Source organism: Plantactinospora sp. B6F1 (assembly GCF_040120695.1).
Classification (GTDB): domain Bacteria; phylum Actinomycetota; class Actinomycetes; order Mycobacteriales; family Micromonosporaceae; genus Plantactinospora.
This window is the reverse complement of record NZ_JBEEAC010000007.1, coordinates 1-57671: the sequence shown is the minus strand read 5'-3', so window position 1 is coordinate 57671 and position 57671 is coordinate 1. Positions and strand designations below refer to the sequence as shown.

The 57671-nt window shown below is 72.7% G+C and carries 49 protein-coding genes and 1 pseudogene (1 of these 50 running past the window's edge); 28 read left to right on the top strand and 22 right to left on the bottom strand.

The genetic code is table 11. From position 1 onward, the window contains the following. The 6 genes from ABNF97_RS12185 to ABNF97_RS12160 form a co-directional block, all read right to left on the bottom strand. Positions 1-495, bottom strand: partial view of an alpha/beta hydrolase family protein gene (locus tag ABNF97_RS12185; RefSeq protein WP_349338592.1) — the 5' portion only. Its footprint begins 405 nt before the window's first position; 495 of the gene's 900 nt are visible here — the first part of the coding sequence; it begins with the start codon at positions 493-495; its stop codon lies beyond the left edge, outside the window. 67 nt (positions 496-562) lie between these two features. Then, on the bottom strand, positions 563-850 hold the full coding sequence (locus tag ABNF97_RS12180) for an Lrp/AsnC ligand binding domain-containing protein (protein ID WP_130460778.1): 288 nt from the start codon (positions 848-850) through the stop codon (positions 563-565). 110 nt (positions 851-960) lie between these two features. Continuing rightward, positions 961-1848, bottom strand: a complete 888-nt coding sequence (locus ABNF97_RS12175; protein WP_349338690.1) for a nucleotidyltransferase family protein — start codon at positions 1846-1848, stop codon at positions 961-963. Between the two features lie 188 nt (positions 1849-2036). Beyond that, positions 2037-2573 carry an NUDIX hydrolase gene (locus tag ABNF97_RS12170; protein WP_486484463.1) on the bottom strand — a complete coding sequence of 179 codons (537 nt, stop codon included), beginning with the start codon at positions 2571-2573 and terminating at the stop codon, positions 2037-2039. A gap of 52 nt (positions 2574-2625) precedes the next feature. Next, positions 2626-4407, bottom strand: coding sequence for an HD domain-containing protein (locus ABNF97_RS12165; protein WP_130460777.1), 1782 nt, complete (start codon positions 4405-4407; stop codon positions 2626-2628). 143 nt (positions 4408-4550) lie between these two features. After that, complete coding sequence (locus ABNF97_RS12160; RefSeq protein WP_130460776.1) at positions 4551-6317, bottom strand: DEDD exonuclease domain-containing protein; 1767 nt, start codon at positions 6315-6317, stop codon at positions 4551-4553. A gap of 126 nt (positions 6318-6443) precedes the next feature. Here ABNF97_RS12160 and ABNF97_RS12155 point away from each other — a divergent pair, with 126 nt between their 5' ends. The 4 genes from ABNF97_RS12155 to ABNF97_RS12140 all read left to right on the top strand — a co-directional run bounded on the left by ABNF97_RS12155 (position 6444) and on the right by ABNF97_RS12140 (position 10891). Further along, positions 6444-7946: an NYN domain-containing protein gene (locus ABNF97_RS12155; RefSeq protein ID WP_130460775.1), complete on the top strand. Its 1503-nt coding sequence runs from the start codon at positions 6444-6446 to the stop codon at positions 7944-7946. 161 nt (positions 7947-8107) lie between these two features. Beyond that, positions 8108-8332: a hypothetical protein gene (locus tag ABNF97_RS12150; RefSeq protein WP_130460774.1), complete on the top strand. Its 225-nt coding sequence runs from the start codon at positions 8108-8110 to the stop codon at positions 8330-8332. Positions 8333-8510: 178 nt separating this feature from the next. After that, complete coding sequence (locus ABNF97_RS12145) at positions 8511-9770, top strand: M48 family metallopeptidase (RefSeq protein WP_349338591.1); 1260 nt, start codon at positions 8511-8513, stop codon at positions 9768-9770. Further along, positions 9767-10891 carry a glycosyltransferase family 4 protein gene (locus ABNF97_RS12140; RefSeq protein WP_349338590.1) on the top strand — a complete coding sequence of 375 codons (1125 nt, stop codon included), beginning with the start codon at positions 9767-9769 and terminating at the stop codon, positions 10889-10891. Before ABNF97_RS12145 ends, ABNF97_RS12140 begins: the two co-directional genes overlap by 4 nt. Positions 10892-10997: 106 nt before the next feature. On the opposite strand, the gene ABNF97_RS12135 is transcribed toward ABNF97_RS12140, so the two are convergent. From ABNF97_RS12135 to ABNF97_RS12125, 3 genes are read right to left on the bottom strand one after another with little or no spacing between them, the layout of a single operon-like run. Beyond that, entirely contained in the window at positions 10998-11666 is a 669-nt protein-coding gene (locus ABNF97_RS12135; protein ID WP_130460771.1) for a response regulator transcription factor, read from the bottom strand. 7 nt (positions 11667-11673) lie between these two features. Continuing rightward, positions 11674-13368: a histidine kinase gene (locus tag ABNF97_RS12130; protein ID WP_130460770.1), complete on the bottom strand. Its 1695-nt coding sequence runs from the start codon at positions 13366-13368 to the stop codon at positions 11674-11676. A gap of 14 nt (positions 13369-13382) precedes the next feature. Then, the gene (locus ABNF97_RS12125) at positions 13383-15197 is read right to left on the bottom strand and encodes an AMP-binding protein (protein WP_130460769.1); all 1815 of its coding nucleotides are present in this window, start codon (positions 15195-15197) and stop codon (positions 13383-13385) included. 161 nt (positions 15198-15358) lie between these two features. Between ABNF97_RS12125 and ABNF97_RS12120 the strand changes: the two genes are divergently transcribed. From ABNF97_RS12120 to ABNF97_RS12090, 7 genes and pseudogenes are all read left to right on the top strand, one after another. Beyond that, entirely contained in the window at positions 15359-15814 is a 456-nt protein-coding gene (locus ABNF97_RS12120) for an SRPBCC family protein (protein ID WP_130460768.1), read from the top strand. A 559-nt stretch (positions 15815-16373) separates the two neighbouring features. Further along, positions 16374-17027: pseudogene (locus tag ABNF97_RS12115) on the top strand (hypothetical protein); the annotation flags it as partial. A gap of 107 nt (positions 17028-17134) precedes the next feature. Then, entirely contained in the window at positions 17135-18082 is a 948-nt protein-coding gene (locus ABNF97_RS12110) for an ROK family glucokinase (RefSeq protein WP_130460767.1), read from the top strand. Positions 18083-18130: 48 nt separating this feature from the next. After that, a complete protein-coding gene (locus tag ABNF97_RS12105; protein WP_349338589.1) occupies positions 18131-18856 on the top strand; it encodes an endonuclease/exonuclease/phosphatase family protein in 726 nt (241 codons plus the stop codon). A gap of 148 nt (positions 18857-19004) precedes the next feature. Beyond that, the gene (locus ABNF97_RS12100) at positions 19005-20993 is read left to right on the top strand and encodes an alpha-L-arabinofuranosidase family protein (protein ID WP_349338588.1); all 1989 of its coding nucleotides are present in this window, start codon (positions 19005-19007) and stop codon (positions 20991-20993) included. A 138-nt stretch (positions 20994-21131) separates the two neighbouring features. Continuing rightward, the gene (locus ABNF97_RS12095; protein WP_130460765.1) at positions 21132-22532 is read left to right on the top strand and encodes an NAD(P)-binding domain-containing protein; all 1401 of its coding nucleotides are present in this window, start codon (positions 21132-21134) and stop codon (positions 22530-22532) included. Continuing rightward, the gene (locus tag ABNF97_RS12090) at positions 22529-23335 is read left to right on the top strand and encodes an alpha/beta hydrolase (RefSeq protein WP_349338587.1); all 807 of its coding nucleotides are present in this window, start codon (positions 22529-22531) and stop codon (positions 23333-23335) included. Before ABNF97_RS12095 ends, ABNF97_RS12090 begins: the two co-directional genes overlap by 4 nt. A 90-nt stretch (positions 23336-23425) precedes the next feature. Here ABNF97_RS12090 and ABNF97_RS12085 read toward each other — a convergent pair whose 3' ends face one another. Next, on the bottom strand, positions 23426-24838 hold the full coding sequence (locus ABNF97_RS12085) for a trehalose-6-phosphate synthase (protein ID WP_130460763.1): 1413 nt from the start codon (positions 24836-24838) through the stop codon (positions 23426-23428). A gap of 163 nt (positions 24839-25001) precedes the next feature. After that, positions 25002-25853, bottom strand: coding sequence for a DUF308 domain-containing protein (locus tag ABNF97_RS12080; protein WP_349338586.1), 852 nt, complete (start codon positions 25851-25853; stop codon positions 25002-25004). Between the two features lie 256 nt (positions 25854-26109). On the opposite strand from ABNF97_RS12080, the gene ABNF97_RS12075 reads away from it, so the two are divergent. Next, positions 26110-26841: a 1-acyl-sn-glycerol-3-phosphate acyltransferase gene (locus tag ABNF97_RS12075; RefSeq protein ID WP_130460761.1), complete on the top strand. Its 732-nt coding sequence runs from the start codon at positions 26110-26112 to the stop codon at positions 26839-26841. A 52-nt stretch (positions 26842-26893) separates the two neighbouring features. Here ABNF97_RS12075 and ABNF97_RS12070 read toward each other — a convergent pair whose 3' ends face one another. Further along, positions 26894-30451, bottom strand: a complete 3558-nt coding sequence (locus tag ABNF97_RS12070; RefSeq protein ID WP_349338689.1) for an AAA family ATPase — start codon at positions 30449-30451, stop codon at positions 26894-26896. Positions 30452-30701: 250 nt separating this feature from the next. On the opposite strand from ABNF97_RS12070, the gene ABNF97_RS12065 reads away from it, so the two are divergent. Further along, entirely contained in the window at positions 30702-30899 is a 198-nt protein-coding gene (locus ABNF97_RS12065; RefSeq protein WP_130460759.1) for a hypothetical protein, read from the top strand. A 146-nt stretch (positions 30900-31045) separates the two neighbouring features. On the opposite strand, the gene ABNF97_RS12060 is transcribed toward ABNF97_RS12065, so the two are convergent. Beyond that, positions 31046-31738, bottom strand: coding sequence for a Crp/Fnr family transcriptional regulator (locus tag ABNF97_RS12060; RefSeq protein ID WP_101367233.1), 693 nt, complete (start codon positions 31736-31738; stop codon positions 31046-31048). 492 nt (positions 31739-32230) lie between these two features. On the opposite strand from ABNF97_RS12060, the gene ABNF97_RS12055 reads away from it, so the two are divergent. The 4 genes from ABNF97_RS12055 (at position 32231) to ABNF97_RS12040 (ending at position 35310) form a co-directional block, all read left to right on the top strand. Then, positions 32231-32740 carry a polyadenylate-specific 3'-exoribonuclease AS gene (locus ABNF97_RS12055; protein ID WP_130460758.1) on the top strand — a complete coding sequence of 170 codons (510 nt, stop codon included), beginning with the start codon at positions 32231-32233 and terminating at the stop codon, positions 32738-32740. A gap of 214 nt (positions 32741-32954) precedes the next feature. After that, complete coding sequence (locus ABNF97_RS12050) at positions 32955-33983, top strand: ATP-dependent 6-phosphofructokinase (protein WP_130460757.1); 1029 nt, start codon at positions 32955-32957, stop codon at positions 33981-33983. Between the two features lie 107 nt (positions 33984-34090). After that, the gene (gene proC, locus ABNF97_RS12045; protein WP_130460756.1) at positions 34091-34909 is read left to right on the top strand and encodes a pyrroline-5-carboxylate reductase; all 819 of its coding nucleotides are present in this window, start codon (positions 34091-34093) and stop codon (positions 34907-34909) included. A 50-nt stretch (positions 34910-34959) separates the two neighbouring features. Then, positions 34960-35310, top strand: a complete 351-nt coding sequence (locus tag ABNF97_RS12040) for a DUF2203 family protein (protein ID WP_130460755.1) — start codon at positions 34960-34962, stop codon at positions 35308-35310. Between the two features lie 44 nt (positions 35311-35354). Here ABNF97_RS12040 and ABNF97_RS12035 read toward each other — a convergent pair whose 3' ends face one another. Then, positions 35355-39212 carry a S8 family serine peptidase gene (locus ABNF97_RS12035; protein WP_349338585.1) on the bottom strand — a complete coding sequence of 1286 codons (3858 nt, stop codon included), beginning with the start codon at positions 39210-39212 and terminating at the stop codon, positions 35355-35357. 120 nt (positions 39213-39332) lie between these two features. On the opposite strand from ABNF97_RS12035, the gene ABNF97_RS12030 reads away from it, so the two are divergent. Then, the gene (locus ABNF97_RS12030; protein ID WP_130460753.1) at positions 39333-40331 is read left to right on the top strand and encodes a helix-turn-helix domain-containing protein; all 999 of its coding nucleotides are present in this window, start codon (positions 39333-39335) and stop codon (positions 40329-40331) included. A 37-nt stretch (positions 40332-40368) separates the two neighbouring features. On the opposite strand, the gene ABNF97_RS12025 is transcribed toward ABNF97_RS12030, so the two are convergent. Next, positions 40369-40860 (bottom strand): glutathione peroxidase, encoded by a 492-nt coding sequence (locus ABNF97_RS12025; protein WP_349338584.1) that lies wholly within the window; start codon positions 40858-40860, stop codon positions 40369-40371. Between the two features lie 274 nt (positions 40861-41134). Between ABNF97_RS12025 and ABNF97_RS12020 the strand changes: the two genes are divergently transcribed. The 3 genes from ABNF97_RS12020 to ABNF97_RS12010 all read left to right on the top strand — a co-directional run bounded on the left by ABNF97_RS12020 (position 41135) and on the right by ABNF97_RS12010 (position 44280). Next, positions 41135-42754, top strand: a complete 1620-nt coding sequence (locus tag ABNF97_RS12020) for a glycosyl hydrolase family 18 protein (RefSeq protein WP_349338583.1) — start codon at positions 41135-41137, stop codon at positions 42752-42754. 239 nt (positions 42755-42993) lie between these two features. Further along, positions 42994-43374, top strand: a complete 381-nt coding sequence (locus ABNF97_RS12015; protein WP_130460750.1) for a hypothetical protein — start codon at positions 42994-42996, stop codon at positions 43372-43374. A 390-nt stretch (positions 43375-43764) separates the two neighbouring features. Next, positions 43765-44280, top strand: a complete 516-nt coding sequence (locus ABNF97_RS12010) for a 2'-5' RNA ligase family protein (RefSeq protein WP_130460749.1) — start codon at positions 43765-43767, stop codon at positions 44278-44280. Between the two features lie 20 nt (positions 44281-44300). Here ABNF97_RS12010 and ABNF97_RS12005 read toward each other — a convergent pair whose 3' ends face one another. Together ABNF97_RS12005 and ABNF97_RS12000 are read right to left on the bottom strand one after the other, a co-directional pair. Continuing rightward, complete coding sequence (locus ABNF97_RS12005; protein WP_486484907.1) at positions 44301-44987, bottom strand: response regulator; 687 nt, start codon at positions 44985-44987, stop codon at positions 44301-44303. A 71-nt stretch (positions 44988-45058) separates the two neighbouring features. After that, the gene (locus tag ABNF97_RS12000; RefSeq protein WP_130465630.1) at positions 45059-45973 is read right to left on the bottom strand and encodes a histidine kinase; all 915 of its coding nucleotides are present in this window, start codon (positions 45971-45973) and stop codon (positions 45059-45061) included. 163 nt (positions 45974-46136) lie between these two features. Between ABNF97_RS12000 and ABNF97_RS11995 the strand changes: the two genes are divergently transcribed. Beyond that, the gene (locus ABNF97_RS11995) at positions 46137-46844 is read left to right on the top strand and encodes an ATP-binding cassette domain-containing protein (protein WP_130460747.1); all 708 of its coding nucleotides are present in this window, start codon (positions 46137-46139) and stop codon (positions 46842-46844) included. Further along, on the top strand, positions 46841-49243 hold the full coding sequence (locus ABNF97_RS11990; RefSeq protein ID WP_349338582.1) for an ABC transporter permease: 2403 nt from the start codon (positions 46841-46843) through the stop codon (positions 49241-49243). The genes ABNF97_RS11995 and ABNF97_RS11990 overlap by 4 nt, the downstream gene beginning before the upstream one ends. A gap of 176 nt (positions 49244-49419) precedes the next feature. Here the strand turns inward: ABNF97_RS11990 and ABNF97_RS11985 are convergent, their stop codons facing one another. Then, positions 49420-50256 carry a VOC family protein gene (locus ABNF97_RS11985; RefSeq protein WP_349338581.1) on the bottom strand — a complete coding sequence of 279 codons (837 nt, stop codon included), beginning with the start codon at positions 50254-50256 and terminating at the stop codon, positions 49420-49422. A 281-nt stretch (positions 50257-50537) separates the two neighbouring features. Between ABNF97_RS11985 and ABNF97_RS11980 the strand changes: the two genes are divergently transcribed. Continuing rightward, the gene (locus tag ABNF97_RS11980; RefSeq protein WP_349338580.1) at positions 50538-51092 is read left to right on the top strand and encodes a histidine phosphatase family protein; all 555 of its coding nucleotides are present in this window, start codon (positions 50538-50540) and stop codon (positions 51090-51092) included. Positions 51093-51161: 69 nt separating this feature from the next. On the opposite strand, the gene ABNF97_RS11975 is transcribed toward ABNF97_RS11980, so the two are convergent. Further along, complete coding sequence (locus ABNF97_RS11975) at positions 51162-52187, bottom strand: alpha/beta fold hydrolase (RefSeq protein ID WP_349338579.1); 1026 nt, start codon at positions 52185-52187, stop codon at positions 51162-51164. A gap of 119 nt (positions 52188-52306) precedes the next feature. Here ABNF97_RS11975 and ABNF97_RS11970 point away from each other — a divergent pair, with 119 nt between their 5' ends. Then, entirely contained in the window at positions 52307-53272 is a 966-nt protein-coding gene (locus ABNF97_RS11970; protein ID WP_349338578.1) for a helix-turn-helix domain-containing protein, read from the top strand. On the opposite strand, the gene ABNF97_RS11965 is transcribed toward ABNF97_RS11970, so the two are convergent. Beyond that, a complete protein-coding gene (locus ABNF97_RS11965) occupies positions 53238-53432 on the bottom strand; it encodes a DUF397 domain-containing protein (RefSeq protein ID WP_349338577.1) in 195 nt (64 codons plus the stop codon). The two genes, ABNF97_RS11970 and ABNF97_RS11965, sit on opposite strands and share 35 nt — an antisense overlap. Beyond that, complete coding sequence (locus tag ABNF97_RS11960; protein ID WP_349338576.1) at positions 53429-54226, bottom strand: helix-turn-helix domain-containing protein; 798 nt, start codon at positions 54224-54226, stop codon at positions 53429-53431. Before ABNF97_RS11960 ends, ABNF97_RS11965 begins: the two co-directional genes overlap by 4 nt. A 579-nt stretch (positions 54227-54805) precedes the next feature. On the opposite strand from ABNF97_RS11960, the gene ABNF97_RS11955 reads away from it, so the two are divergent. Beyond that, positions 54806-55072 (top strand): hypothetical protein, encoded by a 267-nt coding sequence (locus tag ABNF97_RS11955; RefSeq protein WP_349338575.1) that lies wholly within the window; start codon positions 54806-54808, stop codon positions 55070-55072. 127 nt (positions 55073-55199) lie between these two features. Next, positions 55200-55844 (top strand): hypothetical protein, encoded by a 645-nt coding sequence (locus ABNF97_RS11950; protein WP_130460740.1) that lies wholly within the window; start codon positions 55200-55202, stop codon positions 55842-55844. A 37-nt stretch (positions 55845-55881) separates the two neighbouring features. Here ABNF97_RS11950 and ABNF97_RS11945 read toward each other — a convergent pair whose 3' ends face one another. After that, entirely contained in the window at positions 55882-57174 is a 1293-nt protein-coding gene (locus ABNF97_RS11945; RefSeq protein ID WP_349338574.1) for a glycosyltransferase, read from the bottom strand. A gap of 185 nt (positions 57175-57359) precedes the next feature. Here ABNF97_RS11945 and ABNF97_RS11940 point away from each other — a divergent pair. Beyond that, positions 57360-57671 (top strand): GntR family transcriptional regulator (locus tag ABNF97_RS11940; protein WP_349338573.1); only part of this gene is annotated, 312 nt, incomplete at its 3' end.

Below are 57671 nucleotides of genomic sequence, written 5' to 3'. Positions count from 1 at the left end.
ACGGCGGCCCGGATACGTCCGCCAGTACGGCAGTCCGACCGCGACCAGGGCCAGCCCGTCGACCTGCGTCGTGGGGTCGAGCGCCAGGTGCAGCAGTGCGGCCTGCCCGCCGAGTGAGTGCCCGAGCAGGATTCGGGTCCGGCCGTCGAGCCGTGGCTTGAGGCTCTCCAGCACCGCGCCGACGTCACCGGCCAGCTCGGCGTAGCCGTATCGGGAGGCGCGGCTCGGTGCCGGGGTGCTGGCGCCGGTGCCCCGCAGGTCGGCCACGACCACGGCGAGGCCGGCGCTGCGGAGGGCGGCGGCGAACGGCGCGTAGTAGCTGGCCCGTACCCCCATCGCCGGCCAGACCACCACGACCGGCGCCTCCGGTGCGCCGACCGGGTCCGGGTAGTTGCGCAGCGCGATCCGGCCCCCGTCGCGGTCGACGAAGGACTCCTCGTACTCCGGCGTCGGATTCTGGTCCGGGGTCCGGTTCTGGTCCGGCCTGCTGGTCATCCGGTGAGCCTACCCACTGACGTTACTGGCGGGTAGCCTCAGTCCGGCTCCAGCGTCGCGACGCCGGTCAGTCCGGGTCGGGGAGGCCGATCGCAAAGGCCTCCTCCAGGTCGTGCTGGGAGTACGCCCGGAAGGCGATGTGCGACTCGGTGCCGACCACGCCCGGCACCTTCGAGATCCGTCCCGCGATCACCTCGGCGATCTGTTCGAACTCGCGTACCCGGACGATCGCGATCAGGTCGACGTGACCGGCGACCGAGTAGACCTCGCTGACGCCGGGCACTGCGGCCAGCGCCTCGGCCACCTCGGGGATCGAGTCGGTGGCGCAGTCGATCAGGACGATCGCGGTGATCACCGGGGTACTCCTCTCGTCGGCGTGCTCGCCGGCACGACCCCGCGCCAGGTGGCGCGGATGCGCTGCGGCTGCCCGCCCATGCTAGAGCGGTGTCGGCAGCCGGGTCGCGATCAGGGTCTGCCGGCAGGACCGTCAGGATGGCGGTGGGAGGCCGGGGTCCGCCGCCGGGGGTCCGGGTCTGCCGCCGGGACGGTCAGGGCGGCACCGACCCGTACCGCGTCGGTCAGGTGCTCGTCCGGCCGGACCAGGCCGCCGGGCCAGACCACACACCGCTCGACGCTGCCCCGGACCACCGCACCGGCGCCGACCACCGCCAGCCGGTGCTCGCCGGTCACCTCGGCGGTCGGGTCGACCAGGCTGCCGCCGCCCGCCGCGTGCAGGTTCGCCGCCAGGTAGTCGGCGGGCGTGCCGGTGTCGAGGTACCGGCCGGGGAACTCCACCACCTCCAGCTCGCCGGCCGACTCGGCGGGGCGCCAGACGGTGCGTACCAGTTCCGCCGGCTCGACCGGCAGGTCGCGGATCCGGGCCCAGGGCAGCAGCGAGAAGCCGGCGAACCGGTGCCGGCCGAAGTCGCCGGGGCGGGGCGGCCCGTCGACCGGTCGGCCGAGCAGCCGTACGGTCGTGCCGTCCCAGCCGGCGAGCAGCGCGGCGATGTCGGGTCCGGGTGGCCTGCCGGGCGCGGCCAGATAGGCGTCGGCGTTTCCGACGAGTACGCCCCGGCCGTCGATCCAGTGCCGCAGGTTGGCCACCCCGCCGGAGGTGCCGAGCGGGTCACCGGGCTCGACCGAGAGCGCAGCCCGGCCGCCCACGTGCCGGACCACCTGGTCACCCAGGTAGCAGGCGTTCACCGCGACGGTCGCCGGAGTGTCGAGGCCGAGCGCCGCCAGCCGGCCGAGCGCCCGATCCAGCAGCGGCACGTTCCCCACCGGACAGAGCGCCTTCGGCAGGTGTTCGGTCAGCGGGCGCAACCGCCGGCCCTCCCCGGCGGCCAGCACCACGGCGCAGACCTCGACCCGGACCCCGAGCGCACCGGCATCACGGGCGCCGGCCCCGAGCGTGTCGGCTCCGAGCGCACCGGCATCGCGGGCGCCGGCCCCGAGCGTGTCGGCTCCGAGCCGGTCGGTCCCGAGCTGGTCGGTCGTGATCCGGGCCGGACCGGGTTGCCGGGCCGGACCGGGGGTTGTGGTCACGATGGTGGTGGGGTGCCGGCCGGGTCGGTCTCGGCGAGGGGGCCGATCCGGTAGTGGGCCAGCAGCCGGGCGGTGGCGGTGCTGAGCGGAGGCAGTTCGTCGAGAGGGTGCCAGGCGGCCTCGTACACCTCGGCACCGTCGACCACCAGTTCGGTGGTCGAGGCCGGGACGCGTACCTCGAAGACCATGTCCACCCAGCCCTTGACGTGTACCACCGCGTTCGGCACGGCCGGCTGGAACTCCGTCAGCGGCAGCTCGATGCCGGTCTCCTCGTGCAGCTCCCGGGCGGCGCCGACCAGCGGCGCCTCGCGGCGCTGGAGCAGTCCGGCCGGGAGCGTCCATCCGCGACCCGGCGGCTGACGCAGCAGTAGGATCCGGCCCGGGGCCGGTGCCTCGGCGTCGTGCACCAGGGTGACCGCGCCGACGATGTACTTCGGCACCGCCAGTCGGACCAACCGGCGGCGCACCCCGAGGGGCAGACGGTAGAAGATCTTGTAGCCGACGGCGCGCGTCGGTGAGCGGTGGGAGATCACCGGACCAGGCTAGTGCGGTGTCCGGGCCCGGCGCGCGACCCGCGCACCCGGTTCACTCCTGGTGGTCCACCATCGCGATCAGCTGCTCGACCACGGCGTCCGGCTCGACCGTCCGGTCGACCACCGCGACCAGCAGGGTCTCCAGGTCGGGATAGCCCTGCTCCTCGGCCAGCCGGCGCAGCGGCAGGTCGTTGGCGAGCCCCCGGTCGTGCTTGCGCAGCGTCAGCCCGATGGTGGCCCGGCCCAGCCGGACCTTGTCGGAGATCGAGATCGCCGGCTCCTGGTGATCGGCGAACCAGCGGTTGATCTGCATCTGCGCGTGCGGTGACTTGACGAAGCCGAGCCACTCCTTGCGCGGCCCGGGTGGTGCGACCGCCAGGTCGAACTCGCCCTGCGCGTCGGTCTCGCTGAAGATCTCGACCACGTCGCCCTCGTCCAGTTCGGACGAGAGCGGGGCCAGCCGACCATTGATCTTCGCGGCGAGGCAGTGGTCGCCGCGGTGCGGGCCCAACTCGTACGCCAGATCGACCGGGGTCGAGCCGGCCGGCAGGACGATCTGCCGCCCCTCGGCGAAGACCTGGATCTGGGCCTCGGCGAGATCGCAGCGCAGCGACTGGAGGAACTGCGCCGGATCGGCGGTGTCCCGCTCCCAGTTGAGTACCCGCTGCAACCAGTCGAGCTGCTCCGGGCTGCCCGCGGCGTCGACGCCCGGCCTGGGGAAGCGGAAGTGGGCGGCGACGCCGTACTCGGCGGACTGGTCCATCGTCCTGGTCCGGATCAGCACCTCGACGATCCGCTCGTTCGGCCCGATCACCGTGGTGTGCAGGGACTTGTAGAGGTTGTTCTTCGGCGCGGCGATGTAGTCCTTGAACCGCCCGGCGACCGGCCGCCAGAGCCCGTGGATCGAGCCGAGCGCGGCGTAGCAGTCGGTGTCCGGGCCGTCCACCACGATGGCGATCCGGGGCAGGTCGAACGGGGTGGTCTGGTCCCGGGCGACGGTGTCCTTCCAGATCGAGTAGTAGTGCCGGTCCCGGCGCCGGACGGTGGAGACGATCTTGTCGCGCCGGAGCACCACCTTGGCCTGGCCCACCACGTCGTCCAGATAGCCGGCCCAGTCCGGCCGGTTGTTCACGTACTCGTCGATCCGGGCGTACGCCTCGGGTTCGAGGTGGCGCAGCACGGCGTCGTCCAGGTCGCGTTTCAACGCCTGGATGCCGAGCCGGTCGCAGAGCGGGACCAGCACCTCCTGGGTGGCTCGGGCGATCCGGGCCCGGGAGGCCAGCGAGCGGGCGTCGAGGGTACGCATGTTGTGCAGCCGGTCCGCGAGCTTGATGATCAGCACCCGGACGTCCTTGCCCGCCGCCACGATCATCTTGCGGATCGTCTCGGCCTCGGCGGCCTTGCCGTAGAACGCCTTGTCGAACTTGGTCACCCCGTCGACCAGGTGCGCCACCTCGCGTCCGAAGTCACCGGTGAGCGCCTGGAGGGTGTAGCGGGTGTCCTCCACGGTGTCGTGCAGCAGGGCGGCGACCAGCGTGACGGTGTCCATTCCCAACTCGGCGCAGAGCTGCGCCACCGCCAGCGGATGGGTGATGTACGGCTCGCCACTCTTGCGGAACTGCCCCCGGTGCATGCTCTCGGCAATGGCGTAGCTGCGGCGCAGCACTCCGACATCGGCGCTGGGGTGCACACTGCGGTGGGCCCGGACCAGCTGGGTCACCGGGTCGTCCTCAGCGGACGGCCAGGACAGCAACGAGCGCAGCCGCCGGCTCAGCGTGATCTCCGGCGGGCGGGCGCTTCCGAAGGCAGCGCCGTGACCGGCCTCGAGGTTCACGCGGAGCCACCTCCTCACTCGCCGCCGCGTCCGGTGCCGACGGACGCGCCGGGACGCCGGTGCGAACGCAAGCCCCGAAATCGGGCAGGACTGCACTTCTCTAACAGCCTAAAGGAGTGAAGGTCGTCCGATCGGTCACTTGCCTATGTGCGTTCGGTCGGGAGTTGTCGCGACGACGCCGCCTCGGCCCGGGCCAGCAGGTCACGGAACCGCCCCGCGCCCCTGGCCGGGGAGGCCCAACCGGCGGAGGCCGCCACCAGTCGGGTCTCCGGGCGCTCCAACCAGGACAGGATGCGTTCGGACTCCTCGGCGGTGGCGTTCGGGACCGGGCCGTGTCCGGGCAGCACCGTCTCGGCGGTGGCCCGGACCAGGTCGAGCACGCCCCGGGGCGGTACGCCCGGGGCGGCGGTGCCGGCCCCGGCGAGCCGGCCGTGCCGGATCACCGCGATCTCCCAACCGCCGTCGGCGGCCCGCCGGGCGGCGGCCAGCTCGCCGATGCTGGTCAGCCCGACCAGGCGTTGCATCCGGACGGTGGCCCGGAGCACCGCCGCCAGCCTGCTCCGGACCACCGCCGCCTCCTCGTAGCGCCGGGCGTCCGAGAGCACCCCGATCCGGGCCAGCAGCGCGTCGACCAGCACCTGCGGGTCGTCGGTCAGGGCGGAGCGGACCGGCTCGACCGCGCGGTGCGCGTACTCCTCGACCGAGATCCGGTGTTCGCAGGGTGCCGGGCAGCGACCCAGCTCGGCCAGCGCGCAGGCCGGGCTGGTGCTGCGCACCGAGAGCCGGGGGGTGCACTGGCGCAGCGGCACCGCGTCGTGCACCCCGGCGGCGGCCAGCTCCGCCGAGCGGCGCGAACCGAACGGGCCGAGATAGGCGGCGTCGTCCGGGCCCAGCGATCGGACCAGGGACAACCGCGGGTACGGCTCCGAGGTCAACTTGAGCCAGACCATCCGCTCCGGAAACTTCGACCGGCGATTGTACGGCGGTGCGTGCGCCGCGATCAGCCGCAACTCCCGTACCTCCGCCTCCAGCGGATGGGCGCACTCGACCGCCTCCACCCGCTCGGCGGCGGCCAGCATCTCCGAGATGCGGGCCCGCTTCTCGGCGGCGGTGAAGTAGCTGCGGACCCGGGTGGCGATGTCGCCGGAGGTGCCGACGTAGAGCGGCCGATCGTCGGCGGCTCGGAAGATGTAGACCCCGGGCACCCTGGGCAGCCCCTCGGCCAGGTGTCGCTTGCGGCGCTGGGTCGGAGTGACCGCCTTGGCGAACTCGATCGCCTCGCCCAGGGTCTCGACCCGGTGCCCGCCGAGCCGGGCGATCAGCCCGTGCAGCACGTCCACGGTGGCGTGCGCGTCGGCCAGCGCCCGGTGGGTCGGCTGGTGCGGGGTGCGGAAGTAGGCCGCCAGGGTGCCGAGCTTGCGGTTGGGCACCTCGTCCCGGGTGAGCACCCGGCGGGCCAGCGCCGCCGTGTCCAGCACCCGGGGGTTCGGCCAGGTGTAGCCGTGCCGGGCGCAGGCGGCCTTGAGGAAACCCACGTCGTACGGGGCGTTGTGCGCGACCAGCACCGCACCCCGGAGGAACTCCAGCAGGCTGGGCAGCACCTCCTCGACCGGCGGGGCGGGCAGCAGCATCGCCTGGGTGATCCCGGTCAGCACCGTGATGAACGGCGGAATCGGCTCACCCGGGTTGACCAGGGTGGCCAGCACCCCCAACTCCTCGCCGCCGCGCACCTTGACCGCGCCGATCTCGGTGATCCCGCCGCCGTCCGGGGCGCCCCCGGTGGTCTCCAGGTCGAGCACCACGAAGGTGGTCTGGCGCAGTGACGTCGCCTCGTCGGACCAGCCGTCCGCGCCGGGAGTGCCGTCCGGCAGGCCGTCCAGAGTGCCCTGGACATATTGAGGTGAGACCACGGCGGGCAGGCTAGGTGGCACGTACGACACTTCCGTATCATCCGTACCACTCGTTACCGGGGCCGACGGGCCGAGATCATCTGAGGTGTTGGGCGATCGGTAGGGTGTCGGTGGGAGACTGGCGGCATGCCCCGCGCCGAACCGTCCGACGACCGCCTCCCGGAGGAGGCGGCGCAGCCTGCGCGCGTCGAGCGTGCTGGCGATCCCGGGCGGGACGGCGGCATCGACGTGCCGCGTCCGGCCGAAGCCGGCACCGACCCGACCGATCCGGAGCGGGCCGGCGGGGATTCAGCTGACCGGACGCGGGCCGACGGGGAGCCGGGTGACCGGGAGCCGGAGCCGACGCTGCCGGAGCCGGTCCGGGCCCGGATCGTCAGCCTGGCCGCTGCCGCACTGCCGACGCTGCCCTCCGACGAACTGCCGCCGCCGCTGCGCCGGGTCGCCAAGTTCGCGCCGAACCGGCGGGCCCGGCTCGGCGGCGGGCCGATCGCCACCCAGCTCGCCGCCGATCCGCTGTTCCGGCAGCGGGTCGCCAGCCGGGTGCTCGCCGAGGCCGGCGAACTGGGATCCGTGGTGGTCTCCGGTGCGAGCCCGGCCGCCGCCGATCCGGTGGAGGTGGCCGCGCTCGCCTACCTGACCCGACCGCCAGGCTGGCGTGATCTGGTCGAGGACGCCGGTGCGGCGGTCCGGGCCGAGGTGGACAGCGCGGTCGTGGCCGAACTGGTCCGGGAGGCCGAGCAGCGGGCGACCCGGGCCGAGCACGACCGCGCGGTGGCGAAGGTCGAGGCCGACAAGCTGCGCGACGAGGTGGCCCGGCTCCGGGAGGAGTTGGGCCAGCTCCGCGAGGAGAACCGGGTGCTCGGTCGGACGCTGCGGGAGACCCAGGCCCAGCAGCGACGGGCGGCCGAGCTGCTGGCGACGGAGAAGGGCCGGGCCAGCCGGGCGGCGGCCGATCACGAGGCGGAGCTGCGCCGGGTACGTGCCCGGTTGGCCGAGGCCGAGGCGACCGCCGGCGCGGTGCGGCAGACCGCCAAGGAGGCCCGCTCGGTGGACGACGCCCGGCTCTGGCTGTTGCTGGAGACGATCGGTCGGGCCGCCGTCGGGCTGCGCCGGGAACTGGCCCTCGATCCGGCCGACCGGCTGCCGGCCGACTACGTCGCCGACACGTTCGCCGAGCGTCCGGCCACGGCCAACTCGGCCCGGGCGCTGGACGCCGACGACCCGGCCCGGCTGGACGAACTGCTGGCGCTGCCCCGGGCACACCTGCTGGTCGACGGCTACAACGTCACCAAGCGCGGCTTCGGGGACATGTCCCTGGAGCAGCAGCGCAAGCGCCTGATCACCGGGCTGGGCGGCATCGCGGCGCAGACCGGTGACGAGGTGACGGTCGTCTTCGACGGTGCCGAGCGGGTGCACGGGCTGCCGCCCGCGCCGCGCGGGGTGAGGGTGCTGTTCTCCCGGAAGGGCGAGACCGCCGACGACCTGATCCGCCGGCTGGTCCGGGCCGAGCCGGCCGGCCGGCCGGTCGTGGTGGTCTCCTCCGACCGCGAGGTCGCCGACGGGGTGCGTCGGCACGGCGCCTATCCGCTCGGTGCGGACTCTCTGCTGCGCCGGCTCGCCCGTTCCTGAGCGGTCGCGCGGGACCCGCCCGACCCTTTGTCCGTTGATCATCCGGATGGGGGCGTTGGGTGGCAACGGCGGTTTTGTCGTACCCCCGTTCTAGCGTCGGTGTCACGGATGGTGGCCAGGTCATGACACCACCGTCCCCGGTTGCTGTGAGGAGTGCGCAGATGCTCATCGACTGCGACAGTTGCCCCCTGCGGGGCGCGGCCTGTTCCGGGTGCCTGGTGAGTGCCCTGCTGGACCAGCCGCCCGGGCAGGCCGCGCTGACCGCCGACGAGATGCACGCGATCGAGGTCTTCACCCGGGCCGGCTTCGACGTCGAGATCCTGGACGCCCCGGTCTCGGCGCCTACCCGGCTCGCCAGCCGGCGTCGGCGCAGACGGGTCGCGTAGGCCGTCGGCCGACTCCGCCCCGCGTCGCCGGCCAGGTGGCCCCGACCTCGGCCTGTTCGAGTCGGCCGGGGATGGTCGACCCGGCCGAGGGTCCCGGCGACCGGTCCGGCATAGGATTGGCCCCGCGATCGGGCCGGCGAAGGGCGGAGCGGATGACCGAGCGGGTACGGACGGCGACATGACGCCGCGGGCCTGGGCCGGGCTGACCCTCGTCGCCCTCGTCGTGCTGCTCGTCGCCGCCACCGCGCTGCTGGTGCCGTGGCACCGCCCGCCCGCCCCCCGCGCCGACCAACTCGCCGCGCTGGACGAGCTGGATCCGGCCGATGTCGCCCGGGGGCGGTCCTTCGGCGCGGCGCTGCGCCCGGGTGGCTACGGCGCCCTGGTCGTCGGGCTGGTGGTCGCCCTGCTACTCGGCCTCACCCCGCTGGGCGCGAAGCTGGTCGCCCTGGTCGGGCGCCCCTTCGGCGACAACTGGATCGCCCAGGCCGTGCTCGGTGGTCTGGCCGTGGTGCTGGTGGCCGACCTGGTCACCCTGCCGTTCGCCGCCTGGCGGCATGCGGTGGTGGCCCGCTACGGGCTCTCCACCCAGGGCTGGGGGGGCTGGACGGTCGACCTGCTCAAGTCGTACGCGGTCAGCGCCGTGATCGGCGCGGTGGCGCTGCTCGGTTTCTACACGGTGACCCGGCTGGCCCCGAGCTGGTGGTGGGCGTTCGGGGCGGCCGGCGCGGCGGTGCTGGTCACGCTCCTCTCCTTCGTACTGCCGGTGCTGGTGGAGCCGATCTTCAACCGGTTCACCCCGATGGAGCCGGGGCCGCTGCGCACCGAGTTGATGACATTGGCCGACGCCGACGGCGTACCGGTGAAGGACGTGCTGGTCGCGGACGCGTCGCGGCGGACCCGGGCGGTCAACGCGTACGTCTCCGGGTTCGGGCCGACCCGACGGATCGTCGTCTACGACACCCTGCTGCGGGAGGCGCCGCCGGCCGAGGTGGCCGCCGTGGTCGCGCACGAGCTGGGCCACGCCAAGGACCGGGACGTGCTGACCGGCACCCTCACCGGCGCGCTCGGCGCGGCGGCGGCGGTCGTCGCGCTCTATCTGCTCGGCTCCTCGGGGGCGCTGCTGCGGGCCGCCGGAGTCGACTCGGTGGCCGAGCCACGAGCGTTTCCGCTGCTGCTCGCCCTGGTGACGGTGGCCGGCCTGCTGGCGGCACCGGCCCAGGCCTGGGTCTCCCGGCAGGTCGAGGCGCGGGCCGACGCGCACGCCCTGGCGCTGACCGGTGATCCGGCGTCCTTCGAGGCGATGCAGCGGCGGCTCTCCAGCGTCAACCTCGCCGACCCCGATCCGCCCCGGTGGGAGTACCTCTTCCGGGCGAGTCACCCATCCACAGTGGAGCGCATGGCCGCGGCCCGCGCGTACGCCCGAGGAGCCGGCGGTTGACCAGGACTCTGCTCGTCACCAACGACTTTCCGCCGCGGCCCGGTGGCATCCAGTCCTTCGTGCACGGCCTCGCGGTCCGGCAGCCGGCCGGATCGGTGGTGGTCTACGCCTCCACCTGGCGCGGCGCCGACAAGTTCGACGCCGACCAGCCGTTCGAGGTGGTCCGCGAACCGACCGGCGTGCTGCTGCCGACCCGGCGCGTCGCCCGGCGGGCGGCGGAGCTGGCCCGGGCGTACGACTGCGACACCGTCTGGTTCGGCGCGGCGGCCCCGTTGGGGCTGCTCGCCGCCGGGCTGCGCCGCCGGACCGGCATCGCCCGGGCGGTGGCGCAGACCCACGGGCACGAGGTCGGCTGGGCGGCGCTGCCGGGTGCCCGTGCGGCGCTGCGTCGGATCGGTGACGGCGTCGACGTCACCACCTATCTGGGGGAGTACACGCGCGTCCGGCTGGACCGGGTGCTGCGCGGCCGCACCGAGCTGCGCCGGCTGGCTCCCGGGGTGGACGTGGACGTCTACCACCCGGACGTGGACGGGTCCGAGGTGCGCGCCCGGCACGGCCTCGTCGACCGGCCGGTGGTGGTCTGCGTCTCCCGGCTGGTGCCGCGCAAGGGGCAGGACGCGCTGATCCGGGCATGGGCGGAGATCCGTCGCCGGGTGTCGGGGGCGGCGCTGCTCGTGGTCGGCGGTGGGCCGTACCGGGGGACGCTGGAGAAGCTCGCCCGTCGGGCCGGAGTCGCCGCCGACGTGGTCTTCACCGGTTCGGTGCCGACCGCCGAACTGCCGGCGCACTACGCGGCCGGAGACGTCTACGCGATGCCGTGCCGCACCCGCAACGGCGGGCTCGACGTGGAGGGTCTGGGCATCGTCTATCTGGAGGCGTCCGCTACCGGGCTGCCGGTGGTGGCCGGGAACTCCGGCGGCGCTCCGGACGCGGTCCGGGAGGGCGAGACCGGGTACGTCGTCGACGGCCGGAACGTCGGCCAGCTCGCCGACCGGGTGGCGAGGCTGCTCGCCGACCCGGAGCTGGCCCGCCGGATGGGTGCCGCCGGCCGCGCCTGGGTGGAACGGGAGTGGCGCTGGGAGCGGCAGGCGCGACGGATGACGGAGCTGCTGGCCGGCTGACATCGCTCGGGCTGGGTGCCGTCAGCCGGGGTCGATGGTGCCGGGTGGGGTGCCGGGCCAGGTCAGCGGCGTACCGCTGGCACCGGACCGGCACTCCGGCCGGTGGTCAGAACTTCGGGGCGTCCGGTGCTTCGAGCAGGCCCAGCCGGAGTGCGGTCATCAGGGCCTGGGCCCGGTTGGCCGCGCCGAGCTTCTCGTAGAGCTTCGAGATGTGCGTCTTGGCCGTCGACTCGCTGACGAAGAGCTGCTTGGCGATGCCGGCGACACTCATCCCGTCGGCCAGCAGGCGCAGCACCTGCCCCTCCCGCGGCGAGAGCTGCGGACCGGACGGGGCGAGCCGGCGCTTCATCGCCTCGGCCAGGTCGGCGGCGGTGAACGCACTCGGCGAGGAGGCCGCGTGCCGGGCGGCGGCGACGACCTCGTCGGCGGGGGCGGTCTTCGGTACGAAGGCGCTGGCGCCGGCCTCGAGGGCGCCGAAGAGCTGGTCGTCGCCCGCGTACATGGTGAGCACCACGATTCCCATGGTGGCGCTGGACTTGCGAAGGGCCCGGGTCGCCTCCAGTCCACTGCCGTCGGGAAGTCGGAGATCCATGATCACTACATCGGGTTGCAGGGCGCCGGCCTGGCGGACCCCCTCGGCGGCGGTGGCGGCCTCGCCGACGACCTCGAACTGCCGATCCCGCTCGAACGCGTGCCGCAGGCCCTTACGGATCAGGTCGTGATCGTCGACGAGCAGGACCTTGGTCCGAGTGGTCGGCGTGGGGCTGGTGGTCATGCTCGGGTTACTCCCCTTCTGATGCGGTGACGCTATCGCGCACGTTATCGCGCCGGGGCGAGGTTCCGAGCACCACTGCCACCGTCGTGCCGCTGGGGTGTCGCGGACTGATCTCTAGCCGGCCCCGGATACGTTCCGCCCTCTCCGCCATGATCGCAAGACCATACCTGCCATCGGGCCGCTGGTCAGCAATGCCCTGACCATCATCCGACACTTCAATCTGGGCGAATGGGGGATCCACGGCACAGGTCACCCAAAGGTTCGACGCTCCGGCGTGCTTGCGGGCGTTCGTGATCGCCTCCTGCGCGATGCGCAGCAGCTCCGCCTCGGTGGCCGCCGGCAGCCGGGCGGTGGACTCGTCGAGGGTGTAGTGCACGCGCAGACCGGCGGAGGCACCGACGGTGCGGGCGTACTCGGCGATGGCGGCGGCGAGCCCGCCGTGCCGGTCGACCTCGCTGCGCAGCTCGAAGAGGCTCAGCCGCAACTCGGTGATCACCCGGGTCACCTCACCACGCAGGGCGCGGAGCTCCTCGCCGGTCTCTCTGGCCTCCTCCGGGAGGCTGGCCAGGGCGTTGTCGATGCCGTAGCCGACCATCACCAGTTCCTGGGCCACCCCGTCATGGATCTCCCGGGCCAGTCGCTGCCGCTCCTCGTTGGTGGCCAGCGACCGTACCTCGTCGAAGAGGAGCGCGGCCTCCAGCCGCAGCGCCGCCGGGCGGGTCAGCGCGGTGACCCGGGCCACCACCGGTGGCGGATAGGCGCCTGCCACGTCGGCCTCCAGGGTCACCAGGCCGACCGTGCGGACCCCGGCGACCAGCGGTACGACCAGTGCGGACACCTCGCCGCCGGGGTGCGAGCGGGCCTGCGACCGGTGTGCCGTCTGGGGCTGCTGGCTCGCCCAGGCGTCCGCGATGGCCGAGTCGGCGTCCAGCGTCGTCTCCCAGTCGACCCGGTCCGCACCGGCCTGGGCGAGCACGACCAGCCGGCCGCCCCCGCTGGCGGAGAGCACCGCCGCCCGGTCCGCCCGGGTGACCCCGCGCAACTCCTCGATCAGGTGCTCGGAGATGCTGCCCGGATCAAGAGTGGCTCCGGGTAGCTGTCGAGCGACGCTGCGTAACTGGGTCAGCAGTCGGGTCGCCTCGGTGTAGGGCTGCGGCCGGGGCTCTTGGCGGGCCTGGACCATCCGTTGCAGGGAACCCGCCGCGAAGAGACCGAGCGCGGCCAGGATCACCCACTGGGCGGCCACGGTCAGATATCCGACCTGGCTGATCTGCGGCCCGCCGTCGCCGGTCGTGAGGGCGCCGCTGGTGATCAGGGTCACCGCGGCGACCACGACCAGCGCGATGCCCTCCCGGACCCGCCGCTGCAGGGCCGCCACGGTGAGCGGTACGGCGAGGTAGGGCAGGATCGCCGAGGCTCCGACCCCGGGCATCGGGGTACCGATGTGCGCCGCGGCGGCGATCTGGCCGGCGGCCAGGCCCACCAGGACGACCTCGGCGAACCGGCCGAGCGGGGCCAGTATCCGGTGCCGGGGGGCGACCAGCGCGGGGATGCCGGCGACGGCGAGCAGGGCGACCCAGCGCAGTTGCCCGGGCTCCCGGGTGGCGATCAGGGTGAGCACCGCGACGAGCGCGAGCATGACGACCCGCGCCGCCGCCGCGAGCGGGTGCGGACGGGGAAGACCGGTGGTCGAGGCGGGCACCTGACGGATGGTAGTCAGTCGCCGTATATCCCGGCGATTTCCGTCGAGTATGTCTGTTCCACGACGCGGCGCTTGACCTTCATCGACGGGGTCAACTCGCCGGTCGCCTCCGTGAAGTCCCGGGGAAGGATCCGGAACTGCCGGACCGACTCGGCCCGGGACACCGCCTGGTTCGCCTCGTCCACGGCAGCCTGGATCTCGGCGCGCAGCTCCGGGTCGTCCCGGAGTTCCCCGATCGGCGTACCGTCCGGGCGGCCGCGCTCGCGCAGCCAGCCCGGCAGCGCCTCCTCGTCGACGGTGACGAGCGCGGCGACGAAGGGCCGCCGGTCGCCGACCACCATGCACTGGCTGACCAGCCGGTGCGCCCGAATCCGGTCCTCCAGTACGGCCGGGGCGACGTTCTTGCCGTTGGCCGTGACGATGATCTCCTTCTTCCGCCCGGTGATGGTGAGGAAGCCGTCGTTGTCCAGCTCGCCCAGGTCACCGCTGTGGAACCAGCCGTCCGGGGCGAGCACCTCGGCGCTCGCCTCGGGGTTGTTCCAGTAGCCCTGGAAGACCACGTCACCGGAGATCAGGATCTCGCCGTCGTCGGCGATCCGGATGGTCACCCCCGGCAGGGGCCGGCCGACGGTGCCGATCCGGGTGGCGCCGGGCAGGTTCACCGCCACGGCCGGGGAGGTCTCGGTCAGGCCGTACCCCTCGTAGACCAGCACCCCGACGCCCCGGAAGAAGTGCGCGAGCCGGGCGCCGAGCGGGGCTCCGCCGGAGATCGCGTTCTGGCAGCGCCCGCCGAGCGCGGCCCGGAGCTTGCGGTAGACCAGCCGGTCGAAGACCCGGTGCCGCAGCCGTAGCCCCAGGCCCGGCCCGGACGGGGTGTCCAGGGCCTGGCTGTACGCGACTGCCACCTGCTCGGCGCTGGCGAAGATCTTGCCCTTGCCCTCGTCGGTCGCCTTCTGCACCGCGCCGGTGTAGACCTTCTCGAAGACCCGGGGTACCGAGAGCACGAAGGTCGGTCTGAACCCCTGCAGTTCGTCGACGAGTCTCTTCGGGTCGGAGCAGTGCGCCATGGTGGCCCGGGCGTGGACCGCGCCGAGCTGGATCAGCCGGGCGAACGAGTGCGCCAGCGGCAGGAAGAGCAGTGTCGAGGCGCCCTCGTTGAAGAGGTTCGGCAGCACCGGGATGGCGTTGCGGATGTCGGAGAGCAGGTTCCGGTGGGTCAGTACGCAGCCCTTGGGGCGCCCGGTGGTGCCGCTGGTGTAGATGATGGTGGCGATGTCGGCCGCCCCGACCCCCTGGCGCCGCACGTCGACCTCGGCCGGGTCGACCCGTTCGCCGAGCGCCACCAGCTCGTCGAGGCCGCCGACCTCGATCTGCCAGACCTGCTCCAGCTTCGGCAGTTGGTCCCGGACCCCGGCCAGCGCCATCGCGTGCCCGTTGGTCTCCAGCACGCAGGCCACGGCCCCGGAGTCGGAGAGGATCCAGTTGATCTGTTCCGGGCTGGAGGTGTCGTAGATCGGCACGGTCACCCCGCCGGCCGCCCAGATCGCGTAGTCGACCAGGGTCCACTCGTACCGGGTGCGGCTCATCAGGCCGACCCGGTCGCCCGGGTTGATCCCGGCGGCGATCAGCCCTCGGGCCAGGGCGACCACCTCGTCGCGGAACTGCCGGCAGGTCACGTCGGTCCAGCCGGCCCGCGGGCCGGCGGCGTCGACGGCCCGCCGGGCGAACTGCACGGTGTCCGGGGACTCCTCGGCGTTGTCCCAGACCGGGTCGGTGAGGTTGGCCGCGTCCCCGACCGTGACCACTGGGGGAACCGAGAACTCGCGCACCTGCACTCCCTCGTGCTCGTAGCGATTCGGCCAGCTTGGCCGGTCGGACTACCCGCAACCTACCTTCGACCGGCCCGGACCGCCCGGCCAGGTGGGCGGGGGGAACGAACGGGTCGAGCCGGTCGGCCGGAGTCACCCCGTTGCGCGGTAGCCTGCCGAGCATGGCGGAATCCTCCACCCAGTCCATCATGATCGCCGCGCCGCCGCCCCAGGTGACGGCGGTGATCTGCGACTTCCGGCGATATCCCGAGTGGGCCGACGCGGTCAAGCGGGTCGAGGTGGTCGAGGAGTACGAGGACGGTTACCCGGCCAGGGTTCGGTTCGTCCTGGACGCCTCGGTGATGACCGACGAGTACACCCTGGCGTACGAGTATGCCGAGGACGTCTCGCGGATCGAGTGGCACCTGGTGGAGCCCTCGCGGATGCAGAAGGTCCAGAACGGTTCGTACGACATCGAGGACAACGGGGACGGCACCTCGACGGTGACCTACACCCTGGAGGTCGAGCTTTCGGTCGGCATGCTGGGGATGTTCCGGCGCAAGGCCGAGAAAATGATCATGGATGCCGCACTGACGCAGCTCAAGCGGCGGGTGGAGACTCTCAACGGGACGCGGTGACGGGATCGGGTGGGGCGCCGGACCCACCCGGAGCGGGGCGGGCGTAGAGGAGCCGATCATGGGAGACAGGGGTTCGTACGGCGGAGCGCCCGATCCGGGTTCCGCCCGGGACGAGGCCGAGCGGCTGGTGGCCGCCGCGCTCGCGATGGCCCGCTCGGCCGCGTCGCAGGCGCGGGACCGGGCGAATGCCTTCGGTCCGCTCGGGCAGGTGATCTCCGACGTACTGGACCAGGCCGGGGTGGTGCCCCGACCCGGCCGGCCGGGGTCGGCCACCCCACCGGCGGACCGTCCCGAGCCGACCCCCACCGACCCGCCCCGGGCGGCCCGCCCGCACGGGGCAACGGCGGAACCCGAACCGGAACCGACGCCCGAAGCGGTGGCGGAGCCCCAACCGGCGACCGAGCCGGAACCGACCCCTGAAGCGACGGCGCAACCCCAACCGGCGACCGGGCCGGAACCGACGCCTGAAGCGACGGCGCAACCCCAACCGGCGACCGGGCCGGAAGCGGCGGCGGAGCCCGAACCGGCCGGACCTGAAGCGTCGGCCGGACCCGCAGCGCCGTTCGGGGCCGGGTTCGCCACCGGCGATCCCGAATGTTGCGTCTGCCCGGTCTGCCGCTCCATCGCCGCCCTGCGCGATCCGAGTCCCGAACTCGCCGAGCGGCTGGCCACCGGCGCCGGTGACTTCGCGGCCGGGCTGGCCAGCCTGCTGCGCGCCCTCTCCTCGGTCACCGGCCCCACCGGACGCCGCGACGGTACGGCCCGAACCACCGGCCCGGGCCGGGACGCCGGGGACGACGACGCCGGGGACGACGACGCCGGGAGTCCTACCGCCGGGGTCGGTCCGGAGGCCGAAAGCGGGGACGGCCCGGAGGATTCCGCCGGCCCCTCCACCCCGCCCGGGGACGGGTCGACCGAGGCGCCGGGCAGGTGGCGGGAGACAGTGTGGCGCGATGCGGCCAGCACCAGGCATGATTCGTGGCCGGTGGACGAACCGGACGACGTCTGGGCGGCCGCCACCCGTGCCCAGGCCGGAACCCGGGAGACCGGGACGACCGCCGGCCCGGACCGGGTGACCCCGGCCGGGACGGAACCGGCCCGGCCCGACGCGCCGACGGCTGCCGGTCGACCACCGGTACCCGCGTCGCGGACCCCGGCGGGACCGGTCGCCACCGGTTCCGGCGAGCAGGCCGCACCCGGCCAGGACGGCTGACCGCCGGGCCGGGTCCGCCGGTGCCCACCGGGCCGGCACGGTACGGCGACAGTGGCGTGGCGGGACAGTGACCGCGTGGGTGCGGTGTGGCAGAGGGGAGCGGCTCGGTGACGCTGACCATCGGAGTCGACGTCGGGGGTACCAAGGTGGCAGCCGGGGTCGTCGACGTCGACGGTGAGGTGCGGGCGCAGACACGCCGGGACACTCCCGCCGAGGACGTGGCCGGGACCCGCCACGTGATCGTCGAGGTCGTCAAGGAGCTGGCGGCCGAGCACGAGGTGACCGCGGTCGGCATCGGTGCCGCCGGCTGGATCGACGCCGCCCGCTCCACCGTGCTGTTCGCCCCGAACCTCGCCTGGCGGGACGAGCCGCTGCGCGACTTCGTCGGCAACGCCGTCGGGCTGCCGGTGATCGTGGAGAACGACGCCAACGTCGCGGCCTGGGCGGAGTTCCGGTACGGGGCGGCCCGGGACGCCGACGACTCGATGGTGCTGTTCACCATCGGTACCGGGGTGGGCGGCGGCATCGTGCTCGGCGGGGAGCTACTGCGCGGCGCGCACGGCATCGCCGCCGAACTCGGGCACATGCTCTCGGTACCGGACGGCCACGTGTGCGGCTGCGGCCGGCTCGGCTGCATCGAGCAGTACGCCAGCGGCAACGCCCTGGTCAGGTTCGCCCGGGCCGGTGCCCGGCAGGAGCCGGGCCGGGCCACCATCCTGCTCGACCTGGCCGGCGGTGACGTGGACGCGATCAGCGGGCCGATGGTGACCACCGCCGCCCGCTCCGGCGATCCGGTCTCCGGTACGGCGTTCGCGCAGATCGGCCGCTGGCTCGGTACCGGGCTGGCCGACATGGCGCAGATCCTGGACCCGCAGGTGCTGGTGGTCGGCGGGGGCGTGGTGGAGGCCGGTGACCTGTTGATGGGCCCGACCCGTCGCTCCTATCTGGAGGCTCTGGCCGCGCGTGCCAGAATTCCGGTGGCCGAGATCCGCCCGGCCGAGCTGGGCAACTCGGCCGGGATGGTCGGCGCCGCAGACCTGGCACGGCGCCGCTAGCCGGGCGGCACACGGGCCGGGGAACAGCAGCGGAGCAAGGGGTACGGCGTGGGTCAGCAGCAGTCCTCCGGCGCGGAGGCGTCACCGGTGCACCTTCGGGTGCTCTCCTACAACGTGCACGGCCAGCGGGACGACGTCGACGCGCTGGCCGAGGCGGTCCGGGCGCTGCGCCCGGACGTGGTGATCGTGCAGGAGGCACCGCGCCGGTTCCGCTGGCGGCACAGGTGCGCGGCCCTGGCCGACCGGCTCGGTCTGGTGGTTGCGGGCGGCGGCCTGCCGGCCCTGGGCAACCTGCTGCTGACCAGTCTCCGGGTCCGGGTCTACCAGACCTGGTGCCGGCAGTTTCCACTGACGCCGGGCCGGCACATGCGCGGTGCGGTCTTCGCCGAGTGCGGGGTCGGGGCGTCCCGGTTCACCCTGGCCGGCTCGCACCTCTCCACCGACCCGGCCGAGCGGCCCGGTCAGGCGTTGCTCCTCAAGCAGGAGCTGGCCGCGACGCGGCTGCCGGTGGTGGTCGGGGCGGACCTGAACGAGAACTCGGGCGGCGGCGCCTGGCGTACGGTCGCCGACGGGCTGACCGACGCGGCCGTGGTGGCCGGCGGCGAGTCCCGGTTCACCTACCCGTGCCAGCAACCGCGCGACCGGATCGACGCGCTCTTCGTCGACCCTCGGATCGGTGTCCTCGACTACGACGTGGTGGACACCGAGCAGACCCGGCGGGCCAGCGACCACTTTCCGATCCGCGCCGACCTGCTGCTCCCGGCCGCCGGCTGACCGAGACCAGGGTGCGGAGCATCGTGCTCGGGCGCGTACCCGCCGCCCCGACACCTACCGGCGGGTGTCCGAGAGTCCGCGATGGGAGTACCTTGTCCGCGTGAATCGTCGCCGATCGCGTGCCGCCGTTGGTTTTGCCCTCTTCGTCGTGCTGTTCGGATCGGGTGTCGTGGTTCCGGGCCCGGCGGCCGCGGCGACGGAGACCATCACCGTCTACGCGGGTGGTGGCGGCGACGACCGGGGGGAGGTGCCCGCCCTCCTCTTCGGTGCCAACCACCGGTACACCTTCGACGGTTACGGGGTGTGGGACGCGGCGGCCGGAGCGCCGGTCCCGGACGTCGTGGCCAAGGCCCGGGCGATGGGCATGAGCCTGCTCCGCTGGCCCGGTGGCACCGTCGGCAACACCGTCTGGTGGAAGGGCACGATCGGCCAGAACCGGATGTGCCAGCGGGACGGCCGGGCGAGCACCCTCGGCGTGCTGGCCGATCCCGCCGACGACGTGCTGCCGGCCCGCAGCCCGTCGTACGGGCTGGACGAGCACATGCGGTTCGCGGCGGCGGTCGGCGCGGAGACCCAGGTCATGGTGCCGATGACCATCGGCAACCCGTTCGACGCGGCCGACCTGGTGGAGTACCTGAACACGCCTTCCGGCGACGGGGTCAACCCCAACGGCGACATCGACTGGGCCGAGGTACGCAAGGCGAACGGGCATCCCGAGCCGTACCGGGTGACCCACTTCGAGCTCGGCAACGAGCACTACCTCGCCAACCAGCGGTACTGGATGGCGCAGAACACCGCGGGCTCCCCGACGCCGGTCAAGGAGGCCATCACCCAGTACATCAACGGGGGCACCCGACGGATCACCGGTGCGGGCCTGGGCAAGCTGACGCTGCGCGACGCCGCGGGTAACAAGCTCTGCACGGGCTCGACGGCGGCGGTGCCCAGCGACGGCACCCCGGGCCAGATCTTCAACGTCACCTACCCGTCGGTGGTGGTGGGCACGTTCACGCTCCGCGTCGGCGGCACCACCTGGCGCCGGGTGGACAGCCTGGACACGGCCGGGCCGACCGACCGGGTCTACACGCTGCGTCCGCACATCGGCGAGGTGGCCTTCGGCGACGGTCGGCACGGGGCGATCCCGCCGAGCGGGGCCTCCGTGGTCGCCGACTACACCTCCACCCACCTCGGCTTCGTCGACTTCTACCGCAAGATGAAGGCCGTCGACCCGAAGATCAGCGTCTGCGCCACCTGGGGGGCGGCGAACTTCCCGGACTGGTTCCGCAAGCTGGCCCCGGCGGGCAGCAGGTACGACTGCCTCGCCATGCACCCGTACACGAACTTCAAGGCGCAGGGCAGGGCTGACTGGGACAGCCCGCTGGAGGCACACGACTGGCACATGCTCAGCGCCTGGGACCAGAGTGAGCAGATGGTCGACGTGCGCGGGGCGGTCGACGCGCACACCGGTACGCCCCACCCGTACGTCGCGGTCTCCGAGTACGGCGCGCTCTGGGGACCCGACCAGGACAACCCCTTCCCCGAGTACGCGCACTCGATGACGCACGCGCTCTACATGGCCACCCAGTGGATCAGCTGGTTGGAGATGGGCATCCCGTGGGCGCTGGGCAACGACTTCTCCTCGCACGGCTGGTACACGTTGCTCGGCCCGCCGAACAGCGGGTTCGTCTACTCCGCCGAGGCGGTCGCCCGGGAGGCCGTCAAGCCGATGTTCGAGTCCCGCGGCAGCCGGATCCGGCACTCGATCGCCGTCGACTCGATGCGGGATCCGTCCGACACGGAGCTGTGTGACGCGAACGCCCCGGCGCGGTGCCGGGAGAAGTACCACAAGCTCTGGGTCACCGCGACGCGTGACCCGGCCGGCGCCGTCTACCTGATGGTGGTCAACCGGTCGCCGACGGCCGGTGACGCGGTCACCGCCCGGGTCGTGGTCAACGGCTTCACCGGCAACGGCACCGCCGAGGTGCGCCAGGTGGCACCCGCCGACTTCACCGCGCACAACGACGCGCAGACACCGAACGCGGTCACCATGGCCCGGTCCACCGTCCCGGTGGACGCCAACGGTTTCAACACGACCTTTCCGCCGTACTCGATAACCCTGCTCAAGCTGCCGCGAGCCTGACACGCCGGAGGCGCGGCCGGTCCCCGCCGGGGTGGTACGTACCGGGCGACCGCGCGCGTTGGGCTGGACAAGGGCGACGGCAGCCGAGAGGATTCCCCCGCACGTCGGCACTCGTGCCGGACAAAAGGAGACTCGTCGGTGTCCACCTTCAGTGACCAGGAGAGCAACGGCCCGGCCGCGACCCTCTGGCGGGACGGGCGCCCGGTCTACGACCGGGCCGGCACCGTCTGCGTGATCGGCGCCGGGGCCAGCGGCCTCACCGCGATAAAGAACCTGAAGGAGTACGGCTTCGGCGTCGACTGCTACGAACGGGAGACCGGGGTCGGCGGGGCCTGGAACTGGCGGCACGACCGCAGCCCGGTCTACGCCAGCACCCACCTCATCTCGTCCCGCCCGCTGACCGAATATCCCGACTTCCCGATGCCGGACAGCTGGCCGGACTATCCGCACCACAGCCAGTTGCTGTCCTATCTGGAGCACTACGCCGACCATTTCGACCTGCGGCCGCACATCTGGTTCGGCACCGAGGTGGTCCGGGTCGAGCCGGCCGACGGGGACCGCTGGGACGTCACCACCCGCAGCACCGGCGGCTACGGCGCCGAGCGCACCTCCCGGTACGCGGCGGTGGTGGTGGCGAACGGGCACAACTGGGCACCGAAGATGCCCTCGTACGAGGGGCTGGAGGAGTTCCGGGGCAAGGTGATCCACGCCTCGGCGTACAAGGACGCGACCCAGATCCGTGGCAAGCGGGTGCTGGTGGTCGGGGCCGGCAACACCGGCTGTGACATCGCGGTCGAAGCCGGCCAGCAGGCGGCGAAGTGCTGGCACTCCACCCGGCGCGGCTACTGGTACGCCCCGAAGTACGCCTTCGGGCGCCCGGCCGACCAGGTCAACGACTCCCTGGTCCCGTTCCGGCTGCCGCTGCGGCTACGGCAGTGGCTGTTCCACCGGATGCTGAACCTGACCGTCGGTGACCTGACCCGGTTCGGGCTGCCCCGCCCCGACCACCGGGTCTTCGAGACCCATCCGATCGTGAACAGCCACCTCGTCCACCAGCTCGGGCACGGGTCGATCACGCCGGTGCCGGACGTTGGCCGGTTCCGCCGCAACAGCGTGACCCTGGTCGACGGAGAGGAGATCGAGCCGGACCTGGTCGTCTTCGCCACCGGCTACCTGCCGCGCTTCGAGTTCCTCGCGCCGGAGCTGCTCGGCACCGACGCGGCGGGCCGGCCGGCCCTCTACCTCAACGCCTTTCCGCGGCGGCATCCGACGCTGGCCGTGGCCGGCCTGCTCCAGGCGGATTCCGGCCTGCTGCCGCTGGTGCACTGGCAGACCGTGGTGATCGCCCGCTGGCTCCGGCTGCGCGAGACGGCGCCGGATCGGGCCCGCTCCTTCGCGGCCCGGATCGATGCCGAGGCCGGCAACCGGTGGCACTCCGCCAAGGTGAAGGAGAGCACCCGGCACTGGTTCGAGATCGGGCACATCGACTACCTGCGCGTGTTGCAGCGCACCCTGGACGAGATGGAGGTGGCGGCGTGAAGACCCGGGTCGTACGGGTGCGGGACTGGACCCGTCCGGTGCCGGCGGTGTTCCGTGAGGTACGCGCCGCCACGCCGGAGGCGCCGGAGGGCAAGCCGCCACTGCTGTTCGTACCCGGATTCGGGCACGGGGCGTGGGCGTTCGCCGAGCACTGGCTCGAACACGCCGCGTCGCGGGCGTTTCCGGCGCACGCGGTCAGCCTGCGCGGGCACGGCGGCAGCGGGCCGGCGCCGGATGCGACGCTGCGGGCGTACGCGCACGACGTGGTCCAGGTGGCCACGGGCCTGGACCGGCAGGCGGTGCTGGTCGGGCACGGTGCCGGCGCGCTCGTGGTGGCACACGCGCTGGCCCGCTATCCGGCCCGGGCCGGTGTGCTGCTCGCGCCGGTCTTCGGCGGCTGGCGCACCCTGGGCACCGCGCTGCTGCGCAACCCCGTCGGGACGCTGCCGGCGGTCTTCGGCGGGCGGCTGCGACTGCACCACCGGCAGTTGTTCAGCCGGGAGCTGCCGGACGCGGCGGCCCGGGAATACACTGCCCGGCTCGGTCGCGCCTCCGCCCGGGCCCAGTGGCAGCTGCTCTGGCAGCGGTCGGTCGAGCCGGCGGTGGGCAACCCGCCGGTGCTGGTGGTCGGTAGCCCCGACGACCGGGTGGTGCCGCCGGCGGCGCTGACCCGGGCGGCCGGCCGGTACGGCGTCGCCCCGCTGCTCTTCCCCGGCATGGGGCACGACATGATGCTGGACGCCCGGTGGCGGGAGCCGATCGACGCGATCCTCGACTGGCTCGACAAGGACCCCGCCGCCTGACCACCCACCCGGCGCCCCATGATCCAGTAGCGTTCGGCGCGCTCCGGCGAGCCGAACCACCGGATCATGGGGCGCCTCGTGCGGGGCGGGTCAGGTGGTGATGCGTTGCAGCAGGTTGCCGCTCTGGTCGAGTGCGGTCAGGTAGGACCGGGCCCAGGCCTGGATGTCGTTCACCCGCAGCTGCTCGCGCATCGCGGTCATCCTGGCGGTCAGGTCGGCCGGGATGGCCTGGAGCGCGTGCATCAGGGTCAGCTTGAGCCCCTCCAGGTCGTGCGGATTGACCAGGAACGCCTCCGGGAACTCCGCGGCGGCACCGGCGAACTCGCTGAGCAGCAGGGCTCCGCCGTTGTCGACCCGGGCCGCCACGTACTCCTTGGCGACCAGGTTCATCCCGTCCCGCAGCGGGGTCACCGCCATGATGTCGGCGGCCCGGTAGAGCGCGGCGAGCTCCGCCCGGTCGAACGGTTGGGTGAGGTAGTGGATCGCCGGTTCGCCGACCCGCCCGAACTCGCCGTTGATCCGGCCGACCTCGCGCTCGACCCGCTCGCGGAGGATCTGGTACTGCTCGACCCGCTCCCGGCTCGGGACCGCGACCTGCACCATCACGGTGTCCCGCACCTTGACGTGTCCGGTGGCCAGCAGTTCGCTGTACGCCTTCAGCCGCTGCTCGATGCCCTTGGTGTAGTCCATCCGGTCGACGCTGAGCAGTACGTGCTGGGGGTCGCCGAGGTCTCGCCGGATCCGGGCGGCCCGGGCGGCCACGTCCGGGCAGCCGGCCAACGCCTCCATCTCGGCCATGTCGATGGAAACCGGGAACGCACCGATCCGCACCACCCGGTCGTCGACGGCGATCCGCCGGTCGGTGGCGGCCAGCCCGAGCACCTTCGTGGCGAGCTGGGCGAAGTTGTGCGCCGCCTGCGGGCGCTGGAAGCCGACCAGGTCGGCGCCGAGCATCCCGAGCAGCAGTTCGGCGCGGCGGGGGAGCTGCATGAACAGCTCCGGTGGCGGGAACGGCACGTGCATGAAGAAGCCGATCCGCAGGTCGGGGCGGATCGTCCTCAGCAGCCCGGGTACGAGTTGCAGGTGGTAGTCCTGCACCCAGACCACTGCGCCCGGCTCGGCGGCCTCCGCGGCGGCCTCGGCGAACCGCTGGTTGACCCGCTGGTACGCCTCCCACCAGCGACGGTGGTAGACCGGCTGCTCCACCGCGTCGTGGTAGAGCGGCCAGAGCGTCGAGTTGGCGAAGCCCTCGTAATGGTCCCGTACGTCGTCGCGGGCCAGCGCGACGGTGTGCATGCGTACGCCGTCGATGTCGGCGAGCATGGGGGCGGGGCCGGTGCCGCCGGCCCAGCCCACCCAGGTGGCCGGGGTGTGTTGGAGCAGGGGGTGCAGGGCGCTGACCAGTCCACCGGGACTGCGGCGCCATTCACAGGCGCCGTCCGGCGCCACGCTGTCGTCTACGGGCAGCCGGTTGGCCACCACCACGAGGGAACTCTGTCGCAATCGGGCACCTCGTTCCGGGCGAGGCGACCACCGCGAATAGGAGCGATCGGGGCAGTCGTGAGGGGTACGTAACTTACAGCAGTATTCCTACTGAGGCGAAATTACGCGAGTGTTACGCCTTGCCTCCACCCGGTGATGAATCTCGCGATCTGGACGGCGCGGGTCAGACCACCGCACCGTCGTCGGGGTCGTCGTCCTCGTCGTCGCCCGGCCGCAGCCGCCAGACCAGCGTGACGAAGCCGCCGAGGATGCCGGCGAAGCCGAGCAGGGTGACCAGGCCCCGGTCGATCGGCAGCAGGTGCGGGAAGAGGAAGAGCGTGAAGCCGGCGACGATGGCCAGCACCCCGACCACGGCGTACTTCGAGAGCCGGGGCAGCGGTGGCGGTGGCGGCGGTACGTAGCGTTCCTCCGGGTCGTCCGGCAGGTCCGCGCCGAAGGTGTCCAGCCCGTCGAGCAGTGACGGGTCGTCGGCCCGGCCGCCGACCGAGATCCCGGAGAACTCGGTCGCGGACGGCAGCCGGCGTACGCCCGGGTCGGCCGGCCCGGGCAGGTCCGGGCCCGGCCGGGTGGTCGCCGTCCCGGCGGCCCGGTCCGTCGACTCGCCGACGGCGACGTCCTCGGCGGCGGGCCAGGACCGGGAGTCCGTCGCGACCTCGGTGTGGTAGCCGGCGATGATCCGGGCCCACTCCGCCTCCACGTCCGGGTCGGGGTCGGGTCGGGGCGCCGGTGGCTGGCTCGGGGGGTCCTCGTCGGCGAGCTGGGTCAGGTAGTCCTTGGCGGTGGCCAGGAAGCTGCGGTCGACGTACAGCCGGTCCACCGGCCGGGGCGGCACCGTGGTGGTCCGGGTCACCGGGTTCAGGTCGGCCGAGGGTTGCAGGTAGGCGGCGATGCCGCCCGCCGCCAGCACGTCGAGCAGGTGCTCGCCCAGCCGCGGGTCCACGTCGCCGGCGACGGCGTACTCCGTCGCCTCCAGCCCGTTGTCCCGCCGTCCCCGGCGGGCGCCACCCGCTGACACCCGACACCCTCCCTACCGGCCCGTGACGCGGGCGCCCGTGTTGCCGACCGCCGCTGCGCCGATTGTGCCGTGCAATGAATCGTGACACGGCGGGCACGGGTTGCGGGAGTGCGTTGTGGCGCGGCGTACCCGCTTCGTAGGCTTCTTGCCGACAGTTCCCGCCCGCGGCCGTCGACGGCGCCCCGACGCGTACCGTGTCCGTGCCCCGCCTCGGCGGCCGACGTGGGGACGCGCGGGACTCTCGGGAAGGACACCGGTGCTGTACGGGCTGATGAAGTACGTCATCCTCGGGCCGTGGCTGAAGTTGATCTTCAGGCCACAGGTCGAGGGGAGGGAGAACGTGCCCGACTCCGGTCCGGCGATCATCGCCAGCAACCACCTGTCGTTCTCCGACTCGATCTTCATGCCGCTGATGGTCAAGCGAAAAGTGACCTTCGTGGCGAAGGCCGAATACTTCACCGGCAGAGGGCTGAAGGGTGCGCTGGTGCGGATGTTCTTCGTGGGTACCGGCACCATCCCGGTGGACCGCTCCGGCGGGCGGGCCGCGCAGGCGGCGCTGGACACCCAGCTCAAGGTGCTGCGGGCCGGCAATCTGGCGGGGATCTACCCGGAGGGGACCCGCTCGCCGGACGGCCGGCTCTATCGCGGCAAGACCGGGGTGGCCCGGCTCGCGCTGGAGAGCGGCGCCCCGGTCGTCCCGGTGGTGATGCTGAACGCCGACGAGATCCAGCCGCCCGGAAAGCTGCTGCCGAGGATCAAGCGGGTGAAGATCAGGTTCGGCCGGCCGCTGGACTTCTCCCGGTACGCCGGCATGTCCGGGGACCGGTTCGTCGAGCGGGCGATCACCGACGAGATCATGTACGAGCTGATGGAGCTCTCCGGCCGGGAGTACGTCGACATCTACGCCCAGAAGGTCAAGAACCAGCAACCGACGGCGGCCGCCGGCAAGCTGGCCACCGACTCGTCCGCCGGCCCGCTGGCTGCCTGACGCCCCGACTGGCGCTGCCTGACGGGCGGGTCGGTCGGGTCGACGGCCGGCGTCAGCAGGCGAGCATCGGGGTGCCGGCGCCTGGCGCGGGCGGGGTGTGGCCGAGCCGGAGCAGGCCGGGCACCCGGTTGCGCAGCGCGAAGCCGCGCACCTCGGCCAGCGCCGCCTCGGCGGCGGAGTCGTCGCCGGCCCGCGTCAGCTCACCCGCGGCGAGCGCCAGCCCGAACATCCGGTCGGTCACGTCCGGGATCTGCGCGTAGCTCTCCGCCGCAGCCGTGTAGAGCTGCCCGGCCCGGGCATGGTCGCCGTCCGCGCCGGCCAGCGCGGCGGTCACGGTACGCAGCGCCGCCTCGACCCAGAGCGTGGAGTGGGTGACCGCGTCCAGCATGCCCCGGACGCGTACCGCCGAGTCCCGACCGGTGAGTGCGGCCGCGTACGAGGCGGCCGGGATCCACTCCCCGCTGGCCAGCGCCGGCACCGGCGCCCACGACCCGGCCAGCTCGTCGAGCAGCGCCGCCGCCTCCCGGGTACGCCCCTGCAGGGCCCGGCAGAGCGCGCCCAGGCCGAGCATGTTCCAGTGCAGCCGGTGGAAGCCACTGCGCCGGGCGGTCTCCAGGGCGTCCGTCACGTCGTCGGGTGCGGCCACCCCGGGGCGGCGACCGGCGGGTGTTCCGCCCGGCACCGGCTCGGCACGCAGCACCCGCAGGTACGCCCGCATCCCCCGGACCTGCATGTCCCAGCGACCGGCCGGGGTGTCCACGAAGCCGTCGGCCACGGTCAGCAGCCGGCCGATGTCGCCCTCGTAGTACGCGCGCACCGCCTCCGCCGAGCCGCCGGTGGAGAGCGCCTCGGCCTGGGCCAGCGCGGGGCAGGAGGCGACCAGCTCGTCGGCGCGGATCCAGTCGCCCTCCTCCCGCATCACGTGCGAGAGGTTGCGCACCACCCGGGGCATGACGACGAGCTGGGAGTCCTGACAGAACCGGAGGATGGCGTGCAGCTCGTCCAGCCCGGCGCGGTCGCCGGACTGGTAGCGGGCGGTCGCCACGGTGATCCGGGCGTCGGTCTGGGTCTCGACCAGGTCGAGCCGCTCGGCGATGTCGGCCGCCGCGCCGGCCGCGGCCACCGCCGGGTCGCGTTCGTAGTTGAGCATGTGCAGCCGGCCCAGCTCGGCGTAGGCGTCCGCCTTCTGCGCGGTGTCCGGCAGCGCGTCGAACAGCTCGACGGCCCGGTCCAGGCAGGACAGTGCCTCGGCCCGGTCGGCCCGCAGCCAGGCGGCCTTGCCGAGCAGCGTCCAGGCCCGGGCCGCACCGCCCGGCTCGTCGTACGCGTATAGCCGGTCGGCCAGCGCGTGCAACTGGTCGGTGCCGCCGGCGGCCAGGAAGGCGGTGCCGTCGCGGAAGTACGAGATCTCGGTGAGCAGCAGCTCCAGTTGTAGCCTGCCGACCGGATCGCTCTCGTCGGCCAGCCCGAGCGCCCGGCCGGCATGGTTCGCCGCCGCGTCGAGCGCGTGCAGCGCGTACGCCCGCCGGGCCGCCCGGTGCAGCGCATCCCGGGCCGGCGGGGCGTACCGCTCGGTGTCCACCCCGAGGGTGTGCGCGATCTCGTGCGCCGCCCAGCGGTGGTGGGCCAGCACCTCGGCCAGGTCGGTGTCCCGGCCCCGGGACATGTCGTCCAGCCAGTTCGCCGTCCGGTCGTGCCGGGCGACCCGTTCGGTCCGAGGGAGCCGCTGATAGCAGACGTCCCGGACCAGCACGTGCCGGAACCGGAACTCCGGCTGGCCGGCCATCGCCGAGCTGGCCTGCTCGTGCACGAAGTCCCGCTGCTCCAGCCGGCGCAGCGCCCGCTCCACCGCCTCGACCGGCTGGCCGAGGGCGGCGGCCACGGCTCCCGGCCAGAACTGCATGCCGACCACCGAGGCGGCCAGCAGCACCATCCGGTCGGGTCCGTCCAGCAGGTCCACCCGGTTCGCGATCACCGAGTGCACGCTCTCCGGCATCGCGAGGTCGTGCTGCTTCTCCAGCGACCAGCCCCGGCCGGACTGACGCAGGGCACCCTGCTCGACCAGCATCCGGACGTACTCGTGGGCGTAGAGCGGGTTGCCGTCGGCCACCTCGACCAGCGGGCTGAGGGTGTCGATCGAGAAGGCCGCCTGGCCGAAGATGTGCCCGTAGAGCGAGGCGATGCCGGTGTCCCGCAACGGCGGCAGGGTCACGGTCATCGAGCCGGTGATGGTGCCGGCCCAGCTCGGTTCCCGGTTGACCAGCTCGGGACGGGCGGTGCAGAGCAGCAGCAGCGGCACGTTCTGCGCGTACGCCCCGAGCAGCTCGACGAAGTTCAGCATCGCCTGGTCGGCCCAGTGCAGGTCCTCCAGGACCAGCACCGTCGGTTGGCGGGCGGCGAGCGCGACCAGGAACCGTCGCCACGCCGACTCGGACTCCTCGGCCGGCAGGGTCGGCCCGGGCAGCCCGACCACCGGACGCAGCGCGTCCATCAACCGGTCCGCCGGGCCCGGCCCGACCAGGTCGACCAGCGCCGACTTCAGCCGGCGGGTGGCGGTCGGCGCCGGGTCGGTGTCCAGGATCCCGGCCTCGGCCTTGACGATGTCGGCCAGCGCGGCGAACGTGACGTTCTCGCCGAACGGCCGGCACCGGCCGACCCGCCAGGTCAGCGGCTCGTCGGTGAGCCGTTCGGTGTGCCGGAACAGCTCCCGGACCAGCCGGCTCTTGCCGATGCCGGCGTGCCCGAGCACCGTCACCATCTGCGGCAACCGGTCCCGCATCGACCGGTGCAACGCGTTGACCAGCAGGCCCAGCTCGTGCTCCCGGTCGATCAGCGGGGTGGTGTCCGGCTCCCGGTCCGGCGGCTGTCGGTCGACCGGGGCCAGCGCCAACCACACCTCGGTCGGCGAGGAGCGTCCGCGCAGGGTCACCGGCGCCTGCTCGGAGTAGCGGACCGCGTCCCGGGTCAGCGCGTACGTGGTGCCGCAGACGAGCACCCCGCCGGGCGGTGCCACCGACTGCATCCGGGAGGCGGTGTTCACCACGTCACCGGCCACGATGGCCTGACCGCCGTCCCGGGCCGCCGCCACGTCGACCAGCGCCTCGCCGGTCGCCACCCCCACCCGGAAGCGCAGGTGGTCGGCGCCGGTCGGGGTGAACCGGGTCAGCACCCGCTGCAACTCCAGACCCGCCCGTACGCAGCGCAGCGGGTCGGTCTCGGTTGCCACCGGCGCCCCGAAGATCGCCATCACGGCGTCGCCGATGTACTTCTCCACCACCCCGCCGTACTGACCGATGACCCGGCGGGCGGCCGAGAAGAAGGCGGTCTGCATGCCCCGGACCAGCTCCGGGTCGGCCCGCTCGACGTACGGGGTGAAGTCGATGAGGTCCACGAAGAGTACGCTGACCCGCCGCCGGTCCTCCTGGCTCATCGGGGCCGGCCGGGCGGGCTGGGTGGGTCGGGGCTTGCCGCAGGCCGTGCAGAACGCGGCATCGGCGGCCAGTGGCTGGTCACAGTGCGGGCAGGCCGGGGTCAGCTCGGTGCCGCAGCCGCCGCAGAAGCGGTCGCCAGCGGCGGCGACCCGGCCGCATCTGGTGCAGGTAGCGGAGATGCCGTCCTCCTACCGCGTCGAAGGGACGTGCTGTCCACCTCCGGCGGCGCCGCCCGGCCGTGGCCGCCGGGCCGGAGGCTGGGCGGGCCGCCGGCGAGTCGGGTGTGCGGGGGATGCGCCACCGCCGAGTATCGAGTGTCCGGCCCGGTGTCGGGAACCGGGCTGTTAGCTAGCGGACACTCCCACCCATAGTGATCCAAGATACAGTCGTTGACGCCTACCGATCGACGAGTTATCAGGGAGATGGGCAATGGTGTACGTCCGACTGGAGAAGGAGTGGACCGACGGCGACGGCGTCGGTCACTCCTCTGGGGACATGATCGACGTGGACGCCGCCACCCTGGCGAAGCTCCAGGCCGCCGGGATCGTCGGCGGGGAGAACGCCGACCTGCCGGGAGCGGGCGGCGGAGGCAGCCAGAGCACGACCAACTGGCCCGGGGCGACCTGATCCTCCCGGCGCCCGGCACCTGACCCGGGCGTTCCGGAGGCCGTACTCCGGCTCCGGGACGCCCGCCGTCGTGTCCGGGTTGCTCGTCGTGTCGTCGGTTGCCCGTCGTGTCCGGGGTGCTCGGTGCGGTCCGGCCGGTGGGCGGGTCAGCGCTCGGCCATGCCGGCGCGGCGGCGCAACGCCGCCACATCGGTCACCACGATCCGCCGCCCCTCGGTACGCAGCCAGCCCCGGCTGGCGAACGACCCGATGGCCTGGTTGACGCTCTGCCGCGAGCCGCCGGCCATCTCGGCCAGCTGGCTCTGGTTGAGCTCGATGGTGATCATCGGCGCCTGGCTCTCGCCGGCCAGCCGGACCAGCGTCTTGGCGACCCGGCCGGGCAGGTCGAGGAAGACGTGATCGGCGTTCTGCTCGGTCAGTCGGCGGATCAGCCCGCCCAGCGACCGCATCACCGCGTCCAGGATCCGCGGATTGGAGTGCACCAGCTCCATGAACGCGCCCCGGGACAGCGCCAGGGCGGTGCAGTCCTCGATCGCCTCGGCGGACGCCGATCGGGTGGAGGCGTCCAGTAGGGACACCTCGCCGAGTACGTCCGGCGGGCGGATGACGTTGAGCACGGCACGCTCGCCCGTCGGCGCGGTGCGGAACACCGCGACCGCCCCCCGGCGCAGGACGATCAGAGACTCGCCGGGATCGTTCTCGACGAACAGCAGCTGCCCCTTGCGATAGGTGCGCGGCACCGCCGCGGCGATCACCCGTTGGCGCACCTCTGGCTCAAGGCCGGCGAACATGTCGACGCCCGTGAGGGCGTCGCCCGGCTCAGGCAGGCGAACCTCCACGGCTCAACCCCTCCCCGGTAAATATCCCAGTTTTGCTCTCGATCGACCCGCAACCGACCGGAGAAGCAAGGTGAAACTGATACCGGTAGGGTCCGGTAGCGGTACACATCAGATCATGACGGTCGTGTCGCTTGCTGTACACCCCTCAAATCACTTCTGTGACAGTTCTGCTGCTGACCTGCGGGCATTCTGGTGTCAGATCCGCCACTGGGTGGGGACCGTACGGGGGCGTGGCGGATGCGTGGGGGCGCGGGAAGCCGCGACCGGCCGGAGGCGAGCAAGTCCCGCTGGCCGGCCGCGGTGGACCCGGCCACGAACGGCGTGGGGGCGCCGACCGGGCCGACAGGGACGGCGTGTTGATCGCCGACACTTGAACGATCACCACGCCGACCTTGTCCGCGCAGTACCCCGACCGGGCGCGGCCGGCGCCGAATGGTGGAAATTCCACCCCCGATTCCCGTACGGCGGGACGGATGGGCGAGGATGGCGGGGATGGTCTACCGCTATTTCTACGACTGCGAGTTCATCGAGGACGGCCGCCTCGTCGACCTCGTCTCAATCGGTGTCGTCGACGAGTACGGTCGTGAGTTCTACGCGGTCTCCACCGAGTTCGACGACTCCCGGGCGGTGCCGTGGGTACGCCGGCACGTGCTGGACAAGCTGCCGTCGCCGGGCGACCGGGCGTGGCGTTCCCGGGAGCGGATCCGGGACGATCTCTACGAGTTCCTGATGGAGCCGGTCCGGGACCGGCCGGGGGAGAAGCTGGAGCTCTGGGCCTGGTACGCGGCCTACGACCACGTGGCGCTCGCCCAGCTCTGGGGAGCCATGCCGGCGCTGCCCCGGGAGATACCCCGGTTCACCAAGGAGCTGCGCCAGCGCTGGGAGGACCGGGGCAGTCCGCCGCTGCCGGACGCCGCCGCCGACCGGCACGACGCACTGGTCGACGCCCGGCACAACCTGGCCCGGTGGCAGGCGATGCACGGCCCGCCACCGCGGTCCTGAACCGGTTTACGGCTCATGATCGGTTGCGCCCGGATGAAGATCATCGGGTCAGCCACGCCCACCTCGCCCGGGGTACGGTGGTCCTGCCCCGGACGGGCGACTACAGTGCGCAATGACGGCCCGCCCCGGGCCGGCAACGACGCCGACGGTCTGACCTGACTACCACCCTGGGGCTTGACGGGCTCAATCGAAGCTCCTGGAGGAGAAGCAGATCATGCGTATCGGCGTGCTCACCGGTGGTGGTGACTGCCCGGGTCTGAACGCGGTGATCCGAGCGGTGGTGCGTAAGGGTGTTGCCACCTACGACCACGAATTCGTCGGGTTCCGTAACGGCTGGCGCGGCCCGCTGGAGGGGCTGACCAGGCCGCTCGGCATCGCCGAGGTGCGGGGCATCCTGCCGCGCGGTGGCACCATTCTCGGCTCCTCCCGGACCAACCCGTTCAAGATCGAGGGCGGGGTCGAGCAGATCAAGAACAATCTGGCGGAGCAGGGCGTGGACGCGCTGGTGGCGATCGGCGGCGAGGACACCCTCGGCGTTGCCACCAAGCTGCACGATCTCGGGGTCCAGGTGGTCGGCGTACCGAAGACGATCGACAACGACCTCGGTGCCACCGACTACACCTTCGGGTTCGACACCGCGGTCAACATCGCGATGGAGGCGATCGACCGGCTGCACACCACCGCCGAGAGCCACCACCGCACCCTGGTCGTCGAGGTGATGGGCCGGCACGCCGGCTGGATCGCCCTGCACGCCGGTCTGGCCGGCGGCGCGAACGTGATCCTGCTGCCGGAGCGGCAGTTCGACGTCGACCAGGTCGCGACCTATGTCGAGAAGCGCTTCCAGAAGCAGTACGCCCCGATAGTGGTGGTCGCCGAAGGTGCCCAGCCGCTCGACGGCCAGATGCGCCTGCAGAACCAGGAACTCGACGCGTTCGGGCACGTCCGGCTCGGTGGCATCGGGCAGTGGCTCGCCGAGCAGTTGGAGGAGAAGACGGGCAAGGAGGCCCGGACGGTCGTGCTCGGGCACATCCAGCGCGGCGGTACCCCGACCGCGTTCGACCGGGTGCTCGCCACCCGGCTCGGTCTGCATGCGATCGACGCCGTCAACGAGGGCGACTGGGGCAAGATGGTCGCCCTGCAGGGCACCGACATCGTCCGGGTCCCGCTGGCCGAGGCGACCCGCGAGCTGAAGACCGTGCCGCTGCACCGCTACAGCGAGGCCGAGGTCTTCTTCGGCAGTTGACGGTCGCGGTCCCGGGGTGGCCCCTCGTGGCCGGTTCCGAGCGGTCGGCCGACCGCTCGCCGGACGCGGGGCCGCCCCGAGCCCCCTTCCACTCGCGAGGAGGAGCGATGGCGCCGGGAGCGCACACCGTTGCCGTGATCGGCACCGGCAAGATCGGTGAACTGATGCTCTCCGGGCTGCTTCGGGCGGGCTGGCCGGTGGACCGGCTGCTGGCGACCACCCGGCGGCAGGGCCGGGCCGAGGAGATCGCCATCCGGTACGGCGTACGGGTGGTGGACAACCTGGTGGCGGTCGCCGAGGCGGACGTCCTCACGGTGTCGGTCAAGCCGCAGGACGCCGACGCGCTGCTCGACGAGATCGGCCCGAAGGTACCGGCCGACAAGCTGGTCGTCTCGCTCTGCGCGGGGCTGCCGACGAACTTCTTCGCCCGGCGGCTGCCGGAGCGCACCCCGGTGATCCGGGTGATGACCAACACACCGGCCCTGGTCGACCAGGCGATGACGGCGATCTCCGCCGGGGTGCACGCCACCGCGGAGCACCTGGAACTCGCCGAGGAGATGTTCCGGCCGCTGGGCGCGACGATCCGGGTGCCGGAATCCCAGCAGGACGCGGTGACCGCGCTCTCCGGCTCCGGCCCGGCCTACTTCTATCTGCTGGTCGAGGCGATGGTCGACGCCGGCATCCTGCTCGGGCTGCCCCGCCAGGTGGCACACGAGCTGATCGTGCAGACCGCCATCGGTTCGGCGGTGATGCTGCGCGACTCCGGCGAGCACCCGGTGAAGCTGCGCGAGGCGGTGACCTCGCCCGCCGGTACCACCATCTCGGCGATCCGGGAGCTGGAGAACCACGGCGTACGCGCCGCGCTGCTGGCGGCGCTGGAGGCGGCCCGGGACCGGGCGCGGGAGATTGCCGCGCAGAACGACTGAGCGGTACCCGTCCGGCCCGCCGCCGGTCCCCGGTGGCCCATACTGTGCGCGTGTTCACCCTTGCCCAGGCACGTCACCTGGCCGCGACGCTGCGGCCCCGGATCGACGAGCTGATCGTGCTCCGCGCGGACCTGACCGAGCTGCGGGTCGACCTGACCGAGCGGGGCGAGAGCCCGCTGGGCGGGCTGGCCGAGGTCAAGGGCCTGGAGGCCCGGATCTTCGGCATCCTGGAGGAGCTGACCGGGCACGACATCCAGGTCAAGGGCTTCGCCCCGGTGCTGCTCGACTTTCCCGGTGAACGGGCCGGCCGGCCGGTGCTCTGGTGCTGGCTGGAGGGGGACAGCGACCTGAGGTGGTACCACCGGGTGGAGTGCGGTTTCGCGGGCCGGCGCCCGGTCTGACCCCGCCGGGACGGGCCCGGCGGGGTCGCCTCGACCGATCCCGGTCAGCCGGAACGGGATCCGCCGGTCACCCGCCAGGCTCGGACGATGGTCTGCTCGACGCGGTTGCCGTCCCGGTCGACGGCGGCCACCCGGAGGGTGGCGAACTCCGTGCCGGCGGGGGCGGCCGGCAGGGTCGCCACCACCTCCCGGCCGCCCCGGGTACCCGCGTCCCGCCAGTGCGCACCGTCGTCGTACGAGACGGCGACCCTTACCGTGAACCGCCCCGGTCCCGTCGCTCCGGGCTGGTATCCGGGGTGCAGTACCAGCCGGTACGGCCGATCGGCCCGGACCGCGTTGGTCAGGTCGGTCTCGATGTCGTAGCCGAGCTGCGGCAGCGGCAGCACCACCGGCCGCTCGCCCCGGGGTCGCCCGGAGCGGAACGTCCAGGTCGTCGACGTGGCGGTCGAGGTGGTCCACCAGGGACGCTCGGGGAACGAGTCCCGAACGACGTCGAGGCGGAGCTGGTAGCGCCCGGTGCCGCGCGGCACGGTGAACTGGGCGGACGACCCGCTGCTCCGGCCGACGACCCTGCCGTCCCGGGTCAGGGTCAGCTCGCTGCGGTCGGAGCGGCCGTCGACCCAGCCGTACGCGGTGACGTCGCCGTCCGCGTACTGCGGGACCGCGACCCGGATCGCGTCGTACGCCCGGTTCACCGGCAGCCCGTACGCGTGGTCGGGCGTCACCGTCGCCGGTACGGCGGGCCGGGTCAGGGCCGGGAACCACACCTGGCGGACCCGCTCGCCGGCCCGGTACGTCCGCAGCGGACCCCACATCTGCCCCTGCGGGTTACCGACCTGGTACGCCTCCAGGATCGCGCTGCTGCGCCAGGCGACGCCCCGGGTGTTGACGTGGTCGGTACGCCGGTGCGCGGCGGTGATGGTCCGGCTGAAGCCGAATCCGGTCGACACCCCGTCCGGGTAGCCGGAGCGGGTCTCCCGGGCGAGCATCTCCGGCGTGTGCCGGTGGAACTCGGACTCCACGGTGGCCAGCGCGAGCTCGTCGGCGCGGTAGTGCAGGTCCGTCGGCACCCGGCCCTGCTCCGGCAGCAGCAGGTCGTAGCGGTAGGGCGACCGGGCGACGGCGTCCAGCGCGACCGTCGCCGGCCCGGCCGCCAGCCGTTCCCGCAGCCGCTGCGCCACGCCCGAGTCCACCCGGTACGCCGGCACCGGCGAGCCGTACCCGTTGGCGAAGTGGTAGCCCGGCGTCGGCCCGGCCAGGAAGACCGCCCGGGCGCCGGCCGCACCCGCCGCCCGCAACTGCGCGACGCCGGGATCCTCCGCGCCACCCGGGTCGAGCCGGACCAGCACCACCGCGTCCCGGGCCCCGGCCCGGGCCAGTTCGGCGGGGGTGCCGTCGCCGCCGTCGACCAGCCGGGCGCTGCTCCGGCCGTCCAGCAGCGGTGCACCGTCGACCTTCCGCGGTTCCGGCACCGGGAAGCCGTCCGGGCCGGTCACCGTGGCGGTGAGCACCGGCGCGGCCAGGTCCCACCGACTGAAGAACCGGAAGGTACCGGTCGACACCGGTCGGGTCGGCGTCGCGTACACCCGGCGGATGGTGTCCACGTTGAACGACTCGCCGGAGAGCAGCGACGCCGCCGCCGTACCGCGCTGCCAGACCAGTGCCGCCTGGGCGGCGCTGGTCGGGTCCGGGGTGTCGATCCGGATCTCCCGCCCGCTGCGGGCGTCGTGCCGCACCGTCCGGTCCGCCTCGACGGTCAGCTCCGGTTCGGCGATCAGCGTGGCGTCCCTCGGGTAGCCCGACTCGGACATGGTGAACATCCAGGTCGCCAGGGCGTAGCGGCCGGCCGGCAGCTCGACGCTGCCGGACTGCCCGTCGAGGAAGTGCACCCAGTGCTCCTCGCCGGTGTCCAGGTTGAACAGTTGGGATCGGCTGAAGAAGTCGGTGGGAGGCTGGCCTTCCCGGTCCACCGCGTGGATCGTCAGGCGGTGGGTCGGCGGGACGACGTGGAACCCGATCGGGGTACGCAGTTCGGTGCCGCCGCCCCGGGCGGTCAGCAGTCCGGCGTACAGGTTGGGTGCGGTACGGGTCGGGTCGAGCCGGACGACCGCGCTGGCCCGCCCGCCGGCCGGTACGGTGAGCCGGGCCGGCGAGACGCCGATGGCCGCACGCCGCTGGTCGGCCCCGAGGGCGCGGGCCTCGACGGCGAGGTGGAGCGTCACCGGCCGGCGGCCGGGGTTCGTGAAGCCGACGGTGGCCTTCCGGGCCGACGTACCGGCGGGAAGCCGGCCCAGGGCGAGCGTCGCGGTGTCGACGGTGACCGGCTGGTCCAGGGCGTCGGCGACGTCCACCCGGCCGGCGCCGTGGGTCTGCACCGGCGTGTCCCTGGTCCCGGTGGCGCTGCTGACCAGGGCCGCCTTGAGCTGGTCGGCCCGCCAGTCCGGGTGCCGCTGTGCGAGCAGTGCCGCCGCACCGGAAACGTGCGGGGCGGCCATCGAGGTGCCGGACATCGAGGTGTGGTCGGCGTCGATCACCTCGCCGAGGGTGGTGCCGGCGGCGCGGGCCGCCACGATGCCGACCCCGGGGGCGGTGATCTCCGGCTTGACCGCGCCGTCGCCGAGTCGCGGGCCCCGGCTGGAGAAGTCGGCGATCCGGTCCCGGCCGTCGACCGCGCCGACCGTCAGGGCCCGGTCCGCGGTGCCCGGCGTGCTGACCGTCTGCCGGCCCGGTCCGGCGTTGCCGGCGCTGACCACGAAGAGCGCCCCGGAGCTGGCGGTGAGCGCGTCGAGCGCCTCGGTGACCGGGTCCGGTCCCTCACCGGCCGGGCCGCCGAGGCTCAGGTTGACCACCCGGGCGCCCTGGCGCACCGCCCACTCCATGCCGGCGATCACCCAGGAGAGGTCTCCGGACCCGTGGTCGTCGAGCACCTTGCCGATGAGCAGCCGGGCGCCCGGGGCGACACCCTTGCCGCCCGGCCCCTTGCCGCCCGCCCCCTTGCCGCCCGGTCCCTTGCCGTCGGCGGTGCCGGCGCCGGCGATGGTGGCGGCGACGTGGGTGCCGTGCCCGACCCGGTCGGTGGTGTCGGGGCTACCGGTGAAGCTGGCCGCCGCGGCGACCCGACCGGCGAGGTCGGGGTGGTTCGGGTCGTAGCCGCTGTCCAGTACGGCGACCTTCACGCCCCGGCCGTCGTACCCGGATCGCCACGCCCGCGGGGCACCGATCTGCGGCACGCTCTCGGCCAGGTCGGCCCGGACCCGCCGGTCCAGCCACAGCTTGCCGAAGCCGCTCGCCAGCGTGCTGGCGCCGGCCGCCGTCGGGCCGGACTTCGACCGGTTGCCGTCGGCGTGCGGGCCGCCGGTGACGGCGGACCAGAAGTCGGCGGCCCGGGACTTCTCGGTGCCGACCGCGATCGCCCCGATGCTGGGCAGTTCGCGGTGCCGGGTGGCGCCGGTCGGGGTCACCGGCGCGGCGGCCCGCAGGCCGGGCCCGGCCGGGGCACCGGTGAGCAGCAGCGGCAGGCTGGAGCGGGCCGCGTCGGAGTAGCCCTCGGCCACCAGGTCGGTGACGTTGAACAGGGCCGGGTCCACCCGCCCGGCGTTGACCAGCGGGAGCGCCTCGTACGGCGTGACGTGCAGGTCGCCGTCGCGCTCGGAGAGCTGGAAACCGAGCCCCTTGCGCGGGCCCCGGTCGTCCACCTCTGCGGTCTGCCGACCGTCGGCGAAGGTGTGCAGCCGGACGACGTCCCCGGTGACCAGGGTGACGGTGTGCACCGCCGCCGGTCCGGAGGGGACCGCTGGCGCGACTGCGCCACCGTGCGGCGCGGCGGCGGCCGGTGGGGGCCCGGCGGCCAGGATGGCGACGGCGACCGCGAGCGCGACGACCGTACGTGGTGGCTTGACCACGAAAGCTCCCTTGACGTGCTGCTAGATCATCGGGCAGCGTCACACTTCGTCACCGGACCGGTAAAGGATCTACAGTGAGCGCAACTGCGCCATGACCTAGATGCGCCAGGAGGGTCGGCCGTGCTGAAGTTCGCCGGGCTGAGCGCGGTGGAGGAGTCGGCGTACCTGGCGCTGATCCGGCAGGGCGGCGCCCGGCTGGTCGAACTCGGGGACCGGCTCGGGCTGTCGGAGGTGCGGGTACGCCGGGTGGTCGGGGTCCTCGAACGCGAGGGCTTCGTGCACCGCACCCCACCACCGGCCGAACGGGTCGTACCGGTGCCGCCCGACCTCGCCGTCGAGCAACTGATCCGGCGCCGGTACGCGGAACTGGAACTCACCCGGGAGGCGGCGCACCGGCTCGCCGCCGAGGCGCAGGGGCGGGCGAGCAACCGGCGTACCGAGGAGCTGATCGAGATCGTCTCTGGGCGGGCGGCGGTCGGCCGGGCCTTCGAACGGGTGCAGCGCAGCGCGCGGCAGGAGATGAGGGTGCTGGTGGCACCGCCGTACGCGGTGCCGACCTCGGTGAACAGCACCCAACTGGACCGGGAGGCCGCCGGGGTGACCTACCGGGCGGTGTACGACAGCAGCGCGCTGGACGATCCCGAGTTCGCGGCCAGTGTCGCCGCGCACGTCCGGGCGGGTGAACAGGCCCGGCTCGCCGTCGCGCTCCCCACCAAGCTGGCCGTCGCGGACCGAACCCTGGCGTTGCTCCCGCTGGCCTGGACCGCGTCCGCACACAACGCGGCGCTGCTGGTGCACCCGTGTGGCCTGCTGGACGCCCTGGTGGCGCTCTTCGAGACGCTCTGGACCCAGGCGACACCGCTGCCGGCGGCCGGCGGTGCCGGTGACCACCAGCGGGGCACCGGGCCGGAGCGGCTGCCGACGGAGGCCGGCATCTCCGCCGAGGACCGGCACCTGCTGTCGCTGCTGGTGTCGGGCCTGACCGACGAGGCGGCCGGTGCCCGGCTCGGGCTGAGCCGCCGGACCGTCGTACGCCGGGTGCAGGTGCTGATGCAGCGCACCAACTCCCGCTCCCGGCTGCAGCTCGGCTGGCAGGCCCACGAGCGCGGTTGGCTCTGACGCCGGGCCGCTGCTGGGGCCGGTCTGCGGCCCGGGACTACCGCGGCAGTACCCGCTCGATGGCGGCGGTGATCTCCGGCGACTCCGGGGCGACCTGCGGCGCGAACCTGGCGACCACCACGCCGTCCGGGTCGACCAGGAACTTCTCGAAATTCCACCGGACGTCGCCGGAGTGATCCTCGTCGTCCGCCGTGTCGACCAGCGCGGCGTAGAGCGGGTGCCGGCCGGCTCCGTTCACGTCGACCTTCTCGGTGATCGGGAAGGTCGCGCCGAAGGTGGACCGGGCGAACTCGGCGATCTCGGCCGGGGTGCCCGGTTCCTGGCCGGCGAACTGGTTGCTGGGTACGCCGAGCACGGTCAGCCCGCGGTCCGCGTACGTCTCGTGCAGGACCTGTAGCCCGGCGTACTGCGGGGTCAGTCCGCACTTGGAGGCGAGGTTGACCACCAGCATGGCGGTACCCCGGAACTGCTCCAGGCCGACGAAGCCGTCACCGGTCAGCGCACCGATCTGGACGTCGAAGACGCTCACCGGGCGTCCCCGCCGCCGGGCCGCCGTGCCGGGAGGGGGCGTCGGGCCGCGCCCCGACTGGGATTCACGTTCCGCTCGGTCATGGTCGAGAGGCTACCGGGCGCCGCCGCGTCCCGATCGGCGTCCCGGCCACTCGCGTGCCTGCCTCCGTCCCGGACCCTCCGGCTGGCTCGCGGACAGAAATCGAAAGATGGACATCTTGACGAAGTGGTGAACCCGTGAGTAGCGTCGCCTCACTATCTGGAAAGTTTCCTATCAATAAGGAGACGCCACCATGAGAAGATCCATCCGCCGGGCACTCTGTGCCGGCGTCGCGGCCGCGGTGGCCGTCGCCGTGGTCCCGATCACCGCGGCCCTCGGCGCCGGCAGCCTGACCACGACCTTTGCCGCCACCTCCGACTGGGGCTCCGGCCACGAGGTCAGGGTCACGGTCACCAACGGCACCGACGCGCCGGTCGCCAGCTGGCGGGTCGAGTTCGACCTGCCGGCCGGAACCACCATCGGCAGTTTCTGGGACGCCGACGTCACCCGCAGCGGCAACCGCTACGTGGCGGTCAAGAAGAGCTGGGCCGGCGCCCTCGCCCCGGGCGCCTCGGCCACCTGGGGCTACATCGGCAGCGGCGCCTACCGGGCCCCGACGAACTGCACCGTCAACGGCGGCGCCTGCGGTGGTGGCGGCACTCCCCACCCGACACCCACCACCCCCCGGCCGACCGTGACCCCGACCACCCCCACCCCGACCACCCCGCCGCCGACCACCCCGCCCCCGAACCCGGGCGCGCAGAAGGTGGTCGGCTACTTCGCGCAGTGGGGCGTCTACCAGCGGGCGTACCACGTCAAGAACATCCACACCAGCGGCTCGGCCGCCAAGCTGACCCACATCCTGTACGCCTTCGGCAACACCACCGGTGGCCGCTGCACCATCGGCGACAGCTACGCCGACTACGACCGGGCGTACTCGGCGGCGGAGAGCGTGGACGGGGTCGCCGACACCTGGGACGCGGGTGCGCTGCGCGGCAGCTTCAACCAGCTCCGCAAGCTCAAGCGGATGTACCCGCACCTGAAGGTGATCTGGTCCTTCGGCGGCTGGACCTGGTCCGGCGGCTTCACCCAGGCCGCGCAGAACCCGGCCGCGTTCGCCGAGTCCTGCTACAACCTGGTCGAGGACCCGCGCTGGGCGGACGTCTTCGACGGCATCGACATCGACTGGGAGTACCCGAACGCCTGCGGCCTGACCTGCGACGCCAGCGGCCCGAACGCGTTCAAGAACCTGATCTCCGCGCTGCGTGGCCGGTTCGGCTCGTCGAACCTCGTGACCGCGGCGATCACCGCGGACGGCAGCAACGGCGGCAAGATCGACGCGGCCGACTACGCCGGTGCGATCAACAACCTCAACTGGCTGATGCCGATGACGTACGACTACTTCGGTGCCTTCGCCCCGCAGGGTCCCACCGCCCCGCACTCGCCACTGACCTCGTACGCCGGGATCCCGCAGCAGGGCTTCTGGTCCGACGCGGCGATCCAGAAGCTGAAGGGCAAGGGCATCCCGGCCAGCAAGCTGCTGCTCGGCATCGGCTTCTACGGCCGGGGCTGGACCGGGGTCACCCAGGCCACCCCGGGCGGTACGGCCACCGGGGCGGCACCGGGCACCTACGAGGCCGGTATCGAGGACTACAAGGTGCTCAGGAACACCTGCCCGGCCACCGGCACGATCGCCGGCACGGCATACGCGAAGTGCGGCAGCAACTGGTGGAGCTACGACACCCCGGCCACCATCGGCGGCAAGATGTCGTACGCCAGGAGCCAAGGGCTGGGCGGCGCGTTCTTCTGGGAACTCTCCGGCGACACCGGCAACGGCGAACTCATCACGGCGGTCGCCAACGGGTTGCGATAGCCGGGACCCCGGAAGACGTTTCCGGGGCGGGTAGTGGGGGCCGACTCCGGCGGGACACGGAGCCGGCCCCTCTCGTCCCGCCGGGTCCGGGTAGCCGGCGCCGTCGCTGCCGGAACATCGGCGGCGCCACCGGGGGCCGAATCCTTTTCATATGACGTCGAGGGAGCCGAGTCGCGGTTTCCCCGCTTACCTGCCGGGCACGTGATTCCGCACGGTACGGGGCGACGTGCGGAGGGGCGATGCTGCCGGGACTGAACAGCGGCGAGGTGGGGAAGGCGGGGCCGACGGGTTGGGCGACCCGCTGGGTGCTGGGCACCGCGGTCGGGCAGGTCGTGTTCACCGGGACCGTGCGCCTCGTGCTGGCGGTGCTGATGGGCGCCGCGCTCGGTGGCCTGGTGGTCTGGCTCGTCCTGCGCCGTCGTCGGCCGGCACCGCAGCCGTACGCCTTCGCCGCGACCGCCGGCTCCATCGATCTGCGGGTGCGGGCCGGTGTCGAGGTGCCGAACCCGGCGCATCCGGGGTGTCCAACCCGGCCGGGCGTCGAACGCGTACGGCCGCGCTTCTCGCCACGGGCCAACCGGTCCGGAAATGGCTACGGGCGGACCCGACCCCACTCCTAGTGCCTCGTCTTCGAAGGTTGATTGGGTGAGCCGTTTGGTCCGGGGCATGTGGCGGACGTCTTCCAGCCGTTGCGATCGTCTCGGTGATCCGCGGCGACCGGCGGGCGGAGCGGGGGTGGTCGGCGCGGAGACTGTCGAGCTGGGTGCACAGGCGGGGCACGGAAGCCTGGGGTGCCGACGGTGTGCTGCGGTTCGGATCGATCGGCGGGCGGGACCGGGGGTTCGGGCAGTCCGGGAGGGTGGGCGCACAGGCGGGGCAGCTCGACAGTCCTCCCCGGCGAGTATCCCCACCCCGCTCCCCACCCGAGTCAGGAGATCGCCGGCTCGGAGATACCTCGAAGCACCGGGTTACCCGATCAACCCTCAAAGACAGGGCACTAGGTTGGTCCGGTGGTCGCCGCCCTGGAGTTGTATCTCGACACCGACGCCACCCGACGGATCCGGGTGCTCTGGGACGCGCTGGAATCCGAGGGTGTGCAGAGCCTCCGCTCGTTGCTCGGCCAGCGGCACCGGCCACACCTCTCCCTCGCCGTCGCGCCCCGGCTCGATCCGGAGCAGGTCGCCGATGCCCTGACCGGTACGGTGGTGGCCGCTCCACTGCGACTGTCGTTCCAGTACGCCGGCCAGTTCGTCGGCCGGGTGCTGTGGCTCGGCCCGTCTCCCACCCCGGAACTGCTGGCCCACCAGGCGATGGTGCACGAGCGGCTGACCCGGGCCGGTGTGCCGGTGAGCGAGCTGTATCGCCCCGGGCGCTGGGTGCCGCACTGCACGCTTTCGATGCGGGTGCCGAACACCCTGATGGCGGCGGCGGTGCGGCGCTGCCTGGAGGTGCTGCCGGTCGAGGCGACGGTGGTCGGCGCGGCGGTCATCGACCACGCCAGGGACATCGCCCGCCCCCTGGGCTGACGGCGGGGGGAGTTCTCCGGTCAGCCGGTCGGGTCGCCGGGCGCGACGAGCCCGGTCTCGTACGCCACTACCACGGCCTGGGCGCGGTCCCGGAGGTCGAGCTTGGCGAAGATCCGGGCGACGTGGGTCTTCACCGTGGCCTCGCTCAGGGTCAGCCGGTGCGCCAGCTCGGTGTTGGAGAGCCCGCGACCCAGCAGGGTCAGCACCTCCCGCTCCCGGGGCGTCAGCGCCGCGAGTGCCCGCTGCCCACCCGCCCGCCCGACCCCGTCCCCGCGCACGCCGCCCCGGGCGGGATCACCGCCGCTCCGGCCACTGCCGGTGCCGCCTGTGGCGCGAGCCGGGTCGGTGGTGGCGAACCGTTCCACCAGGCGTCTGGTGATCGACGGAGCCAGCAGGGCGTCGCCGGTGTCGACCAGCCGGACGGCGGCGGCCAGGTGTTCCGGGGTGACGTCCTTGAGCAGGAAACCGCTGGCTCCGGCGGCCAGCGCGGCGTAGACGTACCGGTCCAGGTCGAAGGTGGTCAGCATGATCACCCGACACTCCGGGGACTGCGCCAGGATCCGCCGGGCCGCCTGGAGACCGTCCATGTTCGGCATCCGGATGTCCAGCAGCACGACGTCCGGCCGCAGTTCCTGCACCGCCGCCACCGCCTCGACCCCGTCGGCGGCCTCGCCCACCACGTGCAGGCCCCGCGCGGTCAGGATCATCCGGAACCCAATCCGGACCAGCGCCTGGTCGTCCACGATCAGCACCCGGGGCGTCGACTCGGCGGGATCCGTCACGGCCGGTCCAGCGGGATGCGGGCGCGGACCCGGTAACCGCCGCCGAGCCGGCGGCGGGCGTCCAGGTCGCCGCCGTAGAGCGCGACCCGCTGGCGCAGCCCCAGCAGGCCCCGCCCCGCGCCAGGCCCGCCGCCCGGCCCGGCGCCTCCGGATCCCCGCCCCTCCGACGCGGACCGTTTCCCGGCGTGCCCGGTGCCCGGCCGCCCACCGGCGTGCCCGCTGCCGGATCGTCCGCCGGTGGAGGTGCCCGTGGGCCGTCGGCCGGAGAGCACGCTCGGGCCGGTGTTGAGCACCTCCACCCGCAGATAGTTGTGCGCGTACCTGATGGTCACCTCGGCCTTCTCCCCGTCGCCGTGCCGCAGCGCGTTGGTCAACGCCTCCTGCACGATCCGGTACGCGGTCAGATCGATCCCGGCCGGCAGCGGGCGCCGCTGCCCGGAGATGCGTACCTCGACGGGCAGCCCGGCGAAGGCGATCCGGTCGACCAACTGGCCGAGCCGGTCCAGCCCGGGTTGCGGATCCAGCCCTGACCCCTCGGCGGCGGGCTCCTCGCCGTCCTGCGGCGGGGCCAGCAGGCCGAGCAGGTGCCGCAGCTCGGTCATCGCGTCCCGGCCGGCGGTCTCCACCGCCAGCAGCGCGGCGTTCGCCTCGTCCGGCATGCTGGCCAGCACCTCCCGGGCTGCCCCGGCCTGCACCACCATCAGGCTCACGTTGTGGCTGACGATGTCGTGCAGCTCCCGGGCGATCCGGGCCCGCTCCGCCTCGACCGCGATCCGGGCGGCGCTCTCCCGTTCCCGCTCCAGCAGCCAGCTCCGGTCACCGAGCGCCCGCTGGTGCCGCCGCCGGGCCCGGGCCAGCGCCACCGCCAGCCACCCCACGGTCGCACCGGCCGCCGCGAGCGCGGCGACCAGCCAGCCGACCGTTCCGGTTCCCCCCACGCGACCACCTTCGCAGTACGCGGCACGATCCGCGTCATTCCCGGGCAGCATTGCCGTACATCCCCGGGATGACCTGGCCGGACGTTACCTCTCCGGGCTGATGCCGGCCGGGCCGGCCCTGCCTAGGTTGGTGGCCATGACCAGCGAAGAGAGCACGCCGGACGTCGTCGTGCGGCTGACCGACGTGCGCAAGGAGTACGGCGACACGACCGCCCTGGCCGGGGTGTCGCTGCAGATCCGGGCCGGCGAGGCGGTCGCCGTGATGGGGCCGTCCGGCTGCGGCAAGTCGACCATGCTGAACATGGTCGCCGGACTCGACCGGCCCACCTCCGGGGACGTCATCGTGCACGGCGAGGACCTGGGCCGGCTCGACGAGACGGGCCGGGCACTGTTCCGGCGTCGCCGGATCGGGATGATCTTCCAGTTCTTCAACCTGCTCGACGACCTGCCGGCGCTGGACAACGTCGCGCTGGCCGCACAGCTGGTCGGGGTATCGGCCCGGCAGGCGCGCCGGCGGGCGCTCGAACTCCTCGACGAACTCGACATCGCCGACCGGCGCGACATCTATCCGGCCGCGCTCAGCGGCGGGGAGCGGCAGCGGGTGGCGGTGGCCCGAGCGCTGATGAACCGGCCCGCCCTGCTGCTGGCCGACGAGCCGACCGGCGCACTGGACAGCTCCGCCGGTGAGCAGGTGATGGACCTGCTGCTCGACCTCAACCAGATCGGCCAGACGCTGCTGCTGGTCACCCACGACGAGCGGCTGGCGACCCGGTGCGCCAGCCGGCTGGTCGAGCTGGCCGACGGCCGGGTGACCGGCGAACGCAGCCTGGAGCGGTCGGCATGACCCGGCTGGGCCAGCCGGTGCCGTTCCGGGAGCGCGGCACGGGCGCGATGTGGCGGGCCGCCCGCGCCGCCGTACGGCGCCGGAAACTACAGACCGTCGTGATCGGGCTGGTCCTGCTCTTCTCCGCCGCCACCACCGTGATGGCGCTGGGTCTGCTGGTCGCCTCCACGGCCCCGTTCGACGACGCCTTCGCCCGGCAGCGCGGTGCGCACGTCGTGGCGACGTACGACTCCGGGCTGGTCACCGGGGCGCAGCTCGAACAGACCGCCCGGCGGCCCGGTGTCGAGGCGGTCGCCGGCCCCTTCGCGCAGGCCGTGCTGGAGGTGACGCTGACCGGCCCCGGAATGATGGGCGGGCCGCTCAACGTGGTGGGTCGGGCGGACCCGGCCGGCCCGGTGGACCGGGTGGAACTCTGGGCGGGGCGCTGGCCCAGCGCGCCCGGGGAGATCGTGCTGAACGACACGCCGCCGCCGGCCGACCTGGCGGGCTTCGGGCCGGAGCCCGGGCAGCCGCCGATCCTCGGCAGCACCGCCGAGGTCCCGGGCGGGCCGACGCTGACCGTCGTCGGCATGGCGTACAGCCTCGGCCGGACCGCCGACGCGTGGGTCACCCCGGAGCAGGTGCGGGCGTTCCGGCCGTCCTCGGTGCAGATGCTCTACCGGTTCGCCTCCGCCGCCACCGACCAACAGGTCGAGGCCGGGATGGCGACGGTGACCGAGGGACTGCCGGCGGAGGCGCTGCTCGCCGCCCAGTCGTACCTGCTGATCAAGCAGTCGGTCGCAGCCGAGCCGGGGGTGTTCGTGCCGTTCCTGATGGTCTTCGGGATCCTCGGGCTGGTGGCGGCGGTGCTGATCGTCGCGAACGTGGTCAGCGGGGCGGTGGTCTCCGGCTTCCGGCACATCGGCATCCTCAAGGCGCTCGGTTTCACCCCCGGCCAGGTGCTCGCGGTCTACCTGGTGATGGTCAGCGTGCCGGCGGTGGTCGGGTGCGCGATCGGCACCGTGCTCGGCAACATCGGGGCGCGGCCGCTGCTGGACATGTCGTTCCAGGGGATGGGCTTCGGGCCGGTCGGGATCAGCCCGCTGGTGAACGTGGCGACGCTGCTCGGGATGCCGGTCGTGGTGGTACTCGCCGCGCTGGTCCCGGCGTCGCGGGCCCGCCGGCTCTCCGCGGTCGAGGCGATCAGCGCCGGCAGCGCGCCCCGGGTCGGCCGTGGGCTGCGGGTGCAGCGCTGGCTCGGCGGTACCCGGCTGCCCCGCGCCGTCAGCCTCGGCCTCGGCCTGCCGTTCGCCCGGCCGGGCCGGACCGCGCTGACCATGTCGGCGGTGCTGCTCGGGGTGACCACGGTGACCTTCGCGACCGGTCTGACCAGCACGGTCACCCGGTACGCCGACGCCACCGACGGGAACGACCACGTCGGGGTGCGCGCCGCCGATCCGGCACCGGGTGCTGGGCGCCCCGCGTCGTCGCTGACCGATCAGCAGATCGAGGCGCTGCTGCGAGCGCTCCCGGGTACCAACCGGGTGACCGTGAACCTGACCCTCGACTTCGCGCTCGTCGGCTCCACCCGACCGGTCGGGGTCAACTTCCTGCGCGGTGACGTCGAGACCCAGGGCTATCGGGAACAGCTGGTCGAGGGGCGCTGGCTGGCCGGCCCGGACGAGCTGGTCGCCCCGTCGGAGTGGTTGGGGGAGCGGGGCCTCGCCGTCGGCGACCGAATCGTCCTGGAGGCCGAGGGGCGGCGCAGCCCCGCCACCATCGTCGGCGAGACGATGAGCGGCCCACCGGGCCCGTCCAGGCTGCTCGCCGACTGGTCGGCACTCGCCCGGCTCGCCCCGGCGCGCGAGGTCGGAAACCACGAGATCCTCTACCAGATCCAACTAGCGCCCGGCACCGACGTGCCGGCGTACACCGCGGCGGTGCAGGCGGCCGATCCGGGCCTGGACGTCTGGGACAACGGCGGTACCGACAGCTTCACCGTGGCAGCGGTCAGCCTCGCGGCAGCGGTCACCCTGATGTTGGGGCTCGTCACGGCGCTCGCCGTCTTCAACACGGTGGTGCTGAACACCCGGGAACGCCGTCGCGACATCGGGATGCTCAAGTCGATCGGGATGACCCCGAGGCAGGTGACGGCGATGATGGTCACCTCGATGGCGGTACTGGGCATGCTTGGCGGACTGCTCGGCATCCCGGTCGGGATCGTCGCGCACCGCCTGGTCGTGCCGATCGCCTCCGGTGCGGCGCAGATCCGGGTACCGGACTCGTTGATCAACGTCTGGGAGGCGCCGCTGCTCGGCGTATTGGCGCTGGCGGGGGCGGTGATCGCGATGGTCGGGGCGCTGCTGCCGGCCCGCTCGGCGGCGCGTCTGCCGATCGCCGAGGTGCTGCACAACGAGTGAGTACCGGCTGGGCCGGTGGCGGGTGGGGCAACGGAATTCCGGCTGCCCCGCCCGCCGAGGCAGCGGTGTCTCCCGGCCCGGCGGCCGTCGGGCGCCGGGATGACGCGAACGGTCCGGGAGCTCTCGGTGTGGGAAGTGGCGGTGCGACCTGCTCAGGGACTGGCGGTGCGACCGGCTCAGGAAGTGGCGGGGATGTGCCCGCCGCTGCCCGCCCCCGGGCGTGTGGTGATCTTCCAGTGGTAACCGTCGGGGTCGGTGAAGCGCCCGACGTAGTCGCCCTGGTCGGTCTGTGTCGCGTCCGCGGTGACCCGTCCGCCAGCGGAGTCGGCGGCGGTGAGGAGCGTGTCGACCTCGGCGCGGGAGGCGGCGGTGTGGGTGAGGACGACCGCGGAGAATCCGTCGCCGTGCTCGTCGACGCCGGCGTCCCTGGCGAGGTCCCTGCGCCGCAGCAGGCCGAGTCGGCAGACGCCGCCAGCGACGGTGAAGTCGATGAACTTGTCGCCGTAGTCGTGTTCGGTTCTCATCCCGAGCGTCTCGTAGAAGGCCTTGGACGCCTTCGGCTCGGCGACGCCGAGATAGATGGCGGTCTCGGTCGGCCTGGGCGGACTCGGGACGGGACCGCTGTCCTTCTTTGATGATGCCGCCAGTTTCCACACGGCGCCGTCGGGCGCCCGGTACACGGCGGTGAATTCGCCGAAGAGTTGTTTCTTTGCCGGCTTGACGATCGTCGCCCCGTTGGCGGTGGCGGTTTCGAGGAGGACCCTCACCTCGCTTGGCCCACCTACGATCGACGACAGGACGTAACCGCGGAAACCCGAGGACGCCGGGCGTGCGCCGACATCCGCGGCGAGCGCGTCGATCTGACGAAAGGCGAGGTGACCGGTACCGTGCAGATCCAGGCCGATAGCGCGGTCGTCGCCATTGTTCGGGGGTGCGAACGCAGCCGTGTAAAAGGTGTACGCGGCGTCTACCTGCGGTACTCCGAGGGTGATGACATCAAGCGTGATCGCCATGCGAATTTGCTCCTTGCGCTGTCAGAACGGGATGTCCATGACCGCCACGCTAGACACGGCTGTCCGCCGTGTGCTTCTTGATTCCTGACCGGGCTGCCCCGGTGGTGCCAGCACCACGACGGCACCCCGCCGGGCCGGTCATGAATCAAGAAGCCGCGGATCCTCGGTTGTTGCACTACAGACCTTGAACGTTCAGGTCATGCCGAGATGACGGGTGGGGCGACCCGGTGCTGCCCCACTTCGGGAGGGTGGCACGCGCCCAGGCCGCTAGGTTGTCCATCATGCGATGGCTGGAGATCAGGCGACACTCGCTCACCAAGAAGGGCGATGCACGTGGGCGGGGCTCGCATCTGTCGGCGGCCGGGGTGTCTCTCGCCCGCGCGGTGGGCGCAGAGCTAGGCGCCTTCGCGTACGTGTTGAGCAGCGCGTCGCCTCGCGCCATCGAAACTGCGGTGGCCATGGGCTATTCCGTTGACGACACCGTGGAGATGCCGTCGGGCTACGTCGAAGGCGAGGTCGCACACCACGACCAGTGGCGGTGGCAATCGCCGTACGAGGTGTACGCGGAGCTCATCGAGAGCAAAGGCGGCCTTGCGCAGGCGGCCCGGGCCAACCTCGACCTGTGGATCCAAGCTGCCGCATCGGTGCCGGAAGGATGCGCCGCGCTGGTCGTCGCCCATGGGGGCAGTATCGAGCCAACGTTGGTGAGTGCCTTACCGGAGGCGAACCACAGGGGCTGGGGTGCACCGTTCCGGCATTGCGACGGCTGCCGCCTCGCCTTCCGGGACGGGCGTTTCCAGGAGGTCACCTTCAGTCGGGCACCCGTCCTCGGCTGACCAGCAAGGAGCCAGCGGCGAGGCCGGTACGTCGAGCGGTCATCGAGGGTTGCGCGAGCTGAGCACGGCTCACGGCTGGCCCGTGTGCAGCGCGGCGAAGGCCAGCAGTAGCTCGGCGGTCCGTGGCGGATCTTCGAGCATGGGTGAGTGCCCGACACCGGGCAGCAGTTCGACTCTCGCGCCCGGAACGACGCGGTAGCCGTCGGCGGCCGAGGAACGCCATCGCCGGTCCTCCTCGCCGAAGATCACCAGCAGCGGCTTGTCGAGCGGCGCCAGCCGATCGGGGAGCGGGCGCTGCCTCAGATAGTCGTCGGCCGCCCGGGACGTCGCGGTGAGCGCGTGGTAGGTCATGCCCCGCACGTCGTCGACGAGCTGTTGCGGGATCTCGTAGTCGCGGCTGCTGACCGCGGTACCCAGGCCCCGGCGGACGATCCCGTCGGTCCGGGCCGGCCACAGGAGTTGCCCGACGACGGGGACGAACAGCAGTTGGCCGACGAACCCGTCCGAGATGAAGGCGTCCAGATCCGGCCCGGAGTTGACGAGGGCGAGCGCGGTCACCAGGTCGCGTCGTTGCTCGGCGAGTGCGGTGGCCACCGAGCCGCCGGTGGAATGGCCAACCACCACGGCCTGCCGCACGCCAAGCCGGTCGAGGGCCGCGCCGACCCGGCGTCCCTGTTCCGGGATCGTGTAGCCCTCGCCGGCCGGCTTGGCCGACCAGCCGTGCCCGAGCAGGTCGACCCGGATGACGCGATGGGACCTTGCCAGCATCGGCACCAGCGGGTCCCACCAGTGGGTCGACCCGGCGAGCCCGTGCACGAGTACCAGCGCCGGGGCATCAGGGGGTCCGTCCTGGCGTACGTGGATGCTGCCGCCGTCAAGGGGCAGGGTCGAGTCTGTCCCGGCTTCGGCTTCCTGCCACGACACCATCACCGTGTTCGCCAGGAGCAGACCGACGGCCGTCAGGACGACGGCCGAGGCGGTGACGCGGCGCTTCCGGCGACTTCCCGCGACTCGCGGGTCGGGCTGCCCGCCAGCCGGCCGCGGATCGGTCTCGTTCGACCCGCCGGCGCTGGCGATCCTCGGAAGATCAGTCATCGGCCTACTCTGGCCGTCGATCCGGGCCGGCGGCTTGCACAAATGTCCGGGTCGCCGGGCCCGGCGGAAGCGATCAACAAGTCCGGACCCCGGTTTGGCGGCTCGCATATCATTCGGGGATGCGGTCCGCCGTGCACGAACGCGCCGGCACGGCGGCGTGGGAGCTGGCCCGGCCGGCGCGGCCCAGCCGGGTCGCCGGGGTCAGCATGGCTGGTTTCCGCGACCGTGGCACGTCCCCGGCCGGGCATCGGGCGATCCCACACCCAGGTGTGACGCTGGCTCTGGCGTTCGGTGCCGGCCCGCTCATCGTGGACGCCGCCGGGCGGCAGCAGCGGGGCAGTGTCGTCGCCGGGCTCGGCTTCGGACCCGGCACGGTCCGGGTGCGGGGTGAGCACTTCGAGGCGGTGCAGGTACGTCTCTCTCCGGTCGTCGCCCGTGCGGTGCTGGGGGTGTCCCCGGCCGACCTGGACGGCGCCGTGCTGCCGCTGGACGACCTGTGGGGCCGCGAGGCGTCACGGATCCGTGAGCGACTAAGTGAGATTTCGTCCTGGGAGGACCGCTTCGCGTTGACGGACGCGTTGCTGGCCCGCCGCGCGGCGGGACCGGCGGTAGACCCGGAGGTGTCCTGGGCCTGGGAGCAGATCGTCGCATCGCGCGGCCGGGTCCGGGTCGACAGGCTGGCGGCCGAGGTCGGATGGAGCCGCAAACGCCTCTGGTCCCGGTTCCGGTCGCAGATCGGCCTGCCGCCCAAGCGCGCCGCGAAGCTGGTCCGTTTCGATCATGCTGCCCACCGGCTCGCCGCAGGTGCGGACGCAGCCCGAGTCGCCGTGGAGGTCGGCTACGCCGACCAGTCCCACCTGCATCGGGACGTCCTGTCGTTCGCCGGGGTGACCCCGGTGGCCCTGGCCGGCGAGCCGTGGCTGGCGGTCGACGATATCGTCTGGGCCGGCCACGGCACACCGGGTCAGCGCCGTCCATGGCGCCGGTCGCCGGTCCCGGAACCTGCGGCCAGGCCCCGGACTCCTTCGCCAGGGCCTGACCCGGGCGTCGTCAGGCGGTCGGGTCGAGCCGCTTGGCAAGGCTGACGAACGCCTGCCAGTTGGCCGGGGTAAAGGTGAGGGTGCCGCCGTCGCGGTCCTTGGTGTCGCGTACGAGCACGGTGCCGGGCAGGTTGTCCGCCACCTCCACACAGGACCCGCCATTCGTGCCCGAGCGGGTTGACTTGCGCCAGTTGGCGCCGGTCACGTCCATTCCTTCGTCGCCTCCCTGATCAGTTCGAGCGATTGCACCATCGGAAGGGCCTCGCTGCGGATCGCCTCCCAGGTCCCCTGGAGGGTGGCGAGATCTTCCGCCCGGTCGACAATCTGCGCCCGTACTTGGTGATCAAGATGCGCCACCACGGACTGGTCCGGCAGCGTCGCCAGGATGAAGCCTCCCTGAAGGCCAGCGTAGACCCCGACTTCCTGGGGAACCACGAGGATCTGTACGTTCGGCAACTCCGTGCACTTCACCAGATGCTCAAGCTGCTCAGCCATCACGCTCGGGTGCCCGCGCACCGGTCGCCGCAGGACCATCGCATCGATCACGAAGATGCACTGAGGTGGATTCTCGACCGTGAGCACGGCCTGCCGGTCCAGTCGACTGCGGACCCGCTGTTCGATCTGCTCTGGTGGAAGGTGTACACCCGTCAACAGCGCTCGGGCGTACGACTCGGTCTGCAGCAGGCCGGGGACGAAGGCCGGCTCGTACCAGCGGAGCAGCCGGGCAAGGCGTTCGAACTCGATCCAGTCGCGGAGCCAGGCCGGCGTGCTGTCCAGCTTGGCCAGCTTCTTGAGCATCCGGCTGAACGTGCCGCCGGTCTGGAAAGCCTGGTCGATCTTTTCCATGTATTCGTCGGTCGGCGGACGCTGGCCGGTTTCCACGGAGCTGACGTGTGATCCGGAATAGCCGATCTTGCGCCCGAACTCCTCCTGACTGAGTCGTTGCTCAGCGCGGAACAGCCTCAGCTCGGCGAGGACGTATTCCGTGACGAGTCCCATCGATAATCCCACCTCTGCTCACCGTCGGAGACGAGTTACACAAAATTGCTCGCCACCCGTGTTGACCTGCACAGATGGCGCGAGCACGTGTCGACCGTAGTGCACTCCACAGCAGAGTGTCACTAGCGGAACCGCTCGGAACTCAAATGGCATGGTGACCGGCCGGGCGGAACCTGCGGGGGCCATCTCTCTTCCCCCCGTACAGAGATGGCCCCCTTCCAACCCGGAAGGAGACACGATGCGGAAAGTACGCCGCACCCCGCCCGTCCCACTCGTTTTCCGGCACCGCCTCGACTGGCGCCGGCTGTGGTGGCGGATGTGGTGCCGGTGCGGGCGGCGGTGGGCGTCGTGCCCGTACCGTGGACTCTCGATCTTGATCCCGCAGACGGTCCCGACGCCCGACCTGCCGCCCCAACTCGCGATGCCGGCCGCTGCGCCGACACCCGGCTCGCCGCCGTCGCGCCTGTCGCCGCCGTCGCGTGGGCACAACCAGCGCCCTCGCTCCAACGCCGGGCACCGGACCCACCGCGTCCTGCCGGCGTGGGCGGACGGCGGTCGCGTCGACACCGGGGCGGGGAGATGATCGACCCCGAGTCGCCGGTCGGCGTCCACACTCCACTGCGGCCGATCTGGCTGTGCCGCACCGACGGGCAGCCGTGGCCGTGCGCCGCCGCCCGGCTCAGCCTGGTCAGGGGCTATCCGGACAGCCGGCTCGCGCTCTGTGTCCGGCTCGGCTCGTCGCTCGCCGAGGCGTACCGCGATCTGCACGCGCTCCACCCGGCCGGCGCACCGGCGGCGATGGTGCTCAGCGAGCGCTTCCTCGGCTGGGTGCCCGGCCACCGCTGAGCCCGTCGGTCACGGCCGCGCTCCGGCGTGGTGGTGCCCAACCGGTTCCCCTTACCCTCAGTTGACCAGGGCGGGAATCCGAAAACAAGACTGGAATTCGGCCCGGAACGGGCACACGATTCTGGGCATGCGATGGGACCCTCACAGCACCCTGCGGCGGGCACTCTGGATCGGTGGCGGCCAGTGGGCCGGCAAGTCGACGGTGGCCGGGATCCTCGCCGAGCGGTACGGCCTGACGCACTACCACTACGACTACCACGACGCGCGCGGGCACGACGATCGCCGGATGATGAGCCGGATCCGGCGCGGCGAACCGCCGGAACCGGACTGGGAGGCGGTCTGGGTCCGCACGACGCCGGAGGAGATGGCCCGGCAGGTACTTGTGGAGTTCGCCGAGCGATTCGAGTGGGTGCAGGACGACCTGCGCGCGCTCGTCTCGCCCCGGCCGCTGCTCGCCGAGGGCTGGGGGCTGCGCCCCGAGCTGGTCGCGCCGGTCGCCGGGTCGACCCGGCAGATGGTGGTGATGGTGCCGACCGAGGAGTTCCGGCGGCGACAACTTGACCGGCTACCCCGGGCCGGCCGGCTCGGCCACCAGGTCAGCGACCCCGAACTCGCCCAGCGGAACCGGGTCGAGCGGGACCGCCTGCTCGCCGAGGACGCCGTGTGCGGCGCCCGACGGCTGGGCATCCCGGTGATCGAGGTCGACGGCAGCCGGGACGCCGAAGGGGTCGCGGAACTGGTTGCCGAGTACTTCGCGCCGCACCTTCCCTAGCCCCACCCGTGCCTGCCTGCATCGCTGTCTCCGCAGATCAACGACATGGCCGGCCGGGGTAATCGCGCGTCGTTTCCGACAGAAGCTCGACTGCACGACGTGTGCCGCCTTCGGAGCGCACCAGCTCGCCGATCTCGGCGGCCCTGCGGGGCATCGTGGTGTCGGATCTCGTCGCTTCGACTGCCTCGATGAGGCGTTCGGCGGTGATCTGCCGCTGTGGGACGGGGTCTGGGGCAACGCCGATGGATTGCATTCGCCCGGACCAGAACGGCTGGTCACCGGTGAAGGGGCAGATCACCTGTGGGCGTCCGGCGAGCAGCGCGGCAGCTGTCGTTCCTGCTCCGCCGTGGTGGATGATCGCCGCGGTGCGGGGGAAGAGCCAGTCGTGCGGAGCGTCGTCGACGACGTGGACGGAGTCGGTGTTCGCACCCGCCAGTGTGATCCCGCCGGCGCCGGTTGCGACAACGGCTCGTACTCCGGTTGCCTGGACCATCTGTTGGACCATCTCGCCGATCGCCTCGGGGTTCTGGCCCCGCATGCTGCCGAAGCCGACGTAGACCGGCGGCGCTCCGCTGTCGAGGAACCTGGCCAGGGCGGGCGAGGGGTCCTGGTCCTCGCTGGCGAGGGTCCAGTATCCCGTCACGGGCGCGTGTCCGGGCCAGTCGGCCGGCTGCGGCAGGACGTGGCGACTGAACGCCTGCAGTACGAAGGCGGGGCCTCCGTCGGGGCGGCGGAACGGGTCACCGGATCCACGCCGAGACCTCAGCCCGAGTCGTGCACGCCAGCGCTTGCCTACCGCTCCGAGGAGCATCCGAGGCGCGAGCGCGGCCGGCCGGTAGCTCAGGCGGTTGAGGGATCTGGGCAGCCACGGTGGGGCCCACATCGGGCACGGAAAGGCGCTGGTCGGCACCCAGTTGGGCTGCAGTGCCACCGGGACGGAGGGGACGCCGAGGGCCTCGGCGAGGTGCTGGCCGGGCAGCATGGTGTGGTGCACCACGACGTCGGTCCGGGCGGGAACGGCCGCGGTGATGTCGTCGAGCGCGGCGGCGACGTACCGCCGGGTCCGGCGCACCACCTCGATGGCTGTCCGTTTCGCCTTTGGACCGCGGTAGTTCGTCGCGAGTGCCTCCTGGATGTGGGGCTCGTCGGTGAGCCGGTTCCACCGGTCGTCGACGGGCGCGAACGGAACGCCGGCGGCTGCGGCGAGTGACCCGTAACACGCCGGCCCGGCCACCAGTGCCTCGTGGCCGGCGTCGGCCAGCGCGCGTCCCAGGGCGACGAACGGCTGTACGTCGCCACGCGTCCCGAACGCGAGCACGAATGCCCTCATCCTGCTGGGTCCCCTCTGTTCGGCCGCGTCCCGAGGACCTCCGAGACCGGCAGTCCGCTTTCTGACCTGGCTGAAATTTCAGTACCGAGCATGACTCTCACCGCCGGGGTGGTCAAGTCCGGTTTGCGGAGAGTGTGCGATGTCGCATGGGACCGGGGCGGCCGGGCGGGCTAGGGTTTCCTCTGATGGCCGACCAGGGTGCGACGGGGAAGGCTTCGCTCACGCAGCAGGCCTACGCAGCGCTGCGTGCCCGGATCGTGACCTGTGAGCTTCCGCCGGGGTCGTCGCTCACCGAGCGGGGACTGGCCCGCTCGACTCCGTACGGGCTGACGCCGATTCGTCGGGCGCTCGCTCGTCTGGACCGCGAGGGGTTGATCATCACGCTGCCCCGGGCCGGGTACGTCGTGAGCCCCCTCGACGCTCAGGAAGTGTCGGAGCTGGTCGAGGCGTGGGATCTCATCGGTCCCGAGCTTGTCCGTCTGGGTTTGGAGCGCCTT

Bases quoted from the DNA above. Each gene is read 5' to 3' on its own strand.
- ABNF97_RS12155 (WP_130460775.1), top strand. From the start codon at position 6,444: ATGCCCCGCGCCGAACCGTCCGACGACCGCCTCCCGGAGGAGGCGGCG.
- ABNF97_RS12065 (WP_130460759.1), top strand. From the start codon at position 30,702: ATGGTGTACGTCCGACTGGAGAAGGAGTGGACCGACGGCGACGGCGTC.
- ABNF97_RS12120 (WP_130460768.1), top strand. From the start codon at position 15,359: ATGGCGGAATCCTCCACCCAGTCCATCATGATCGCCGCGCCGCCGCCC.
- ABNF97_RS11950 (WP_130460740.1), top strand. From the start codon at position 55,200: ATGCGATGGGACCCTCACAGCACCCTGCGGCGGGCACTCTGGATCGGT.
- ABNF97_RS11945 (WP_349338574.1), bottom strand. From the start codon at position 57,174: ATGAGGGCATTCGTGCTCGCGTTCGGGACGCGTGGCGACGTACAGCCG.
- ABNF97_RS12055 (WP_130460758.1), top strand. From the start codon at position 32,231: ATGGTCTACCGCTATTTCTACGACTGCGAGTTCATCGAGGACGGCCGC.
- ABNF97_RS12015 (WP_130460750.1), top strand. From the start codon at position 42,994: ATGCTGCCGGGACTGAACAGCGGCGAGGTGGGGAAGGCGGGGCCGACG.
- ABNF97_RS11960 (WP_349338576.1), bottom strand. From the start codon at position 54,226: ATGGGACTCGTCACGGAATACGTCCTCGCCGAGCTGAGGCTGTTCCGC.
- ABNF97_RS11970 (WP_349338578.1), top strand. From the start codon at position 52,307: ATGCGGTCCGCCGTGCACGAACGCGCCGGCACGGCGGCGTGGGAGCTG.
- ABNF97_RS12135 (WP_130460771.1), bottom strand. From the start codon at position 11,666: ATGACCACCAGCCCCACGCCGACCACTCGGACCAAGGTCCTGCTCGTC.
- proC (WP_130460756.1), top strand. From the start codon at position 34,091: ATGGCGCCGGGAGCGCACACCGTTGCCGTGATCGGCACCGGCAAGATC.
- ABNF97_RS11990 (WP_349338582.1), top strand. From the start codon at position 46,841: ATGACCCGGCTGGGCCAGCCGGTGCCGTTCCGGGAGCGCGGCACGGGC.
- ABNF97_RS12005 (WP_486484907.1), bottom strand. From the start codon at position 44,987: ATGATCCTGACCGCGCGGGGCCTGCACGTGGTGGGCGAGGCCGCCGAC.
- ABNF97_RS12145 (WP_349338591.1), top strand. From the start codon at position 8,511: ATGACGCCGCGGGCCTGGGCCGGGCTGACCCTCGTCGCCCTCGTCGTG.
- ABNF97_RS11980 (WP_349338580.1), top strand. From the start codon at position 50,538: ATGCGATGGCTGGAGATCAGGCGACACTCGCTCACCAAGAAGGGCGAT.
- ABNF97_RS11975 (WP_349338579.1), bottom strand. From the start codon at position 52,187: ATGACTGATCTTCCGAGGATCGCCAGCGCCGGCGGGTCGAACGAGACC.
- ABNF97_RS11985 (WP_349338581.1), bottom strand. From the start codon at position 50,256: ATGGCGATCACGCTTGATGTCATCACCCTCGGAGTACCGCAGGTAGAC.
- ABNF97_RS12150 (WP_130460774.1), top strand. From the start codon at position 8,108: ATGCTCATCGACTGCGACAGTTGCCCCCTGCGGGGCGCGGCCTGTTCC.
- ABNF97_RS11995 (WP_130460747.1), top strand. From the start codon at position 46,137: ATGACCAGCGAAGAGAGCACGCCGGACGTCGTCGTGCGGCTGACCGAC.
- ABNF97_RS11955 (WP_349338575.1), top strand. From the start codon at position 54,806: ATGATCGACCCCGAGTCGCCGGTCGGCGTCCACACTCCACTGCGGCCG.
- ABNF97_RS12020 (WP_349338583.1), top strand. From the start codon at position 41,135: ATGAGAAGATCCATCCGCCGGGCACTCTGTGCCGGCGTCGCGGCCGCG.
- ABNF97_RS12050 (WP_130460757.1), top strand. From the start codon at position 32,955: ATGCGTATCGGCGTGCTCACCGGTGGTGGTGACTGCCCGGGTCTGAAC.